We start from the raw sequence: 57,333 nt of genomic DNA, 5'->3' as shown, positions 1-57,333 counted from the left end.
AGGACCTGTTGCACCATCTAAACCGTTTGCTCCTGCTGGACCTTGGATACCTTGTGGACCCATAGGACCTGTTGCACCATCTAAACCGTTTGCTCCTGCTGGACCTTGGATACCTTGTGGACCCATAGGACCTGTTGCACCATCTAAACCGTTTGCTCCTGCTGGACCTTGAGGACCTGTTAAACCTTGTGGACCTTGAGGACCCATTGGCCCTGCTGGACCAGGTATTGAACTACCTGAAGTTTTCGCATATAAAGCATAAGGGGCACTCAATAATTGGGAAGTTCCAGTTATAGTGTAGGAAGAACCGCCTGTTGGGTCGGTTTCTGTTTTGATGAAATACGGACCATTAGCCCAGTTGATTGTTGTCATGTTTCCTGAAACTACTGCACCTCCACCAATTTCTAAGCTCACTAAACCGTTTGCATTAGAGGTTGGGGTTTGCGTTTCAATATAAACCGCTGTACCTGTAGCCGAACCTTGTAAAATGCTAATTTGCATGCCTACCGGTTGGTTGGTTACTAAATTATTGGTAGTGTTACGCACTACGGCTTGGTAGCTCATTTTTTCTGGAGCTTGGGCAAAAGCTAAACTTCCAATAAATAAAGAAGTAGCTACTATAAGTTTTTTAATATTTTTCATGATTGTATTTAGTTTTTAATGAACTTTTTAGTGGTTTCACCATTTTCTGTACTAACTTTAATAATGTAGATTCCTTTTGAAAGTTCGCTTACATTAATTGTTTCATTGGTGCTTTGTAATAATAATTTACCTTGCAAATCAAATATTTTTACATTTTTGATACTTGCAACATTATTTATTTGCAAGTTTAATACATCGTTTACTGGATTAGGATAGACTACAAATGACGTTTTTTGATAAAAATCATTTGATCCCAAAGTGGTTGATGGAGCGTGTAAACCTATTAAATAAGCAGAAGAATTATCATCGTTATAGGTTGTAAAACCTCCTCCCACTAACACTGTATCATTTGATTGAAGAAAAATAGTGTTAACTGGACCATTAAATCCTGTTCCTGTAACAAATGAAACCTCTTTACTACCATCGGCATTCAAACGAATAATACGATTTTCCGTAATTCCATTATAACCCGTAAAATCACCACCTACTAAAACTTTACCATCGGGTTGCAGTGCGATTGCCCTAACACCATTATTAAAACCTGTACCTGAAACAAACGAAACATCTTTAGTACCATCTGCATTCAAACGAATAATACGATTTTCAGTTACTGTATTGAATGAAGTAAAAATACCTCCTACTAAGATTTTTCCATCGGATTGAACCGCAATTGTTAGAACAGTAGCATTAAAACCTGTACCAGCAACAAACGAAACGTCTTTACTTCCATCGGTATTCAAACGAACGATACGGGTTTCAGTTACTGAGTTGAATGAAGTAAAATTACCTCCTACTACCATTTTTCCATCGGGTTGAAGTACAACTGAAAACACCGTATTATTAAATCCATTTCCAATATTAAACGAAGCATCTTTGCTACCATCTGTATTCAAACGAATTATATAGGAACTAACATCACCATTATAGTTAACGAAATTTCCTCCTACTAAAATTTTACCGTCGGGCTGCATTACTATTGAGTAAACAATATTATTAAATCCTGTTCCTACATTAAACGAAGTGTCAGTACTCCCATCGCTATTCAATCGTATAATGCTATTTGAAGTTAACCCATTATATGTAGTGAAACTTCCTCCTACTAAAATTTTACCATCAGGTTGTAATGCGATTGCCCTAACAGTAGTATTAAATCCAGTTCCTGTAACAAACGAAACATCTTTTGTGCCATCAGTATTCAAACGAATAATATAGTTTTCAATAAGACCTTTGTACGTAACAAACAAACCGCCGACTAAAACTTTACCATCGGGTTGCTTTACAGTTGTTGAGATCGAATTATTAAATCCTAATCCAGTATTAAACGATGCGTCATTACTACCATCAGTATTTAAACGAATAATTCGACCTAAACTAAGTCCGTTGTATGATATGAAAACTCCACCAATTAAAATTTTACCATCCGATTGAATTGCAACTTGAGCTGTAGCGTCATTAAAACCTGTTCCTAAATTAAACGAAGCGTCTTTTGTGCCATCAGTATTTAATCGAATGATACGATTTTCAGTAATTCCTTGATATGAAGTGAAAAGCCCTACTACCATAATTTTACCATCAGGTTGAAGTGCAACACGATTTACAGTACCATTAAACCCTGTTCCTGTACTAAAAGAAGTATCTTTTGTGCCATCTGCATTCAAACGAACGAGACGATTTTCAGTAGCACCTTTATAAGTAACAAATTGACCTCCAACTAAAACTTTACCATCTGGTTGCACTACTAATGAATTTGTAGAAGTACTAAACCCTGTTCCAACATTGAATGAAGCATCTTCGCTACCATCTACATTCAAACGAATAATATAGTTTTTTCCAGTTGCACCGTTAAATATAAAAAAACCCCCTCCTACTAAAACTTTACCATCGGGTTGTTGTGCAACTGCATTTATACTACCGTTAAAACCTGTTCCTACAGCAAATGATGCATCTTTTGTACCATCTGCATTCAAACGAATGATACGGCTTTCAGTTACTCCATTATATGAAGTAAAATCTCCTCCTACTATAATTTTACCATCAGATTGTAATGTAATTACTCTAACTGTACTACCAAACCCTGTTCCTGTTGCAAATGAGGCGTCTTTACTACCATCAGCATTCAAACGAATAATACGATTTTCAGTAACTCCATTGTAGGAAGTGAAACTACCTCCTACTAAGATTTTACCATCGGATAGTAGTACCATTGTTTGAACTTGAGCATCAAAACCTGTTCCTATATCAAACGAAGCGTCTTTTGTGCCATCTGCATTCAAACGAACGAGACGATTTTCAGTAGCACCTTTATAAGTAGTAAAACTACCTCCTACTACTATTTTACCATCAGGTTGAACAACGGTAGAAAATACAGCACTATTAAAACCTTTAGCGGTTCCAAAACTTTGAACAATGTCACCTGGAGTTTGAGCTTGGGTAAATGCACTTATGAAAAGTGTTATTGCCCACATTAATTGTGTAATTTTTTTCATGATTAATTCTCTTTTTTAATGATTTTAAACGTTTTCACTTCTTTGTTGTTGCTTACCACTTTTAACATAAAAATAGCTGCTGGTAAGCGTTCCATTTGAATGGAAGAAGTTTCGGCAGTAATTTTTTCATTTAAAATCATTCTTCCATTTAAGTCAAACAATTGATACGAAAGATTTGCGAAATCTGTATTTCGCACTTCAAGTTGTAACCAGTTGGTTGTTGGATTTGGATACACCGCTAATTGCAGGTTAATATTAAAATTCTCTGCACCTAACACAGTTTGAATTTCAAAAGGTTGTTGCACACCTTGTGCTACTGAACCCGTGGTTCCTGTGTTAGTCGTGTAAACCACTTGTCCTACTGTATAGCTAACGTTTCCGTTTGTACCAGAGGCGTTACCTCCTGAAGTAGCTACGACTTCTTGCGCTTGTGTTTGAAAAGCTCCCAGTAAAAGTGTGGCAATGAGTAATTTTTTAATTTTCATTTGATTCATAATTAGTTAATTAAAAAAAAAATAATATGGTATAAATTATACCTGTGTATAAAATAAATAATAGAATTTCTAAACGATATTTTTCTATGTTTTTCAAGGTTATTGTTTAATCAATTTTACTGTTTGTGTTTGGTTGTTTTCGGTGGTGATTTTAGCAAAATAAATGCCTGCTGTAAAACCATTTAAGTCTACCATTGTAGTACCAACAGTAGCTTTTTGTGTTGTAATTTGATTTCCTAAAATATCGAATATCTCAATAGTAGTAGAACCTTCATTTTCAATGTTAAAAATTCCGTTTGAGGGGTTTGGATAAACGCTTATTTTTTCTTGTTCAAATAATTCAGAACTTAAATTTGCTTGTACATTAACAGTCCAATCCTCTGCATCTGCTCCTGAAATAGAAGTATTGTCTTGAAAATAATTCCCTAAAGCATATGGGTTTGTATTATTTCTACCAAATAAGAATAATGGTATATTATCTGTAGTTTCAAAAACCTCCCAACGATAGGTTGTATTTGCAGTTAATGTAAGGTTTGCAGTTGTAAAATCAGCCGTAATAGTCGCACCATTAAACCATTGGTCTGTGTTTGAAGCTCCATTTATAGTTGCTGTTGCTATGATAGCACCGGCATTATCTCTTAAACGAACTCCAACAAAAACATTCTGACCTCTCAAATCATCGACATTAGGGTTTGTAGGATTAAAAACAATTGTGCTCAACAAACCTGTGCATGTAACTTGAAAAGTTTGCCCTGTTCGTAAGGCTTCGGTAAATATGGTATTGTTACCGTTATATCCTGTTGTGCATTGTGCTGTAATGTTGTTGACTGAGACCAGTATCAAAAAAAATAATGTAATTGTTTTGTTCATAGTTTTAAAATTATATTAGTTGAAATGTTTTAGAATATCAACATCTTGAAAAGTTGTTATTCCGTTTTTATAATTGTTTTGAAAATATCTTCTTAAATCAGACTGAGCAAATTGACCAATTTCTTTAGAACTTGGATATCTCTTTATTTGATCATTTTCATATTTTGGAACAGTAACTGCTACCAATAAAAAATCAAACGAATGTACTTCTGATTGAAGTTTTGAATCTTGAGCAATAATAGTATCTAAATTAATGGTACCAATTTTGTTTCCTTCTGTATGAAGTATGCAAGCATTATCATCTTCAAAACCCTCAAATTGAGAAAGCCATTTTTTACTTCCTAATTTCTCCTTCCATAAATTAAAAATTTCATCGCTGAATGGTTTATTGTCACGAATAAATTTTGGGCTAACGTAGATAGAAACGCCACCCCACTTTTTTCTAAAAAAAGTATTTTCGTTTAAAAAAATTCCTTCTGCAATAGAAAGTTGCTTGACACATTCCTTGATATCTTCAATAGTATTTACTTCAGTTTTGAAAGGGCACAAAAAAGCTGTTCCATAATTTTTTAAATCTTTATTACCTAATGATAAAACCATAGTATAAAGTGGAAATATTGCTTTGTTATTAGTATTCAAATAATAGCTTCCATCATTTTTTCTATTTTGTATATTCGTTTTAATTTCGTAACCACTATGTGTAGCATTATTAATCTGAACAGGAAATTCATTGTTTTCAGAATATCTTCCATATCGTATGGGAAACTTAATGGGAATATAATTTTCTTTAGGTTTTAGATAATTATCTCTCCATTCCTTTCTCACAGGTTTCCATGGTTCGTGAGTAGAACCATCTTGCCAAAGCAGAGAACCAATAATAACGACTCCTCCTTTCATTTGTGTTAGATTATTGATATTTATAAATAAAATACAGTGCTAAATATGGTGGGATTACGTTGAATTGTTCACCTTTTCCTGTATTTCCAATTGTAACGATATGAGTATGACTTCCAGCTTCTTCAACATAATCTTCTGTTGACTTTCCAGAATCATTCCCACCATAGACATAACCTTGTGTAACATTTACAGTAGCTCCTCTCATACCAATTTTATGTTTGTGATTACCATTCTCACTAACTGTTGCAGTATGAGAGTGTGTTGGGATATTTTGCTCTGTAATATGAGTATTAAAACCTTCCTTATGATCTCCCTTACTAAAAGAATACCACTTGTCATTATCCTTAATACTCATGTTGTTTATACCAATGGGGAATTTACCTCTTAAATCAGGTGAGCCATTGCCTCCATCACAGATACACCAACCTTTCGGAACGTTAGTATCTTCACCGTACCACATTATTACAGATCCTTTAGGCAAGCTGTCTACATAAATTGAAATTGAATTATTCTCCATATTAAAATTTTTTAAAAAATTTATCGTAATATTTTTTTGTTTTTTTATCCATTTTCCAGAACTATTATGTACTTAGATGAGTCCTCATCTAAGTACGTTAAAAACTAATTTTTAGTTTTTTATTAACATTTGTTTTTTTCTTTTTGTTTTAATACTTGCATTACTTCTTTAATATTTTCATCTGTTAAAGGAATATCATTTTGAATACATGTGTAAATCGCTTCATTTCTTTTAATGGAGAAAAGACGGAAATAATTTTTAATACGTTCTAAAATTTTCATTTGTATTTTGTTTGCTACAAAGTTGAGCAAGACTTGTATTAAAATCTAATTTTGTTCGGGTAGTTAACGGGTAGTTTTTACGACTACCCAATGGGTAGTTTTATTCAAATAATTGATAATCAATATTTTAAAATGAAAACTTATTTTCACAATTAATAGTTCATTTTTTATCTTTGAGAAAATTTTTAGGTATGATAAAAAAGCATTTCCCCTTATTGCTTTTAATTTTGTTTGTATTTACTCAATCTTTTGGGCAATCTGAAAAACTCAAAAAATTAGAAAACCAAATCAAAACGTTTAATGATAATTTGCAATATGAAAAATCTATAGCAATTTTATCAGAAATTACCAATAGTGAAGATGCTACTCACTATGATAAATATTATGCTTATTTATTAAAATCTTATACATACAAGAGATTGTTTAATTACAATAGAGCTCTTTATAAATTAGATTTAGCCCTTGCCGAAGGCTTGCAAAGTGACCACAAAGAAGAGGTTAAAAACACCATTGATGCTGAAAAATGTTTTGTCTATTTTGACACACAAGATTATCCAAAAGCAGAAGCTTTAATAGTTCATCTAAGAAAAATAAATTTTAAACATTTATCAATTCCCACACAATCTTGGATTATTATGCAAGATGGTTATATTAAAATGTTAAACAAAGACTATGCAAAATCAGAACAATTACTAAATGAAGCAGCAGCATTAGTTAAAGCAAATTCTCCTGAGAATTTACCCAATATTTATGGTAAAAAAATGGAGCTTTATAATAAAATGGAGCTTTTTGAAAAGCGTGATACTGCTTTTAAAGAAGGTTTATTATTAGCAAAAAAATACAATAAGGTAAAATATGAAATGTATTTATACCAAGTGATGCGAAACATATTACAAGAAAATGAAGATTATAAAAATGCTTTTTTTACACAAAAAAAATATGATTCCATTGTAAAATATTACAATGCAACCGATGCCAATGGAAAGTTAGAATTAGCTGAAAAAAAATTAGAAGACGAGAATAGACAGCTAAAAGAACAAAATGAAAAATATATAGATTACATATTATATGGTGTTATTATATCATTACTTCTTCTATTGTATTTTGCCTTTAGATTATACCAATCAAATATGGCAAAAAGAATTTTAGTTGAAAAAGAGAACACAAGAATTCACAATGAAATTGAACGTTTAACCCAAGCATTAGACGAAAAAGGAAATGCAACTTTAAATTTATCAAACTATAATTTAACCGATCGTCAAAAAGAAATTATTGAACTTATTCGTTCTGGTTTAACCAATAAAGAAATTGCTACCAAACTTTTTATATCTGAAAACACCGTAAAATATCACTTAAAAATTATTTATGAAATTTTAGATATAGATCATCGTTCGGCTATACGATAATTTCTTAATCTACATTAAGTGCTTTCAGAATCTTCTGGTTGTAAATTTGTATCATAATAATTACTAAATTTATACATTATGAAAAATATCGTTTTACACAAAGCAGATTCAAGAGGCCATGCAGATCATGGATGGTTAAATGCGTATCATAGTTTTAGTTTTGCAAGTTGGTACAATCCAGAAAGAGTTCAATTTGGCATGTTGCGCGTTTTAAACGACGATACAGTTGCAGCAGGAATGGGTTTTGGAACACATCCACACGATAATATGGAAATTATTACAATTCCGCTTGAAGGTGATTTAGCACACAAAGACAGTATGGGAAATGCCGCAACCATCAAAACAGGTGATGTACAAGTTATGAGTGCTGGAACAGGAATTCAACATAGCGAGTTTAATCCAAATCATGACCAACACACAAAATTGTTTCAAATTTGGTTATTTCCAAAGTACAGAAATGTGGAACCTCGTTATCAACAAATTACTTTAGACCAATCATCACAAAAAAATAATTTTGCTCAAATTTTATCTCCAAATGCAGACGATGAAGGAGTTTGGATTCATCAAGATGCTTGGTTTTATTTGAGTGATTTTGACAACGGTTTTTCAAAAAAATTAAATTTGAAAAAAGAAGGAAACGGATTTTACATCATGAACATTGAAGGTGAAATTGAAGTAAATGGAGAAAAATTAGAAAGAAGAGACGCAATCGGAATTTGGGCAACCAATGAAATTGAAATCAAAGCGAATTCTAATGCTAAATTTTTAGTAATAGAAATTCCGATGGAACAATAAATTAATTATTTCAACATTCAAAATTCCTTGTTGAATGTTCCAAGTTTAAAATGTTGAATATTCAATTTTGAATAACGAATGTTGAAATTTAAAAACCATAATTATGACCGAAGAAGTGCATCTTAGAATAAACGACAACAAAGGTGCTTTTTACATTGAAGTAGAAGGCAAACAAGAAGCTATGATGACATTTGTTTTTGCTGGCGAAGATAAAATCATCATTGACCATACCGAAGTGAATCCAGGAAACGAAGGAAAAGGTTTTGGTAAAAAAATGGTAACCAAAGCTGTGGAATTTGCAAGAGAAAAAGGAATTAAAATCTTGCCTTTGTGTCCGTTTGCGAAAAATGTTTTTGATAAAACTCCTGAATTTAGAGACGTATTATAAATTTTAAACGAAGTAATCATGGATCCAAAAGACATTAAAAAAGAATATACAAATGGTGAAGTAACCATTGTATGGCAGTCTGGAAAATGTACACATTCTGCTAATTGCGTTAAGAACAATCCAGATGTTTTTAAACCAAAAGAACAACCTTGGATTACACCTGATAATTCAACCACAGAAAAAATTATTGAAACCGTTAACAAATGCCCTTCTGGAGCATTAACGTATTATTTAAACGAAAAATAAAATGACTGAATTCACCGTTACTGTTAATGCTTCACTCGAAAAAGTTTGGAGTCATTTACTCAATAAAATTGAACATCCTGAAAATTTTGTTCCAGGGGTTAGTGATGTGATTATTTCTGAAAAAAACACAGAATTTGTAATAAGACAAATGACTGTAACAACTCCAGAAACAACTACCATTCTAAAAGAAAAAATTACTTTCATTCCTTATAAAGTTAGATTTCTACTTTTAGAACATCCAACGATGGAAGGATATGTAGATAATGATGCAAAATTTGTTTCGGAGGAAGAAACCGAAATGACTTTTACTACAAATTGGAACGATAAAACATCTAAAGCAGCCATTGGAAATCTAGAATTATTAAAAAGTGCTGTTTTAAAAACAAAAAAGTATATAGAAGAAAATTAATGAATCAATCGCCTAAATGGAAATTTGCCATCATGGTTTGGTTGGCCATTTATCCAGCCATAACTCTTTTAACCTACTTAATTGGAGATTACATTAAAAACTTACCATTACCATTAAAAACATTAATCATGACTGGAATTTTGGTTCCACTAATGATTTTTGTTTTATTACCAATATTAAGAAAAGTAATGGGGAATTGGTTAAACAAATAAATACATGAAAAAAATTATCGCTTTCGGAGCTTCATCAAGCAAGAATTCTATCAACAAACAATTGGCAACTTATACAGCCAATCAATTTGAAAATTCAACAGTAGAAGTTTTAGATTTGAATGCTTATGAAATGCCAATATATTCTGTTGATAACGAAAAAGAAAATGGAATTCCACAATTAGCGCAAGATTTTTATGCTAAAATAGGAAGTGCCGATTTCATTGTGATTTCGTTTGCCGAACATAATGGGAATTTTTCGTCAGCATTTAAAAATATCTTAGATTGGGCTTCTCGAATAAATGCTAAAACTTTTCAAGAAAAACCAATGTTGTTATTAGCAACTTCTCCTGGTGCTCGTGGTGGAAGTTCGGTTTTAGATATTGCTACAAAACGATTTCCGTTTCAAGGCGGAATTGTAAAAGGTAGTTTTTCGTTACCTAGTTTCAACGATAATTTTGATGTTGAAAAAGGAATCACAAATGAAGATTTGAAAAATCAATTATTGGAAATTGTAAATTCAATCGAATTATAATAAAAATGTTATTTTTGCTATTCAAGAAAAACTTGAAACATTAAACTTGAAACAAAATTTATGAAAGCATACGTATTTCCAGGTCAAGGAGCACAATTCTCAGGAATGGGAAAAGATTTATATGAAAATTCAGCAGTAGCAAAAGAATTATTCGAAAAAGCGAATGAAATTTTAGGTTTTAGAATTACAGATATCATGTTTGAAGGAACAGCTGAAGAATTAAAAGAGACTAAAGTTACACAGCCAGCTGTTTTCTTGCACTCAGTAATTTTGGCAAAAACGTTAGATAACTTTAAACCTGAAATGGTTGCCGGACATTCGTTAGGTGAATTTTCTGCTTTAGTTGCCAATGGTGCTTTATCATTTGAAGACGGGTTAAAATTGGTTTCGCAAAGAGCAATTGCTATGCAAAAAGCGTGTGAAATTAAACCTTCAACAATGGCTGCTGTTTTAAACTTAGACGACAAAATTGTAGAAGATATTTGTGCTTCTATTGATGGCATTGTGGTAGCTGCAAATTACAACTGTCCGGGTCAATTAGTAATTTCTGGAGAATACAAAGCAGTGGAATTAGCTTGCGAAAAAATGAAAGAAGCTGGTGCAAAACGTGCTTTGATTTTACCTGTTGGTGGTGCTTTTCACTCACCAATGATGGAACCAGCAAGAGAAGAATTAGCTGCAGCGATTGAAGCAACTACTTTTTCAGCTCCAATTTGTCCAGTGTATCAAAATGTTACTGCAAGTGCGGTTTCTGATGCAGATGAAATTAAGAAAAACTTAATCATTCAACTAACTGCTCCTGTAAAATGGACACAATCAGTACAACAAATGATTAAAGATGGCGCAACGAGTTTCACAGAAGTTGGTCCAGGAAAAGTATTAGTAGGATTAGTAAATAAAATTGATAAAGAAGTCGAAACGATTTCGGCATAACCTATTTTGAAAGGAGTTAGAGAAGCGTACTACAAAGATTTATGGGATGTAATTCATTCCACGTTTTCCGAATTTGGAGAACACAAAATCATGAAAAAAAGTGCCTCATTAGCTTATACAACCGTATTTTCAATGGCTCCACTACTTATGGTTTTACTATATGTAGTGGGGCTTTTTTTTGGAACCGATGCAATTGAAGGTGAAATATTTCTTCAAATCAAAGATTTTTTAGGTGAAAAAGCCGCTATTCAATTGCAAGAAATGATTAAAAATATTGCCATTTCTAACAAAAGTGGATTTCCTGCACTCATTGGAATCGTAACTTTATTAATAGGAGCAACTTCTGTTTTTGCTGAAATTCAAGATTCTATTAATTCTATTTGGGGAATTCGACTCAAGAAACGTTCTAGTTTTTGGTTATACTTCAAATCAAGACTACTTTCTTTTGGTGTAATTGGAAGTTTGGGATTTATTTTATTGGCTTCTTTAGGATTATCTGCCATTTTAGATTCATTGAACCAAAAGTTATTTGCCCATTTTTCTGAAGCGGCTGTTTATTCGGTTTACATCGGACAAACATTGGTAACATTAACAGTGATAACATTACTTTTTGCAGTAATTTTCAAAATATTACCTGATGCCAACATTACTTGGAAGCAAGTTAGAGTATCTTCAATTACAACCGCTTTACTTTTTATGTTTGGGAAATTTTTAATTTCATTTTACATTTCTCAATCGTCTTTAGGAACCATTTATGGAGCTGCGGGATCATTAGTAATTATTATGGTTTGGGTTTATTATTCTTCTGTCATTTTATATTTAGGAGCGCTATTTGCAAAGTGCTATGCAATTGAATTTGGAAGTTCTATTAAACCTTCAAAATATGCAGAAATAATTCATGTAGTAGAATTAAAATTAGAAGCTACTACATTACAAGATGCCAAGGAAGAAGTAGAAGAGTTTAAGAAAAACAACGATATTGAGTAATTACTTTTTGGCAAAAAAATATTTCACTTTCATTTGGCATTAATTTTGTAACTTTATTTTTATAAATAAATTCAACCATGAAAAAAATATTTTTAGGAATTGCAATCGCAACGACATTACTTTCTTGTCAAGAAGAAACAAAAGAAAAAGTAAAAGAAGCTTCTGAATCAGTAGGAACCGATTTAAAACAAGCGGCAGATTCAGCAAAAGTAAAAGCTAAAAAAGCAATAGATTCTTCAAAAGTAGGTGAAAAAGCAAAAGTTATTATTGCAAAGGGCGCTGAACAAGTTGAAAAAGGCGCTAAAAAAGTAAAAGAATCTGTCGAAAAATAAAAAAATCCTCAATTGAGGATTTTTTTATTTTATTTATTTCTGATTTTATTCTCCCATTTCCATGCACTTGCTAAAGCTTCCTCTAAAGTAGATTGTGCTTTCCAACCTAAAACAGTATTTGCTTTGTCAGTATTTGCATAAGCTTCGATTACATCTCCTTCTCTTCTACCTACGATTTGATAATTTAATTTTTGATTGGACACTTTTTCAAAAGCATTTATCACTTCTAAAACCGAACTTCCAGTTCCTGTTCCTAAATTAAAGGTTTCTACTTTTTCGGAGTTTTGCTTCTTCAACAAACGTTGTAAAGCTATTACGTGTGCTTTTGCTAAATCTACCACATGAATGTAATCACGAATTGCTGTTCCATCAGAAGTTGGATAATCACTACCAAAAACGGATAATTTTTCACGAAGTCCAAATGCGGTTTGTGTGATAAATGGCACTAAATTTTGTGGAACTCCTAAAGGTAATTCACCAATTTCAGCCGAAGGATGCGCTCCAATCGGATTGAAATAACGTAATAAAATGGAATTAATGTTGGTTACTTTAGCAACATCTGTAATAATTTCTTCACCTATTTGCTTTGTATTTCCGTAAGGTGACATCGCAGATTGAATAGGCGCATTTTCAGTAATTGGCATTTTTTCGGCTTGACCGTAAACCGTGCAAGACGAACTGAAAATAAAATGAGCTTCTGATTTTTTCTGTAACTCTTGAAGTAAATACACTAAAGAATTGATGTTATTTTCGTAATACAACAGCGGATTTTCAACACTTTCTCCTACTGCTTTTGAAGCAGCGAAATGAATCACTCCTGAAATGTCTTGGTATTTAGAAAAGAAATTTTGAACAGCCGATTTATCTCGCAAATCGATATTCTCAAATAAAGGCTTTTTCCCTGTAATTCGCTCAATTCCGTCCAAAACATCAATTGATGAATTAGAAAGATTGTCGATTGCAATTACTTCAAAACCTTCATTTTGTAATTCAACAACCGTGTGAGAACCTATAAATCCTAAACCGCCTGTAACCAGTATTTTCATTCTTTTTTATTAAATTGAGAGACGCGATAAATCGCGTCTCTCAAATATGAATTAAACAAATTCTAAAACCAAATCTGTAATAAATTTAATTTGTTCGTCATCTAATTCTGTGTGCATTGGTAATGCGATTACTTCTTTTACCAATTGATTTGTTACAGGGAAATCTTCTTCTTTGTAACGTGCATCTGCATACGCTTTTTGACTGTGTAATGGAATTGGATAATAAATTGCACAAGGAATTCCTTTTGCTTGTAAATGCTCTAATAAACCATCACGTTTTCCATTCATAATTCGGATTACATATTGATGAAATACATGACAATCACAAGATTCACAAATAGTTGGAGCCCAAATATTAGGATTCACACCCAAAGCCAAACTATATTTTCTTGCAGCATCTTGACGTGCTTTGTTGTACGTATCTAAATGTGGTAATTTCGCTTTCAAAACTCCAGCTTGCATACTATCTAAACGCGAATTCACCCCTACTACATCATGGTGATATCTTTCGTACATTCCGTGATTTACGATTCCTCTTATTTTGTGTGCTAAAGCATCATCATTCGTGAAAATTGCTCCACCATCACCATAACACCCTAAGTTTTTAGATGGGAAAAATGAAGTTGCCGCTACATGACCAATAGTTCCTACTTTCTTTTTAGAACCATCTTTCGAAGTGTAATCTGCTCCAATGGCTTGCGCATTATCTTCAATAACGTATAAATTATGTTCGCGAGCAATTTCCATAATCGCATCCATATTGGCAGCGCGACCGAATAAATGTACTGGAACAATAGCTTTAGTTTTTGGTGTAATTGCTTTACGAATTCCTTCTAATGAAATGTTCATATTGTTCATATCGACATCTACTAAAACTGGAGTTAATTGCAATAACGCAATCACTTCTACTGTTGCAGCGAATGTAAAATCAGCAGTAATTACCTCGTCACCTGGTTTCAAATCTAATCCCATCATGGCAATTTGCAACGCATCGGTTCCGTTAGCACATGGAATTACGTGTTTTACGCCCAAATATTTTTCTAAATCAGCCTGAAATTGGTGAACCAAAGGTCCATTAATGTATGTGTTTGTATCTAAAACCTCTTGAATAGAAGCATTTACTTCTTCTTTTATTTTTTCGTATTGACTTTTTAAGTCAACCATTTGCAATTTTCTCATAATTGAAATTTTCTGTTAGCAAAATTACTAATTATCTTTTGATGTAGTTTTTTTTCTGTTTAAAAAATAAAGAAATAAACAAACTATTATAGTAGAAACTAATGTAGCAAATATTGATTTTTCATTAATCTGATCTTCAAAAAGATACTTCTTTGCTAATAAATTGAAGACGAAAAATAAAACAGCAAAAACACCCATTCGTATTGAAAATAATTTCATGTTTTTTTTTATTTGATGAAACAATCGTACTTTTATAATCTTAATTAAAGGCATGAAACAAATATATAATTTAATTGTAATTCTAGCTTCACAATTGCTAAAAATAATTGCGGTTTTTAGTCCAAAAATGAAACTTTTTGTTGATGGACGAAAGTCGGTTTTTCAAACTTTGGCTAATAAAATTCAAACTTCGGATAAAACAATTTGGTTTCACGCCGCTTCTTTGGGCGAATATGAGCAAGGTTTACCTGTTATTGAAGCAATCAAACAACAATTCCCAAGTCATAAAATTGTGGTTACTTTTTTTTCGCCTTCGGGTTATGAAGTTCGAAAAAACAATGCCGTTGCTGATGTTACGGTTTATTTGCCTTTGGACACGATTTCAAATGCGAAACAATTTATCAAATTAGTTCATCCCGAAATGGTGTTTTTTATTAAATATGAATATTGGCCAAATTATCTGAACGAACTTAAGAAACAACAAATAAAGACTTATCTAATTTCAGGAATTTTACGAGAAAATCAAGCGTTTTTTAAATGGTATGGCGGATTTTACAGAAACGCACTTAAAACATTTGATTACTTTTTTGTTCAGAATGAAAGTTCAAAAACACTTTTACAAAGTATCGGTTTTAATAACGTAAAAGTTTCTGGCGACACGCGCTTTGACCGAGTAGTTTCAATTTTAGAACGTGATAATTCATTGGATTTTATCGAACAATTTAAAGACAATACAACCACTATCGTTATTGGAAGTTCTTGGCCAAAAGATGAAAGTTTATTAGTGAATTACATTAATCAAATTTCGGATGACGTGAAATTTATTATTGCGCCACATAATATCAAACAAGAGCAAATTTCAAATCTCAAAAATCAAATTCAAAAGAAAACGATTTTGTATTCGGAAAAAGATGAGATGCTGAAACAAGTTCAGCATGACAAAATAGAGGCTTTTCAGGTTTTCATTATTGACACCATCGGGATTTTAACCAAAATTTACTCGTATGCCGATATTGCTTATGTAGGTGGAGGTTTTGGAAATCCGGGTGTGCATAATATTTTGGAACCGGCTACTTTTGGTGTTCCGGTTGTAATTGGACCAAATTATTCGCATTTTGCTGAAGCTACGGCTTTGGTAAATATGGAAGGTTGTATTTCGATTCAAAATCAAACCCAATTAAATGAAGCTTTTGATTTGTTGCTTCACAACGAAGACGAACGATTAGAAAAAGGGCACATTTGCAGCACATTTGTTCAAATGAATAAAGGAGCGACTCAAACGATTATGAATCATATTTTGAACTAATGACAAGCTTCAAACCATTAGAAATAATAGACATTTCAACCATCACTCAAATGATGCAAGATTTCTATGCGATTGACAATTATCCGATTGATGTTGAAGTAGCTAAAAATTTGTTTCAGGAATTTATTTCGAATGAACATCTTGGAAAATCTTGGTTAATATATACTGAAAATGAAATTGTAGGTTACATCATTCTAACATTTATTTTCAGTTTCGAATATGGTGGGAAAATTGCTTTTGTAGACGAATTATTCATCAAAGAAACCGCTCGTGGAAAAGGAATTGGGAAAGAAGCTATTCAGTTTATTCAGAAAGAAGTTCCTAAATTATCGTTAAAATTACTGTATTTAGAAGTCGAACCGCATAACGAAAACGCACAAAAATTGTATCTTGCACACGATTTTGTAATTCACAACCGAAAATTAATGAAATACAAAGTCCCTAAATAAAATTATACCTATGAAATTTTTAAAATTACTACTTGTTTTAGTTGTTTTCCAAGTTCAAGCGCAACAAGGAGGCATGTGGATTCCTTCGCTTTTAAAAGGAACCAATGAAAAAGAAATGAAAGCTTTGGGAATGAAAATTAGTGCCGATGATATTTATTCGGTAAATAATTCCAGCTTAAAAGATGCTGTTCCTCATTTTGATGGCGGTTGTACAGCTGAAATGATTTCACCAAAAGGACTTCTTTTAACCAATCACCACTGTGGTTATGACAATATTCAAAGTCATTCTACTGTTGAAAATGATTATTTAACGAATGGTTTTTGGGCTTACAAAATGGAAGACGAATTGCCAAACAAAGATTTAACAGTAACTTTCATCATTAAAATTGAAGATGTTACTAATAAAATTTTTGAAGGTGTTTTAAATCTTCCAACCGAAAGCGATAAACAAAAGAAAATCCAACAAAATATTGCTACTGTTAGCAAAAGTTTCCAAAAAGAAGCTTGGCAAGATGTAATGATTCGTGCTTTTTATGATGGAAACCAATACTTATTATTTGTAACCGAAAATTTCAAAGATGTTCGTTTAGTTGGAGCACCACCAAGTTCAATTGGAAAATTTGGTTCTGATACTGATAACTGGGTTTGGCCTCGTCACACAGGAGATTTCTCTTTGTTTAGAATTTACGCTGATAAAAACAATCGTCCTGCAGACTATTCAAAAGACAACGTTCCATACAAACCAAAACACTTTTTCCCAGTTTCTGCAAAAGGAATTCAAGAAAACGATTTCACTATGGTAATGGGTTATCCAGGAAGAACACAAGAATATTTACCATCATTCGCCGTAGAACAAATTGTAAATGATTTGAATCCGGCTAAAATTGAAATTCGTGATGCCGCTTTAAAAGTGCAAGATGGTTTCATGAGAAAAGATAACGCAATTAAAATTCAGTACGCTTCAAAATACGCAGGTGTTGCGAATTATTGGAAAAAATGGATTGGAGAAACTAAAGGTTTGAAAAAATCCAATGCAGTTGCCATTAAAAAAGATTTCGAAAAGAAATTCCAAGAAAGAGTTAACAAAGCAGGAAAGCAAGCAGAATACGGAACTATTTTAGCTGATTTTGAAAAGAACTACAAAGACATTAGAGAATATGCTATTGCTAGAGATTACTTTACAGAAGTTGTTTTACGTAATTCAGAAATTTTATCTTTTGGATACCGTTTGTATCAATTAGAACAAGTATACAATACAAAAGGCGAACAAGCATTTAATGACAGAAAGAACAATTTAATTTCAGGATTTGAAGGTCTATATAAAGATTACAGCGCTCAAGTTGATGAGAAAGTTTTTGAACAATTAATTAATTTATATGCTACAAAATCTCCAAAACAATTTTTACCTGAAAGTTTAAACAATGTTAATGCTTCTTCTTTAACAACTAGTGTTTTTGGTTCTTCTAAATTAACTAACTTCAATGGTTTGAAAGAATTATTGAATGGTGATGCTAAATCAGTTTTAGAAAAATTAAATCAGGATAAAGGCTATCAATTGGTAAAATCAATTGCAGATAGTTACCAAAAAAATGTAGCACCTAAGTTTGATGAGATCAACTTAAAAAACATTGCATTACAAAGAACCTATATGAAAGGTATTATGGAATTCTTTCCTAACGATAGAATTTTCCCTGATGCTAACAGTACACTACGTGTAACTTATGGAAAAGTAAAAGGCTACAAACCAAGCGATGCAGTTATTTACGAACCTGTAAGTTATTTAGATGGTGTTATCGAAAAATATATTCCTGGCGATTACGAATTTGATGTTCCTAAAAAATTAATCGATTTGTACAATGCAAAAGATTACGGAAGATATGCCGATAAAAACGGGAAAATGCCATTAGCGTTTATTGCAACGAATCATACTACTGGAGGAAACTCTGGAAGTCCTGCTTTAGATGCAAAAGGAAACCTAATCGGATTAAACTTTGATAGAGTTTGGGAAGGTACAATGAGCGACATTTACTACAGTCCTGAGATTTGTAGAAACATTATGGTTGACGCAAGATACATTTTGTTCGTAATTGACAAGTTTGCTGGTGCGAAAAACCTTATAGAAGAGATGACTATTGTTTATCCTAAGTCTCAAAAAGCCAAATAATTAGAATATTTTTTTAAAAAATAAAGTTTGGCACGGCATTTGAAATATAGCATTTCGGAATCCAAAGAAAAAAAAATTAAAAAAATTGTCTAAAAATATTTTGACATGTTAAAAAATTTATATCTTTGCTCCGAATTAATAATTAACCTTTATAATTTAGTAAGATGAAAAAAGTTGTTTTAAGTTTAGCTATCGTTGCTGCTATGTTCGTTTCTTGTAAAGAAGCTGCTACAGAAACTCCAGCTGTAGATTCTACTGCTGTTGAAACTCCTGCTGTTGAAGAAGCACCAGTTGCTGATTCTACTGCTGTTGTTGCTGATTCTGCTGCTGTTGAAGCTCCAGCTGCTACAGAAGCTCCAGCTGCTAAGTAATTTATTGCTGACAGAAAAAATCAAGCTCCACTAAGTGGGGCTTTTTTTAAAATATAAAAAAACCAGAATTGTGAAAGTCAATTCAAAACAAAATTTTAACCTTTTATAATTAAAACAAAATGAAAAAAGTTGTATTAAGTTTAGCAGTTGTTGCTGCTATGTTCGTTTCTTGTAAAGAAGCTGCTGAAAACACTGAAGCTGCTGTTGATTCTACTGCTGCTGTAGTTGAAGAAACTGTTGAAACTGTTGCTGATTCTACTGCTGTAGTTGCTGATTCTGCTGCTGCTAAAGTTGAAGGTGCTGTTGAAGCTGGAGCTGCTAAAGTTGAAGAAGCTGCTAAAGACGTTAAAGAAGCTGTTAAAAAATAATTTTAACTTTCTGAAATAAATTAATCCCGATTTTGTCGGGATTTTTTTATTCCTATAAATTACCAAATATGTCTTCGGCAGATGAAAAGTCTAAAAACTCCGCTTTGTCAGCATACTTGATGATTTCATCAATCCCTTTTTGAAGCAACAATTGTGTAGTATATCTCCTGCTCACTGCAATTTCATGTTCATCTAATATCAATCTAAAGAAAAACTTTCCACTAGACGATTTAAAGCGCATAAAAACGCATCTTTCTAAAGAACTTTTAAGCTTTTCTATCTCTTCTTCACATTCAAAACGCAATTCAAAATCGTTGCTCGTAAAAATAGTTTTTCCTTTTCTGGAAACAAACTCATATTTATAAACTCCACTTAATCGTTGTGCGATTACAAATGTACCCATAGTTGTGATTGATAATTTTATAAAGAATTCTTTAAAGATAATAGAATTTTTTAAACTAAGAATTTTCTAAACAAAAAAAGCTCCGAACAATGTTCGGAGCTTTTGTACTCAAGGCGGGACTTGAACCCGCACGGGCATTACTACCCACTGGATTTTAAGTCCAGCGTGTCTACCAATTCCACCACTCAAGCAAATATTTTGGTATAGAGCGAAAAACGGGGTTCGAACCCGCGACCTCGACCTTGGCAAGGTCGCGCTCTACCAACTGAGCTATTTTCGCGTTTCGTATTGTAATCTCTTAAAGAACGTTGCTATACTTGTTCCGTATTGCGAGTGCAAATATAGTACATATTTTTATTCTTGCAAGTACTTTTTAAATAAAAATTAAAACTTTTTTATAACCTTTTGATAACGAATATTTTATTTTAAAAATATTTTACTTAAACATACATTACAAAAAAACCAGAAATAAACTTGTAGGAAATTTTAACACAAAAAACTTGTTTTTCATTTTTTTTTTTTTTTTATTTCGAATTCATAATCTTAAATTTTTTATAAATTATGAAAAAACTATTTTTTAGCTTAATTGCTACTGTTATGATTTCATCATTTGCTATTGCAAATACAAATGAAATGAAAGAGAATGATTTTATTAAAAATCAAGAAATTGTTTTAACAAACACTCAAGAATTAAATGAAGATGATTTTTGGTTTTGTTATGAAATTGGAAGAGTGGAGGAAGATAACGATTTAGCAGGAACTACAACTGTAACAATCACTTACAGATGTAGATGGTATTCACTATAAAAACTAAACAGGCTTTAAAAAGCCTGTTTTAAATTTAAAACAATGAAAACAAAACATTCTTTTTTTATATTATTATTTTTTTTTGGTTTTATATGTTATTCCCAAACACTTAAAGGAATTTACACAAGACAAGCTTTAAAAGGTATTGGAGACACGAGTGAATTATCTGAACGTGCAAAAAAACCATTATACTTTAGCTATACATTTTCTAAGAATAAATCCTTGCAAGAATTAATAGAAGGTGGAGGAACTTATATTGACACCATCTACAATGAGTATAAAGAAGTGCCAGGTGAAAAATTTGCATCGGAAGCTATTACAATTAAACCAAAAAAAATATTTTACTATAAAGATTTTTCTATTTCAAATTACAGAGTGTACTCAGAAAAGAACAACAATGAGATATACATTTCTGATAATTTACCAACTTACGAATGGAAGTTAGAAAACGAAAGCAAAATAATATCTGGATACAATTGTAAAAAAGCTACAACAATAAAAAATATACTAAACAAATCGCAATACATAACCGCATGGTATTGTGAAGATATAAGTATAAATGATGGACCAATGGATTTTAACGGACTGCCTGGATTTATAATTCAAATTGAAATTGATGACAAAACAATTTTAAAGTTTGAAAAAATAAAAATAATTTCAAACACTTCTACAGAAATTTTATTACCTGAAATTACAACAAAACCGATAACTATAAAAGAATACGAAACAAATACTCTGAATGGAAAATAATTCAAATTTCATTTTAAAATTTAAACTATTAATACTGTTATTCCCATTTATAAGTTTCGGTCAAACATTCAAAGGAAAAATTGAGGACACCAATGGTAATCCAATTAGCAATGCTTCTATTCAAATTAAAAGTTTTGATGATTCAAATACGCTACTTTTTACAACAAGCAACTCGAATGGTGAATTTGAATTATCAAAAAAATTAAATCAAACTCAAATTTTATTAAAAATCTCATTTATTGGTTTTGAAACCATAAAAAAGCAAATTAAAATTAATGATGGCTTAAATGATTTTGGCACAATTACATTAATTGAAAATATTGAAGAATTAAAAGAGGTAATAGTAAAAGCTGAATCTTCGGGTATTTCTCAAAAAGGAGACACCACAACCTATAAGGTAGAGAAATTTTTAAATGGAACAGAGGAAAACTTGAAAGATGTAATAGAAAAAATACCTGGCTTAAATGTAAATGATAAAGGAAAAATTACTGCAAATGGTAAAACAATTGATAAATTATTAATCGATGGTGAAGATTTATATAAAAACCAGCATCAAATCGCAACAGAAAATTTACCTTCTAATTTAATTAATTCCATTGAATTAATACAAAATTATATTGGCTATGAAAATTTAAACAAAGAAGAAAAATCTGGAAAAACGGCTCTTAACATAAAAATCAAAGAAGAATATAAAAACAAAGTTACTGGTTTTATTGAGGCAGGAAAAGGTTTTGACAGGCAATACAAAGTAAAAAATTCAATTTTCAACTTTAATAAAAAATTTCAATTTTCTGTAATAACAAACTTAAATAACATTGCTGAAAATCCTATTTCAATAGATGATTATTTGGATTTAACAGAAGAAAAAGAGGAAAGCAATGAAAGTAAAGTTGTTTTTTCAAATCTCAATGACATTCCTAATTTTTTAACTTCAAAAGACAGGGTTTCTTCTAAAAAAAATATTTTCAATTCAATCAACTTAATTTATAACATTAACAAGAAAACTAAATTCGATTTTTATTCTATAATAAATAACTCCAATCAAACTTTGAATTTATTTAGGGAACAAAAATATTATGATTTAGAAACTGATTTAACAATTATTGAAGATAAAAGAAATATAGAAAAAAACACATTTGGAACACTAAATGCAAAATTAGTATATAAAAAAAACGAAAACACAATTCATACAATAAAATCCAATTTCTTATTTGATATAAACAAAAACACAAATAATATACTGAATCTTACGAATTCTATCTCAAAAGAAATTAATCAGGGCAATCAATTAGAAAATCAAACTTTCAATTTATCCTATAATTTAAGTAAAAAAATTAAAAATAGTTATTTTAATTTTAAAACCTTCTACATAAACTCAAACAACAACAATGATTTGGAAATCAAATCTAATGATGTTTTTTTAACAACAAATTACTTAAATAGTGACAATAGCTTAGTTCAATACTCAAAAAAATCAACAAGTGAATTTAAAAACTTAGGATCATATCAGTTCACAAAAAATAAGTTTACGTTTCAATTTTTACAAACTCTTAATATTAATAATTCTAAACTAAATTCAGTATTAAATAATTCTGACAACATAAATAATTTAAAATTAAACAATTTTATAAGTTCGTCAAGTTTGAGTATCAAATATCAAATTAACTCTATTTTTGACATTTCATTTAAACCAAATTATTCTGTTAACAATATTAATTTTAATAACAATTCGCAATTTGTTTCTTATTTTGGATATAACGCAAGTTTAAAAGCGCGATTTAATTCTACAAATATTTTACAAATAAGCAATTCTTTATCAAATAACAATACTAATGTTGACAACTTATTAGTTTATGACATTGTAAAAGATTACCGAACAGTAACTAATAATTATAATGTAGCATCAACAAGTATTTTACCTTCACAACAATATAATTTAAATTATTTTAGTTTTGATATTAAAAATAAATTTTCTTTCATATTTAATGCCTCACACAGAAGAAACATAAAATCTATTGAAAATAACATAATCTCAACAGAAAACATTACTTTTCTTAGTAATAGCATAATTTCAGGAGAAAAATTTAATTCCATGTTAATTTTCATTGAAAAGCAACCACGAAAATTACCATTCGCTTTTTCTATTAGTACATCTTATACAAATTTATCCAAAACAGTGCTTAATAATAATAACGAAGTAGAATTTAAAAATCACTTATTCTCTGGAATGTTTGAAATAAAATCAAGATATAAAGAATTTCCAGTTTATTTTAATGTAGGCATAAAAGCATCTAACGACACCTATTTATATAACGATTTCAAAAGTGAATTAAACTCATATCAAATATATTGTAAACTAAATGGTAAAGTATTTAGAAATGTCTATTGGAATTTAAATACTGATTATTTTAATTTCAAAAATCAATCTATACAAACTAATTATTTAAACATTAGCCCAATTTTAAGGTTTTCAAAAGAAAAAACAAACTTTGAATATTCATTAATTGGTAATAATATCTTAAACATAGATAATGTAAATGTTTTAGAAAATTACAGTAATTCAAACTATTCAGAACTTGTAAGAAAACCCGTTTTAAGTGGTTATGTACTTTTTCAGCTAAAATATAAGTTCTAAAATTATTTTTTTACCAACATTCGTTTTATTTCGTTTAGCTTCATTAAAGCCTCTACCGGAGTCAATGTATTAATGTCGATATTCACAATTTCCTCTTTAATTTCTTCCAAAAGCGGATCATCTAAATTAAAGAAACTCAATTGCAATTCATCATTTGCCGATTTAATTCCCGATAATTCTTCGCTCGAATGTCTTTTCTCTAATTGCTTCAACAATTTTTGTGCTTTTTGAATCACAATCTGCGGCATTCCTGCCATTTTTGCTACGTGAATACCAAAACTATGTGCGCTTCCACCTTTAACCAATTTACGAATAAATAAAACTGTATCTTTTAATTCCTTTACCGAAACATTGAAATTCTGAATTCTGTCAAACGTAACTTCCATTTCGTTTAATTCATGATAATGCGTAGCGAAAAGTGTTTTCGGTTTGTTTGGATGTTCGTGCAAATATTCTGAAATCGCCCAAGCAATTGAAATTCCATCATAAGTTGAAGTTCCTCTTCCAATTTCATCTAACAACACCAAGCTTCTTTCTGAAATATTATTCAAAATCGAAGCGGTTTCGTTCATTTCCACCATAAAAGTAGATTCACCCATCGAAATATTATCACTTGCTCCTACTCTGGTAAAGATTTTATCCACCACACCCATTCTAACGCTTTCAGCTGGAACAAAACTTCCCATTTGCGCCATCAACACAATCAAAGCCGTTTGACGCAAAATTGCCGATTTACCCGACATATTCGGACCGGTAATCATGATGATTTGCTGGATTTCTCTATCCAAATAAACGTCATTAGAAATATACGGCACACCAACAGGCAATTGCTTTTCAATAACAGGATGACGACCTTCTTTGATTTCCAAATCAAAACTTTCATCTAAATCAGGACAAACGTATTTGTTATCAATCGCTAATTGCGTGAAAGATGTCAAACAATCCAATTGTGCAATTAAATTAGCATTCAACTGAACATGTTTGATATAAGTAGCAATCCAATTCACCAACTGCTCAAACAACTGGGTTTCTAATTGATGGATTTTTTCCTCCGCACCTAAAATTTTAGATTCGTATTCTTTTAGTTCTTCCGTAATGTAACGCTCTGCATTCACTAAGGTCTGCTTACGAATCCATTCCGGTGGAACTTTATCTTTATGTGTATTTCGAACTTCAATATAATAACCAAAAACGTTATTGAACGAGATTTTCAATGATGGAATACCTGAAGCAGCACTTTCACGTTGTTCTAATTCTTCTAAATAGCCTTTTCCAGTGGATGAAATCGCTCTCAATTCATCTAATTCCGAATGAACCCCAACGGCAATTGCGTTTCCTTTATTTACACTTACTGGTGCATCTTCTTGAATAGTAGATTTAATTTTTTCTCGCAACAATTCGCAAGCATGCAAACTATCACCAATAACTCGCAACGCTTCATTTTCACTAGCTAAAGCCAATGTTTTAATTGGAATAATGGCATCTAACGAATCTTTCAAAAAATTAACTTCTCTTGGCGAAATTTTGCCAGTGGCTACTTTTGAAATCAAACGCTCTAAATCGGAAATTTGTTTGATTTGATACTGAATTTGTTGTAAGACTTCGGGATTGGTTTTTAGATACGAAATCACTTCATGACGGCCTCTGATTTTTGAAATATCTTTCAATGGAAGCGCCAACCAACGTTTCAAAAGCCTTGCTCCCATTGGCGAAAGCGTTTTGTCAATCACATCTAAAAGCGTTACCGCATTCGGATTATAACTATGATATAATTCTAAATTTCGAATGGTAAATTTATCCATCCAAACATAAGCATCTTCGGCAATACGTTGAATATTGGTAATGTGTTGGATTTTATTATGTTGCGTTTCCGATAAATAATACAAAATCGCACCCGAAGCAATCAAACCTTCGGTTAATTCTTCTACTCCAAATCCTTTTAGTGAATTGGTTTGAAAATGTTTCGTCAAACTTTCTAACGCATAATCTTCTTTGTACACCCAATCTTCCAAAAAGAAGGTATGAAAATCGTCTCCAAAAACCGAATTAAACTGATTTTTAAACTGTTTCGGAATTAAAATTTCACTTGGACGGAAGTTTTGTAATAGTTTATCAATGTATTCTTCATTGCCTTGCGAAACTAAAAATTCACCTGTAGAAACGTCTAAAAAAGCTACACCAAGTGATTTTTTACCAAAATGAACAGATGCTAAAAAGTTATTTGACTTGGATTGCAACACCTCATCATTCATCGAAACTCCAGGCGTAACTAATTCCGTAACACCACGTTTTACGATGGTTTTAGTCATTTTTGGATCTTCTAATTGGTCGCAAATCGCTACTCGAAGTCCGGCTTTAACTAACTTGGGTAAATAAGTATTAATTGAATGATGCGGAAATCCAGCTAAAGCAGTTTCGGTTTCAGAACCTGCACCACGTTTAGTTAATGTAATGCCTAAAATTTGTGACGCACGCACGGCATCTTCTCCAAAAGTTTCATAAAAATCACCCACACGAAACAACAAACAAGCATCGGGATATTTATTTTTTATCTCGTTGTATTGCTTCATTAAAGGTGTTTCCTTTGGTGCTTTATCGGAATTTGCTGCAGATTTTTTAGCCACAATTTGTAATTTTAAGTATGATTGCGAAGGTAAGAAAATCAGATTCAATTTCAAGGGCAAGGACAAGAACAATTTACAATTGCAAAAGCAAATACAATTTCAAGTTTAAAATTTTAACGCTAAGAAGCTAAGTTTTTCGCAAAGTTCGCAAAGGCTTTTATGAACAAAATGGTTTAGTTTATTAATTTTCTAATTTGATAGGGATACATTTCATAAAAAATTTGGTCTTCATTAATTGAGTATCCTTTTTCTAAATCTTTTTTTGCTTCTTCAAGTAATATATCTGCCAATTCTCTTGGTTGTCCTGCCCTAATCATTGCAATTGCTTTATAAAATTTTACATCGGAAAACTCTGGATATTGTTTTAAAGCTCTATTGAAAATTTCAATTGATTCCTTAAATTTATTTTGTTCATAAAGTGAAATTCCATAGTAAAATAAATCCAAATGATGCGCTTCTCCTAAACGCTCCTTTTGATCATCTGTATCCTGTTTAAAAATTCTTTCCGCTTTTTGAAATTCATTTAATTGTAAATAACTTAAAGCAATATGAAAATCATAACTATGATCCATAACATAAGAGTTCCCAGATAAAGTTTTACATTTTTCAAAATCTACTATAGCATCCTTATAGCTTTTAACAAAAATACATTTTATGAATGCTCGATAATCTAACCATCTTTTTTCGTCATATTTTACAGCTTTATCTAAGAAAACCATTCCAGCCTCGTATTTTCGCATTTTAAATAATGGCATTGCTTTTTGTTGCCACAAATAAGCTATTGTTGAATCTTTAGCTAAACCTGCATCTAAACATTTTTGACGTTCAGACATTAAAATTCTATAATCATACTGTTGAGCACAATCATTGAGATGTTCTTTTACTATTAACTCTTGCTTTTCTTGAACTTCCTTTGAAGCATTTGAATTTTGAGAAAATCCAAAAATGGAAAACAAACTAAATAAAACAAATACGAATTTCATACAATTATTTTTTTGCCAATTTACAAAGCATCATTTCAGGTTGCTGTTATTAAGTTGTTAATTATTTCACAACACAAACTTTGAAACATGAAACTTTGAAACTTCAACTCAATAAAATATCTTTGCCACATGAGAAAATTAGCCAACGCAGAATTAGAACGCAAAAACATCAACGAGTTTAAAGAAGCTCAAAAAACACCTATCATTGTAATCTTAGACGATATTAGAAGTTTACATAATATTGGTTCGGTTTTTAGAACTTCGGATGCTTTTTTGATTGAGAAGATTTATTTGTGTGGTATTACGGCCGTTCCTCCTAATAAAGAAATTCACAAAACAGCTCTTGGTGCTACGGAAACTGTGACTTGGGAATATGCGAAAGACGTTTTAGAAGTGGTGAACCAATTGAAACAAGAAAATGTAAAAGTATATTCGGTGGAACAAACCGAAAATGCGATTATGTTGGACAATTTTCAACCTGAAGCAAATACAAAATATGCTCTAATCTTTGGAAACGAAGTTAAAGGTGTTTCACAAGAAGCTATTAATTTAAGCGATGGTGTAATTGAAATTCCGCAACTAGGAAGTAAACATTCGTTGAATATTTCGGTGAGTGCTGGAATTGTGATTTGGGATTTGTTTCAGAAGTTGAAGTAAAATTTTCGGAACACTGATTGAAGAAATTAAATAAATTTTTAAAATCTGTGTAAATCCGTTTAATCTGTGTTCCAAAATCAATTTTTAATCTTGGTATTAATTTCATTCAACAAAAAAACATAATCCTCCTGTTTTTTCACAAAATCTAAATCCGAAACATCAATAATTAACACATTCAAATCGGTTTGTGTTTTGATGTAGTCCAGATAACCCTGATTGATTTTTTCTAAATAATCTGCCGGAATTTCTTGCTCGTAACTTCTACCGCGTTTCTTGATGTTTTCCAACAATCTTTCGGTATTTTGATACAAATACACGTACAAATCAGGTTTTGGCATTTCTTTGTGAATGATGTCAAACATAGTTTTGTACAAACGAAATTCATCTTCTTGAAGTGTAACTTTGGCAAAAATCAACGATTTGAAAATATGATAATCGGCAACCACAAAATCTTTGAACAAATCAAATTGCGCTAAATCATCGGATAATTGTTGATATCTATCGGCTAAAAAGGACATTTCTAAAGGAAACGCGTAGCGACTTTGATCTTTATAAAACTTCGGTAAAAACGGATTATCAGCAAAACGTTCTAATACTAATTTGGCATTGCAATCTTCTGCTAATTTCGTAGATAAAGTTGTTTTTCCAGCACCAATATTTCCTTCAATGGCAATGTAATTGAATTGTTGTAATTCTAATTTTTCAATTGGAGAAACTATGGAATGAATTGCTTTTATTTCGCTTTTGTCTTCAGTTTGAAGTAATAGTTGTGTAACCGATTTTTTCAAAAGAGGATGTTCCCAATTCAATCCAAAATCCAACATCGGTTGCAACACAAACTTTCGGTTTTGCATTAATGGATGAGGAACTTGCAGGTTTTCGGTAGAAATAATTTCTTCGTCAAAAGCGATGACATCTACATCAATTATTCGAGCTTGATAACCTGAATCTTTGGAACGAATTCGACCTAATTTCTTTTCTACTTTCAAAACCTGATTCAAAATCTTTTGAGCCGATTTCGTGGTATGAATTAGAATCGCAGCATTATAAAACGGTTCACTTTCAAAACCCCAAGCCGGAGTTTCATAAATTTTAGAAACCTTTACAACTGTTGCTACTTCATTATGAATCAAATCAATACAAGACTGAATCGTTTCTAATCGATTGCCTTGATTACTTCCTAACGATAAAATGACTTGATGCTGACTCATATTGGCAAAATAACAAACAATTTTAGACTTATAATTTACCTTTCTTGTTTTTTTATGAACATGTAACAATTTTGTTCTTTTAACTACTTATATTATAAATTAAAATGAAATTGAAATGAGATTTTTAGGAAATGTATTAGCTACAATTGTAGGGATATTTATTTTTTGCATGATTTTCTTCTTCGGAATTATAATCATTGGAGCCATTGCAGGCAGTGGAGATGACACGGTTAGTGTAAAAAAGAATTCGGTTATTGAATTAGACTTATCAAAAGTATCATTAGACTACGCTGGAAAAACAAATTACAAAGACTTCAATTATTTTGAAGCGCATCATGATGGTGTTACGGACATTTTAAATGCGATTGAAGCAGCTAAAACCGATGACAAAATCAAAGGAATTTCTATTTTGAATAATCAATCACAATTAGGATTAGCACAAAGCAAAGCCGTTCGTGATAAATTAGAAGATTTTAAAAAATCGGGCAAATTCGTTTATGCTTATGCAAATTATTATAGCCAAGGCGAATATTATTTGAATTCGGTTGCCGACCAAGTGTATTTGAATCCAATGGGAGAAGTTGATTTTAAAGGACTTTCTTCTGAAATAATTTACATGAAAGATTTACAAGAAAAATCGGGTGTAAAAATGGAAGTGATTCGTCATGGAAAATACAAAAGTGCCGTGGAACCTTTCTTAGCACAAGAAATGAGTCCAGAAAACCGCGAACAAATGACGGTTTTATTAAATTCGGTTTGGAACACCATTGTTGCTGATATTTCTAAAAGTAGAAAATTATCAGTTGCTCAATTGAATGCCATTGCAAATACGTTAGGCGCAAGAACTCCAGAGTTAGCTTTAGCCAATAAATTAGTCGATAAAGTTTCCTATGAAGATGAGTATCACGACATGATTAGAGCGAAATTAAAAGTTGACAAAAAGGAAAAATACGATATTGTTAGCATTACCGATTATGCTAAAAAAGCAGCTTCAACTGTTGAAGATTATTCAAAAGATGATATCATTGCTGTAATTTATGCGCAAGGCGAAATTGCAGGCGGTGAAGGCGATGTAAACGTAATTGGAGAAGGTTCAATCAAACGTTCTTTACAAGAAGCTCGCGATGATAAAGATGTAAAAGCAATTGTTTTACGTGTAAATAGTCCAGGAGGAAGTGCTTTGACTTCGGAATTAATTTGGAGAGAAATCGAAATCACTAAAAAAGTTAAGCCCGTTGTAGTTTCTATGGGAAATTATGCGGCTTCTGGAGGTTATTATATTGCAGCTAATGCAGATAGAATTTTCGCTGAACCAAATACGATTACGGGTTCGATTGGTGTTTTTGGAATGTTACCTAACATGAACCAACTAGGCAAAAATATCGGAATTAATGCCGAACAAGTAAAAACTCATGCAAATGCGAGTGGTTACAGTGTTTTTGAACCAATTGATGAAAACTTCAAAGGTTTTGTTTTAGAAAGCATCGAAAAAACATACGCAACTTTCTTAAAACGTGTAGCTGATGGTAGAAAAATGACAACCGAACAAGTAGACGCTATTGCACAAGGAAGAGTTTGGACTGGAATTGATGCTCATAAACTTGGACTGGTTGATGAAATCGGAGGTTTAGATGCAGCAATCAAATACGCAGCTAAACTTGGAAAAACAACTTCGTATAGAACAGAAAACTTCCCAGAATACGAGAAAAACTTTGAAGATTTATTAGCTAATTTCACTGGAATGGCAATGTTTAAAACTAAAGAACAATTACTAAAAGAGCAATTAGGCGAAGAAGGTTTCCAAATGTTGGAACAAATTAAACGCGTTAAAAGCAGAAAAGGTATTCAAGCCATTATGCCTTATGAAATTGTAATAAACTAATTCAAATTCAAACACATAAAAAATCCCAAAAGCAATTGTTTTTGGGATTTTTTTTATAAGTTTAACGTAGCTTTAATCCTAAACTATATTTTTGGTACTACTTTTGTAGTAAATACATGATAATTTGATTACAAATCGAAACAAAAAATTTATTCGCACTCTTAAAAAGTAAAATTATGTTGAAAAAAATCTTAAAAGGAACTGGAATTTTCCTATTGGTAACCATCATCGCATTGGCAGCTGCGCCTTTTTTATTCAAAGATAAAATCAAGGAAATGATTGCTAAAACTTTGAACGAAAATGTAAATGCCAACATAGCGTTTGAAGACGTAGATTTGAGTTTATTCAAAAGTTTTCCGAAAGCTAATGTTACAATTGAAAAATTAAGCATTATTACTAAAGCGCCTTTTGAAAACGACACCCTTTTATATTCGGGTGAGACCAATGTAACCATGAGTGTAAAAGAGCTTTTTAAAGGTGATGGAGAAGCTATGAATTTAGAAAGTTTTAGTGTAGTTGACGGAATTGTAAACATCATTTTTAATAAAGATGGTTTAGGAAATTTTGATATTGCATTAAAAGATGAAACAGAAAAAAAACCTTCTGACAGCAAACCTTTTGCTTTGAATATTCAAGATTATGAAGTTGAAAATTTGAAATTCACTTATGAAGACCAAGGTTCTAAAATGAAAATGGTTTTAGACAGCATTAATCACGAAGGAAAAGGAAATTTTGCAGCTCAAAAATTGGATTTAGACACTAAAACTACTGCAAAACTATCTTTTGATATGGACAAAATGAACTATATGAAAAATGTAGCCATTTCATTAGATGCCATTTTAGGAATCGATTTAGAGAAAAGTAAATACGAATTCAAAGACAACAAAGCCTTAATCAATCAATTGCCATTAGAATTCAATGGATTTATTCAAATGGTGGAAGCGGGTCAAACGTATAACTTGACATTTAAAACACCAACATCTGATTTTAAAAACTTCTTGGGATTAATTCCAGCAGCTTATTCAGGTGATATCAACAAAGTAAAAACAACCGGACAATTTTTAGTAGACGGAAAAGTAAAAGGCAAATTAACCGAAACTACGATTCCTGCTTTTGATGTAAAAATCGCTTCCAATAATGCGTCTTTCCAATATCCAGATTTACCAAAATCGGTTAAAAATATCGTAATTGATACACATATTATCAACGAAACAGGTTTAATGAACGACACGTATGTGAATTTGAATAAACTTTCGTTTTCAATTGATCAAGATGTGTTTAATGCGAAAGCGAATATTAGAAACATCGCAACAAATGCCTTAGTTGATGCCGAATTAAAAGGAACCATCAACTTAGCAAACGTTACCAAAGCATATCCAGTAAAGTTAGACAAACCGTTAACCGGAATTTTAAAAGCCGATGTAAAAACGAAGTTTGATATGAAATCAGTTGAAACTTCTCAATATCAAAACATTCAAAATTCTGGAATTGCAAGTTTAACTGGATTCAATTATGAAGGTCCAGAAATGGCAAAACCGTTTAAAATCAATCAAGCAGCTGTTGCTTTCAATCCAAATCAAATTCGTTTGAATCAGTTTGATGCGAAAACAGGAGCTTCCGATTTGAATGTAACAGGAACATTGGATAACTTCTACGGATTTGTATTCAAAAACCAAATTCTGAAAGGAAACTTCAATATGAATTCGACTAAATTAGTCGTTTCTGATTTTATGGCGCCAACTACAACCACTACTGAAGAAGGCAAAAAAACTACAGAAGCGGTAAAAATTCCTTCATTCTTAGATTGTAGTGTTACTGCAAAAGCAGGAACAGTGGTTTACGATAATTTAAACTTAAAAGATGTTTCGGGAAATATGGTAATTCGTGACGAAGCGGTAACTTTAAATAATTTAAAAATGAGTGTTTTTGGAGGAAATATCGGTTTAACAGGAACGGTTTCAACCAAAGGAAAAACGCCAACGTTTAATATGAATTTAGGTTTAGATAAAGTCAATATTGCCGAATCATTCACACAATTAGACATGCTAAAATCGATTGCTCCAATTGCTGGTGTAATTAATGGAAAATTGAATTCAACCATCAAATTATCGGGTGATTTACAACAAGATATGACTCCAAATTTAAAAACTATTTCTGGAGATTTATTAGGTCAATTGTTGTCAACTACAGTTAACGAAAAAAATTCTGCACTGCTTACAGCTTTAAGTTCAAATGTAAAATTTATTGATATGAACAAAGTGAACTTGAACGACGTAAAAGCAGCTTTATCTTTTAAAGATGGAAAAGTGAATGTAAAACCATTCGATATCAAATACCAAGATATAACAGTAAATGTTGGTGGAACTCATGGTTTTGATCAAAGCATGAATTACAATTTAAAATTTGACGTACCTGCAAAATATTTAGGAACTGAAGTAAATAATTTACTAGCAAAACTAACGCCTGCTGACCAAAATAAAATTCAAAATGTTCCTGTAAATGCAGTACTTGGAGGAAACTTCAAACAGCCAAAAATTACTACAGACATGAAGCAAGCCACAACTAATTTGGCAACACAATTGGTTAAAATGCAAAAAGACAAATACATCAATCAAGGAACAACTGCTTTAAGTAATTTATTGGGTGGAACAAAAGGCAACAACTCTGGAACAACTACTGCAACTGACACCACTAAACCCAAAACAACTCCTAAGGAAGAAATTAAGACTAAAGCAACTGATGCATTAAATGGTTGGCTTAAAAAGAAGAAAAAAGAATAAATTCGAAATAAAAACAAAACCCTTTCTAAAATTTAGAAAGGGTTTCTTTTTTACAAACTCATCTTCACTACATAACCTTCATAAGTTCTTACATTGAAAACAGTTCCGTCTTCAAAAAGTAAATATTGGCCTTTGATTCCGGTTAGGGTTCCTGAAAAATTTGGTGTTTTGTCTAAATTTAAACTTGTTACTTTTTTAGGATATTGTAAAACTGGAAAATCGAGTTGAATGATTTTTTCTTCTTTTGGGAAATAGTCTTTCACTTCATTTGGTAGCCAATCCAATACTTTATTTCGTTCTGAAATCAAGTCCATGTTAGGTACTTCGTTTTTTAGCATTTTTTGCCAATTGGTTTTATCGGCAAAATGGTTTTTCAATGCTACTTCCGTAATTCCTGCTAAATATCTATTTGGTACTTCTACAATTGGAATAGCTTGCACAGCACCTTGATCTATCCAACGAGTTGGAACTTGGGTTTTTCTTGTAACTCCTACTTTTACTTCACTAGATAAAGCTAAATACACCACATGCGGTTGCAATTGCACACGCTTTTCGTATGCTAAATCTCTATCTTCGATATCTAAATGAGCGGTGCTTAATTCGGGTTTCATAATCCAATCGCCAACTGCTGGGCTGCTCATAAAACAATCGTAACAAAATCCTTGTCGAAAAATCTTTTTCGCTTTTCCGCAATTTAAACATTGGTAGCCTTGAAACTCAATTTCAATGTCTTTTCCTAAAAGTTGGTTGATGTTTAAAAAACTATTTTCAAAAACCAAATAATACTGAATTGGGTTACCAAATTCGGTTTGCATTTTTGAAAGTGTGCCTTGATATATCATTTCGTGTAAAGATTTTCTTTTTTGTTCAATTATTTGAAAAAAATGCTATTTTTGGTAAAGTTATTATTCCAATTTAATAATTCAAAATTAGCAATAGGTAAATGCCATTACAAATAATAAATTCTTTTGCCACTTGGATTTTAAAAAAGCGAATTCATCAAATGGAATTGTTTTTAAAATATCCACACGAAGTACAAGAAGAATTACTTTTTAATCTAATAAAAGCTTCCGAAAATACGCAACTTGGAAAGAAATATGATTTTTCTTCCATGAAAAGTTATACTACTTTTTCAGAACGAATTCCTGTTTCTAGCTATGAAGATTTAGAACCTTTAATTGAATTAACTCGAAAAGGTGAACAAAACGTTTTTTGGCATTCTAATATTAAATGGTTTGCAAAATCGAGCGGAACTACTAATGCAAAAAGCAAGTTTATTCCTGTAAGTTCAGAGGCATTAGAAAATTGCCATTACAAAGCTAGTAAAGACTTATTGTGTTTATACTTAAACAACAACGAAGAGTCGCAAATGTTTACTGGAAAAAGTTTGCGTTTAGGCGGAAGCAAGCAATTGTATGAAGATAATAATACTTTTTTTGGAGATTTATCGGCAATTTTGATTGACAACATGCCGATTTGGGCCGAATTTAGCTCTACACCAAGCAGTAAAATATCATTAATGGGCGATTGGGAAACCAAACTTCCAGCCATTGTCAATGAAACCATCAACGAAAATGTGACAAGTTTAGCTGGCGTTCCAAGTTGGATGTTGGTTTTACTTCAAAAAGCATTAGAAACCACTGGCAAATCTAATTTATTAGAGCTTTGGCCAAATGCAGAAGTGTATTTTCATGGTGGTGTCAATTTTGATCCATATAGAGAACAATACAAGAAATTATTTCCAAAAGACAGTTTTAAATATTACGAAATTTACAATGCTTCGGAAGGATTTTTTGCCATTCAAGACCAAAATGATTCAAACGAATTATTATTGATGTTGGATTACGGAATTTTCTACGAATTTATTTCGATGGATACTTTTGGAACATTAAACCAACGCGTTATTCGATTGAATCAAGTAGAGTTGAATAAAAATTATGCATTGGTAATTACGACAAATTCAGGTTTATGGCGCTATTTAATTGGCGATACGATTCGCTTTACTTCATTAAGTCCTTACCGAATTAAAGTTACTGGAAGAACCAAACATCATATTAACGTTTTTGGAGAAGAGTTGATGGTTGAAAATACAGATGCTGCCATTGCAAAAACATGCGCTTTATTTGACTGCGAAATTGTAGATTATACGGTTGCTCCTGTTTTTATGAGTGAAACGCAAAAAGGTTCGCATGAATGGATTATTGAATTTAAAAATCCACCAGAAGATGTTGAAAAATTTAGTATGATTTTGGATGAAAATATTCAATCTTTAAATTCTGACTATGAAGCTAAACGATACAACAATATGACACTTAATCCGTTAGTATTAAATGTTGCCCGAAAAAACTTGTTTTATGATTGGTTAAAACAAAATGATAAATTGGGTGGACAACACAAAATTCCAAGGCTTTCTAATGACAGAAATTATTTAGAAAGTTTACTAAATTTATAAAAAAATATTATGAAAAAAATAGCCATAATTTTACTCGTATCTGTTGTAATCATTTCATCGTTTTCTTGTGGTCCGAGACGTTATAAATGTGGTCCATATAGACGTTGCGAAATAAAAGAAAATTCAATAAAACCCCAAAATTATAACGAAATTAACAAAATTCAACTATCATAAATATTGTTAACAAAAAAATAATCAAAATTTAATCGATTTCAGTTTACCTAAAATCGATTTTTTTTGCAGTTCATCGGATATTATGATAATTATCATATAAAAGATTTTTTATGTAAAATATAGTGTTAATTTTGCACTCGATTTTAAAATTTATTACCCCATTATCAATTAAGCAATTAACTTTATGAATTACCCCAAATTACTTGCCATATTATTCCTTTTAGGAACTTTTTCATGTTTTTCTCAAGAACCAAAACGTTCAGAAGGTTTAGATTCAATTATAAATGTAATTAGCAAATCTACAAAAGGCATTAACTATTTAATTGGTGATACTGGAATTAATTCAGAATTAAATGAGGTTGGAACTTCTTTCTTTAAAAACAAATACATCATTTTATCTAATAAGAAAAGAAGACATGCTGAAGTAACTGTAAATCCAATTACAAACGAACCAAATAACAACTTATATTGTGTAGATATTAAAGAAGATGGAAGTCTTTCATTTCCTTTACTTTTTTCTCAGGCTCTAGATTCAGAAAAAAATGAAGGTTCAATTAGTTTTTCAGCAGATCAACGCACAATTTATTTCACACAAGAAAACCCAAATAATAATCAAATTTACACACTACATAAAGCAGATTTAAATGAAAAAGACCCAAAAAAATGGGTTAACATCACAAATTTAAATGCTGTTCCCGCTGAATATTCAGTTGAGACTCCTAGTTTATCTGCTGATGGGAAAAAAATATATGTTGCTTCAAACATTCCTGGAGGGTTTGGAGGATTTGACATTTATGAAGCGCCAGTATTAGCTGATGGATCAATTGGAAAATTAGTTAATCTTGGACCAAATGTAAACACATCTACAGATGAAAAATATCCTTTTATGTCTGCAGATGGTAAATATTTATATTTTTCATCAAAAGGACACACTAACATGGGTGGGTATGATGTTTTTAGATCATCTGTTTTGAAAAATGACTATTCACCAGCATTAAACTTAGGTACTGACTTAAACTCCAGAAGAGACGATGTAGCATTTATTATGACATCACCTACAAAAGGTTATATTTCTACTGATAAACACCAACAAGGAAATTTTGACATTTTTAAATTTGAGATTAAAAAGCAAGATAATTTAAGTCAAACGTATACAGTTGTAGAAGAAAAATCAAGCATCGCACTTCCAAACACAGATGTGGTAGTTACAAATGAATTTGGAGAAATAGTATTAAAAACAAAATCGGACGAAAAAGGAAAAATCCGTTTAGATTTAGAACCTTTAACTCAATATACTGTTGCATTAAACAAAGATGGTTACGAAACTAAAACAGCTAATTTAAATTCTTCAGACACTAATAAAAATATAACTCTAAAACAGAAAAAAGCTATTGTTACTGAAGATGCTATTGTAATAGAAAATATCTATTTTGATTTTGATAAAGCAACAATCAAACAAGAATCTACATTATCATTAAATAAAATTGTTGAAGTTTTAAACAACAATCCTGAAATGTCAATTACAATTAATGCCCATACTGATAATAAAGGTTCAGCAGATTACAATCAAAAACTTTCTGAAAGAAGAGCTAAATCTTCATATCAATATTTAATAAACAAAGGTATAGTTGCTTCAAGACTATCATATAAGGGATATGGAGAAAGTCAACTATTAAACAAATGCGACAAATGTTCAGCAGAGCAAGACCAAGCAAACAGAAGAGTCGAATTTAAAATCATCAAATAAACACGCAATTAATTACAACTATAAAAACTCTATAAACAAAATGAAAAAAATTTCTTTAATTTTAGCAGCAGCAACTTTAGTATTATTAACTTCATGCTCAAGTGGATGGAGCTGTAAATCAAGTTACTGTAACGCGAAACAAACAAAAACAATCGAGCAAAAGAAAAATGCTTAATCATAAAAAAGGTCGCCAATTGGCGACCTTTTTATTTGTATTAATTTCATTAAGAAACGGCTTTCAAACGTTGTAATAAATTTTTACTCAAACTATTTTCTGCATATTCTTTTGTAACTTGTAAATGTTTATCTTCAGAACTTGGTAATTCATACATAGCATCAGTTAAAATCGCCTCGCATAACGAACGCAAACCTCTGGCTCCTAATTTATATTCTAAAGCTTTAGAAACAATATAATTCAACGCTTCTTCTTCAATCTCTAAAGTTACCTCATCCATTTCAAACAATTTCTTGTATTGCTTTACTAAGGCATTTTTAGGTTCGGTTAAAATTGCTCTTAATGTTTCTACATCTAAAGGATCCATATGTGTTAGAACTGGCAAACGACCAATAATTTCTGGAATTAATCCAAAATCTTTTACGTCTTTCGGAATTAAATATTGCAGTAAATTATCTTTATCAATTTGGTCTGTTCCAATAGACGAACTATAACCAACCGCTTGTCTGTTTAAACGTTTTGAAATAATTCTTTCAATGCCATCGAAAGCACCACCTGCGATGAATAAGATATTTTGAGTGTTTACCTCAACAAATTTTTGGTCTGGATGTTTTCTTCCTCCTTTTGGTGGTACGTTTACAACTGTTCCTTCTAATAATTTCAATAACGCTTGTTGTACACCTTCTCCCGAAACATCACGCGTAATTGATGGATTATCACTTTTACGAGCAATTTTATCTATTTCGTCAATAAATACAATTCCTCTTTCAGCTTTAGCCACATCGTAATCAGCAGCTTGTAATAAGCGAGTTAAGATACTTTCCACATCTTCTCCTACGTAACCCGCTTCGGTTAAAACAGTTGCATCAACAATAGCCAATGGAACATTCAACATTTTTGCAATCGTTTTTGCTACTAATGTTTTACCTGTTCCGGTTTGTCCTACCATTAAAATGTTACTTTTTTCAATCTCAACTTCGTCTTCCAATTGAATTTGCATCAAACGTTTGTAGTGGTTATAAACCGCTACACTCATTACTTTTTTAGTTTGATCTTGTCCAATAACATAATCATCTAAAAACGCACGAATTTCTTTTGGTTTCAACAGAATCAAATCGGCAACCAAATTGGAATTACCCGATTGTTTTAATTCCTCTAATACAATTCCGTGAGCTTGTTCGATACATTTGTCGCAAATATGCGCATTAATCCCTGCAATTAATAAATTGGTTTCAGGCTTTTTCCTTCCGCAGAATGAACACTCTAATACTTCTTTAGCCATTTTTTAGTGATTAGTGAAAAGTGATTAGTAAATAGCTTATTACTTTTTACTAATCACTAATTACTTTTTAAATTATCTTGTTAAAACCTCATCAATCATTCCGTATTCTTTTGCTTCAGCGGCAATCATCCAATAATCGCGCTCAGAATCTTTGTGCACTTTTTCGAACGATTGTCCAGAATGTTTAGAAATGATTTCATATAATTCATCTTTCAATTTCAACATTTCTTTCAAGTTGATTTCCATATCGGTTGCTACACCTTGTGCGCCTCCAGATGGTTGGTGAATCATAACTCTTGAATGTGGTAATGCCGAACGTTTTCCTTCTGCTCCAGCACATAATAAAACCGCTCCCATAGAAGCCGCCATTCCTGTACAAATTGTAGCTACGTCTGGTTTTACGAATTGCATTGTATCGTAAATTCCTAATCCAGCATACACACTTCCACCTGGTGAATTGATATAAATACTGATATCTTTAGAAGCATCAACACTTTCTAAAAACAACAATTGTGCTTGAATAATATTGGCAACATAATCGTCAACTCCAGTTCCCATGAAGATAATTCTATCCATCATTAAACGAGAGAAAACATCCATTGAAGCTACGTTTAATTGACGTTCCTCAATAATATATGGAGTCATACTTCCAACAATTTTATCGTAATATAAACTGTTTACTCCGTGATGCTTAGTAGCATATTTTTTAAATTCTTTTCCGTAGTTCATTTTTTGTATGGTTTAAATAATTAATATTTAGAAATTCTGCTGTTGAATACAGAATAAAAAAGCGCCAAAACTAGTCTGACGCTCAAAGATAATTATTTTTTGTGAGAAATTATTCTCCGTACATTTCTTTGATGAATTGTTCGTAATTAACTTCTTTTGTTTTAGCCGAAACTTTTTCTTTGTAAAGACCTAACATTTTTTCACTCATTACTTGCTCAGACAAACGCTTTACTTCGTCTTGATTTGACATCACACGAGCAACAATTCCGTTAATTTCATCATCCGATGGATTTAATTGACCAAATTGAGCCATTTGTTTCTTGATTAATTCGGCAGTATGCGCTTTTAAATCTTCGAAAGTAATTTGCAAATTATTTTCAGCCATTACTTTTCCTTCGATTAATTGGAAACGTAGTCCTTTTTCTGCTTTTGCATATTCTTCTTCAGCTTGCTCATCAGAAAGTGGCGTTTCGCCCATGGTTTTAATCCATTTCTTTAAGAACTCAGCTGGTAAATCAAATTTTGTGTTTTCGATTAAGAAATCAGTCACGTCGTTTAAGAATTTTTGATCTGCTTGTTGTGCAAATTGCGCTTCAGCATCTTCTTTAATTTTTGCTTTTACGTCTTCAACAGAAGAAACAACTCCAGCTCCAAATAATTTATCAAACAATTCTTGATTTAATTCAGCTCTTTCGGTTGAATTAATTTCCTCAATTGTGAAATTAACTGTGATATCTAATCCGTGCACATCATCATGACCTACTTTTAAGTAATCCATTAATTTGTGATCATCGTCGAATAAACCTTTAGTTCCGATAGTTACAACATCACCTACTTTTTTTCCGATGAAAGCTTTAGCTGCTTTTTTATCAGCAAAAATATCTAAACCAAAATTAGCTGGAGCGTTGATTCCTTTTTCTTCGTTTGTAAATGTTCCAACAACATCAAACCCTTCTTCTACTTTATCTTGAGAAATTAATTTTCCATATTGTTTAGCAATACGATCAACTTGATCGTTTAACATTTTATCATCAGCAATAACTTTGAATTTAGTAACATTGTTTTTAGCAGATAAATCAACTGAAAACTGAGGTGCTAATCCTAATTCAAAATCAAAAGAAAAGTTTTCTGCATCCCAATCAATACTTTCCGTAACTTTTGGAAGTGGATTACCAAGAATATCTAATTTTTCAGTAGTTAAATAATTATTAAGCGAAGTTTGTAATACTTTATTTACTTCTTCTAATAAGACTGCTTTACCATATTGTTTTTGAATCAAACTCATTGGAACTGCCCCTTTTCTGAAACCTGAAATAGCGGCGTTTTTTTTGTAATCAGCTAATACTTTATTTACCTTATCAGCATAATCTTCTTTAGCGATTGCTACTGTTACAATAGCATTTAATGCATCAACTTGCGTTTTTGTAATGTTCATTTATCTGTTTATTTAAGTACCATAAAAATTGGGTTGCAAAATTATAGAATTTTTACAACCCAAACAAGTTTTTAATTTACTGAAATTCAATTCGCTAAAAATTAATCTTCGCTAACAAATATTTTGTTCAATATTGATTGACTAATAGACAATAACACACTAAAAATTAAGGCTGTTAAAAACCCATTTACATGAAATTCTGCAATAAAATAATCGCATATTAAAATAATTACTGCATTGATTACTAACAAAAATAAACCTAAGGTAATTAATGTTACAGGGATAGTTAGGAAAACCAATATAGGTTTCAAAAATGTATTTAAAAGACCTAAAACTACAGCAACCAATAATGCAGAAGTTAAATCATCCACAGCAACTCCTGGTAGAAAATGAGCCAATGCAAATACAATGATGGTACTAATTAAAAGTTTGATTATAAAATTCATTTTGTTTTTTGTTTAAAAATTTAAAATTACAAAAAAAAGACACCAAAAATGATGCCTTTTTTAAAATTTGTTTGAAAAAAATATTAGTTTGAACCTACAATATTAATTCCAGGGAAATTATTTACATAATGTAATGGTAAGTTTGCATTGTAGTGTTCGTTAATTACTTTGATAATTTCATTCGCAATAACAGCATAACCACGAGCATTTGGATGTACTCCATCTAAAGAAAATAATACTTTATTTTCTGTCGCAACACCACTAAAGTAATTTGCAGTGTAGATTTGCCCTGTTTCAATTTGTAAACCATTTACTAATTGATTCATAATAGAATTCATATCAGCCACAGCTAAATCATTAGCTGATGCTATTGAAACTATAGTGTTATTATAAGCAGCAGTAGCGCTTGCAACTTTAGCTTTCTCATTTGCTGTTAAAACCCATTTGTTTGCTAAAGGAACACTTACTCCATTAATCATTAACGGATCTCCTCCTACAGTAGTTCCAATAAAAGAACTTGCAGGTAAAACTATTAAATCTTGAGAAGTTGTCATTCTGTAAGAAGGCAAACCTAATCCAGACAAATTAGTTAAATCACTATCAACAATTACTACTGGGTTTTTCCCTGCAACAAAAACAACCTTTCTTTGTAATCTCTCAGCATTTGTAATTAAACCATTTGAGAAAGCAACATCTAAACCTCCATTATAAGCGGCATATGCACTATTTAATTGTGTAGCAAATGTATTATCTAAAGGAACTGGCTTATAAGGAACAGTCGTGAAATATGGAATTGAAGTTACACTTGGAACTGTTGCAACAACTCCTTTAGCACCACCTGATGTTAATGTGTTAATAAGCGTAGAGTATACACTTGCAAAAACACCTGAATTAGTAATATCGTTACTTCCATAAGTAGCAGGATTCATATTGCCTGTTAAATTATGGTCTGCCGCAGGTGTAGTCCCATCTGCTTGCGCTCCACCATTAGTCGCATACGACAAAACATCATTAGCTCCTATCCAATTGGTAAAGAAAGTTGGGTTTTTTGACATGGCATCACCTATAACAGTAGCTGTTGGAGAAGTTGCATGTCTTGCAAAATATGGGTTTAATGTACCATATCCAGGAAATCCTAAATGAAAAGATTTAGCTCCTGGAACACCCATATTATTATAGGCAGTTGCTTGCGATGTAGTTGTAATAGTTGGTGTCCCTGCAATATTTTCAACAGTTCCTGTTGAGGCGTCAATGATTCGTCTTGTTGAATTTGGAACGCCTGCAAAACCACCTAAATTATTCACATCTTCTTCAAATGAAGGTTGAGTAAATGTACCACCGCCCACTAATGCAAATTGTTGTGCTAATAAATTAGGAAACGAATTAGCTTGTCCGCTTTTATAAACCGTTCCGTCCATATAACCTGCTGTTAATGAGTTTCCAACGGCTACATATGTTGTAAAATCAGCATCACCTGCTGTGTAATTTGCCCCTACTTCGTTTTCAAATTCTGGCTCACATGAAGCAAAACCAGCAGCTATTATAGCTAAATATATAAATTTATTTTTCATTTTTATTTCTTATTAAAATTAGAAACCATAAGTAATTCCGATACCTGGTGAGAAAACAACAGATTTATACGTTCCTCCAAAATCTGGATTTGGTTGTCCTGTTATAGGGTCAGTTGAATAATCATAAGAATTATCAACTTCATCAAAATGTAAATATAAGAATGAAAAATCAATTCCTAATTTACTGTTTAATTGATAAGTTAACCCACCAGTATATCCCATAGAATCATTTCTAGGTGTTTCAGGAGCAAAAAAACCATCCTGAACAGGGCTCTCATCAAAATACCATCCAGCTCTAAAAGTAAATTTATCATTTGCTTTGTATTGTGTCCCAACTCTATATGTGCTTACGTTTTTATAGTTTCTTGGGTTTAATGATGAAGTCCCATTACCAAATTCTACATCTAAAGCTTGGTATGCACTCCACATTGCTCTATTATAATCAAATGCAACTAACCATTTATCTGTTACTTCGTATGATAATCCAACTGTCAATTCTGCAGGTAATGGTAAATCGGCATTAAAAGTTGTATTTGCTAATGGATTGAAAGAAGGAGTGTCATTATAAGTTGCATCACCACCACGAGCTTCCATAATAATTTCCGAACGATAATTCATACCAATTCTTAATTTGTCAGTTGGATTAAACATAAATCCAGCTGTATAACCCCAAGCGTTAATTCCTTTTGCATCTATAGTAACATCCGTTGGGTTTCCTTCAGAATCCGAAAGTAAAGGATTCATAGATAAGTTTCTATTAAAATTTACTGACCCAGTAGCATAAATTGGTCCACCACCCACACTAAAATGTTCTCCAATTCTAACAGAAATAGAAGGCTGAATGAAAATTGCTTGTAAATCAATATTGTTTACTAAATGAGCTCCTTGCCAATCTTGATCCCATTCAACAGCACTTCCGTATGGAGTATAAACTGCCAAACCAGCAGTAAACCAATCATTTAATTTATAAGTTGCATAAATACTAAAAGGAGTTCCTACGTTTTTAGTTTCTGCCTCCCAACCATATTGAGAGTTTTGAAATTTTGTATTTGCAAATAATCCGTTTGCACCTACTGATAAGTTGAATTTTTTGTCTAAATAAGCCATCCCTGCCGGATTGAAAAAAGCAACCTCTGCACTATTTACTACTGCAACACCCGTGTGTCCCATAGCCAATTGCTTTTGACCTTGAATACTTACTCTATATCCACCTGCAAAAGCAGTAGAGCCAGCCAAAGCCAATAATGTTAAAGAAAGTAATTTTCTCATAATGTAAAAATGTGTTAGTTTTTTTCTTTGTTTGTTATAATCAATACTTCAAAATTATAACAAAATATGAATTTTACAATTTTTTTAACTAAAAAATTATGCATGCATAATTTTTTATTGATTTTTCTTAAGAAAATGTATTACAAAGTCATAGAAATCAACTGGATTTTCGGCATGTAACCAATGTCCTGCGTTTTTTACTGTTTCTATTCTTGATGATGGAAAATGATGTAGAATAGTTTCAAAATCAGCATCCGTTATATAATCTGATTTATCGCCACGCAAGAACAAAGTAAGCTTAGAAAATGTATTTTCAAATGGCAACGCTGTTCCGATTGTTTCAATTTTTTTATTAAAAACATTTAAATTAAATCTGAAAGCTAATTGTTCAGGTGTTTTCCAATACAAACTTTTTAGAAGAAACTGACGTGTTCCAAAATCTCTAATATATTTTGAAAGTTCTTCTTCTACTTGGCTTCTACTTGGATTTTTTGTAAAATCAATAGCGTTTAATCCTGCTAAAATAGTTTGATGATGTGGAGGATAATATTTTGGACCAATATCTGCCACTATCAATTTTGAAACTAATTCAGGATAAGTAGTTGCTAATAACATGGCTACTTTTCCTCCCATCGAATGTCCAAGCACATCAATAGCGGTTAATTGATGAAAACTGCAATATTGCTTGACATCTTCAACCATAACTTCATAACTAAAATCTTCAGAATGAAAACTTTTACCATGATTTCGTAAATCTAAAGCATGCGTTTGAAATCCTTGTGCTGCAAACTGAGTTGCTAAAGATTTCCAATTATCAGACATTCCTAAAAAACCATGAATGATAATTAATGGCTTTCCTTCTCCTTCTATTCGTGAATGTAACATTTCTTATTTTAATTTTTGAAGATACATATTTACCACATTTTCTAAACCTAAATATAAAGACTCAGAAATGAGTGCATGACCAATAGACACTTCTAATAAATTAGGTATATTTTCTTTAAAAAACTTGATATTATCCATACTTAAATCGTGTCCAGCGTTGATTCCTATATTTAACTCATTTGCTTTGATAGCTGCTTTTATAAAAGGTTTGATTCCATTTTTATTTCCTAAACCATATTCATGAGCAAACGATTCCGTGTACAATTCGATACGCTCTGTACCTGTTGCTTTTGCGCCTTCAATCATTTTTTCATCGGCATCAACAAAAATTGAAGTTCTAATTCCATTGCGTTGAAATTCCTGAATTACTTCTGTTAAATACGATTGGTGTTTAATGGTGTCCCAACCCGCATTTGATGTTAAAGCACCAATAGCATCTGGCACCAAAGTAACTTGTGTAGGTTTACATTCTAAAACTAAATCAATAAAATTATGTTGCGGATTTCCCTCAATATTATATTCGGTATACACAACCGATTTTAAATCACGCGCATCTTGGTAACGAATATGACGCTCATCAGGTCTTGGATGAATGGTGATTCCTTGCGCACCAAACTGCTGAATATCGCGGGCAACCTTCAGTAAATCAGGCACATTTCCACCTCTTGAATTACGTAATGTTGCAATTTTATTAATATTTACCGATAATTTTGTCATGAGTTTTATTTTAATTTAGCAAAAATACAAAGTATAAATTAGGTAACATATGGTATTTTTTGATTATTTTGCGGTATTAATAATACACCAAACAAAATGAACAGTTTAGATAGCTACATAAATAACGAGATAAAGCCTATAAAACATACCGATTCTATTGCAGAAGCGCAAGATGTTTTTGTAGATTTTCCGTATTCGCATTTTCCAGTTACCGAAGAGGGTGTTTATATTGGATGTGTGAGCAAAGATGCTGTTGAGTTTTTGAATGCCGATGCAAAAGTAAATGATAGTCGATTTAATTTTGAACGTTTTTTTGTACGTTCGACCATGATTTGGCTTGATGTTTTAGAAGTTTTTGCTAAAAACGAAGCCAATTTATTGCCTGTTTTAGACGAGAAGAATAATTATTTAGGTTATTATGAATTAGAAGATGTAATTCGTTTTTTGCATGAAACTCCGTTTTTAAAAGAAGAAGGCGGCATTATCATCGTAGAAAAAGAAGTTGATAAATTTTCAATGAGTCAAGTTGCCCAAATAGTTGAAAGTAATAATGCTAAGATTTTAGGGTTATTCATTTCCAATGTTGCTAATGGAAAAGTAGAAATCACTATAAAAATTAGTCAAAGCGGATTGAATGATATCATTCAAACGTTTAGAAGATATGAGTATGAAATTATTTCGGAACATCAAGAAGATTCTTATTTGAATAGTTTAAAAGAACGTTCTGATTATTTAGATAAATACCTTAATATTTAAGAAAATAATTATTATGAAAATAGCCGTTTTTGGACAATATTATCAAAATAATACAGCTGAAATTGTAGCCAAGGTTGTTGATTTTTTATCAGCAAATAATGTTTCAATTTATTTTGAAGCAGCTTTTTTAAAAATAATTCAAGAAAAAAACATTGTTGACAAATCGTTTCCAAGTTATTCAAATTATGAAGAATTAACTACAGATTTTGAAGCGCTAATTAGTATTGGTGGCGACGGGACTATCTTGAAAGCAGCCACATTTATTAGAGATAAAAATATTCCGATTATTGGAATTAACGCTGGAAGATTAGGATTTTTAGCAACTGTGCAATTTGAAAACATTGAAACCTTGTTGCAAAAAGTGTTGGCAAAAGAATATTGTATTTCAAAAAGAAGTTTATTAAGCATTACAACAACTCCAGAATATGAAAATTTTTCGGTTTTAGATTTTGCACTTAACGAAGTAACGGTTGCCCGAAAAGACACAACTTCGATGATAACTGTTGAAACTTTCTTAGATGGCGAATATTTAACCTCGTATTGGGCAGATGGCTTAATTGTTTCAACTCCTACCGGCTCAACAGGTTATTCATTAAGTTGTGGCGGACCCGTTTTAACACCCGATGTGAATAGTTTTGTAATAACACCTATGGCGCCACATAATTTAAATGCCAGACCTTTAGTAATAACTGACGACACCGAAATTGAATTAAGAGTTTCTGGTCGTGAAGAACAATTTTTAATTTCATTAGACTCCAGAATTGCAGCAGTTTCAAAAGACACTATTGTGAAAATTAAAAAAACACCATTCACTATTTCAATTGTAGAATTTAAAGAAGAATCGTTTTTAAATACAATTAGAAAAAAACTACTTTGGGGTGCAGATAAAAGAAATTAACTACAACTTATATCATTTTTATCATTTTAGCGTTTTAAAAGTTCAACAAGATGTAACAAAAAAATCCTATAAAATAGGGTTAAGAAGTCAATATTGTTATATTTGCAAACTATTTCAAAAAATGAAACGCTTTTTAATTTACATTAGCCTGATTTTCTGCACCTTGAGCACTTACTCACAAATCAATGAGTTAGGAGTTTTTGTAGGTGGTATTAATTATATTGGTGACGTTGGTCCTACGGATTACATTGCACCAAACGAGCCTGCATTTGGAATCATCTATAAATGGAATCGAAGCCCGAGACATGCATGGCGTTTTTCGTACTATCAAGGAAGTTTAAAATCTAAAGATATTGATAGCGATGTTCCAAGTAGAAATTTACGAGGAAATTCATTTGAAAATAGCATAAAAGAATTTTCTGCTGGAATGGAATTTAATTTCATGGATTTTGATTTGCACGATGGGAAAAAGAAAATAACTCCCTACGTATTTACTGGGGTTAATTATTTCATTTATGATGAAATATACATTTTGAATAACGAAAGTGAAAAAGATTTTCAAAGCAGCACATTTGCAATTCCAATGATTGTTGGTGTAAAAGCACGTTTGTTTGATAATTTTGTTTTAGGAGCAGAAATTGGTGCTCGATATACTTTTACAGATAATTTAGATGGGAGTAATCCTGAAAATGATAATTTTGAAACCTTGCGTTTTGGCAATTTAAATAGTAACGATTGGTATGTGTTTACAGGCTTAACACTTACATATACCTTTGGTCAAAACCCATGTTTTTGTGCAGAATAAAATGGAATTAGTACAACAAATAAATACAGCAACTTTGCCACAACATTTAGCCATTATTATGGATGGAAATGGAAGATGGGCAAAACAAAAAGGTCTTTTACGTGCTTTGGGTCACGAAAGTGGTACTAAATCTGTAAGAACAACTGTAGAATCTTGTGCTAAACTTGGTATCAAAAACCTTACACTCTATGCCTTTTCAACCGAAAATTGGAACCGTCCAAAATTGGAAGTTGATACACTAATGAAGCTTTTAATATCCTCTTTAAAGAAAGAAATTAAGACTTTACAATCAAATAATATCAAATTAAACGCTATTGGAAATTTAACAAATTTGCCATCAAGTGTTCAAAAAGAATTGCAAGAAGTAATTCAAAAAACTGCCGAAAACACTAGAATGACACTCACTTTAGCCCTTAGTTATGGCGCTAGAGAAGAGCTAGTTCAAGCTGTTAAAAAAATTAGCAACAAAGTTAAAAATAATATAATTTCTGAAGAGGCTATTGACGAATCAATTATTAATCAGCATCTTTACACACACAATTTACCAGATGTAGATTTAGTAATTAGAACTAGTGGCGAACATAGAATAAGTAATTTCCTACTATGGCAAATCGCTTACGCCGAGTTTTATTTTACAGATGTGCTTTGGCCAGATTTTTCAGAAGACCATTTATATGAAGCAATTATTAGTTATCAAAAAAGAGAACGCCGTTTTGGTAAAACCAGCGAACAAATTATACCTTAAAAAAATGTTTAAAAAAGGATTACAATTACTTTCAATATTTATCGTACTTAATAGCGCAACCACATTTGCTCAAGAAACAAAACTTGAAAATGGGAAAGAGTATATTTTAGCAGATATTGCAGTTACTGGTAAAATTAGCTACAACGCTCAAACCGTAACAACGTTTACAGGTTTAGAAAAAGGACAATCAATTATGGTTCCTGGTGAAGATATTAGTATTGCTATCAAAAAATTATGGAAATTAGGATTATTCTCTGATGTTAATTTTTATGTAAATAAAATTGAAGGTGATAGTATTTTTCTTGAACTCGAATTAAACGAATTGCCAAAACTTGGTGATGTGAAAATTCAAGGCGTAAAAAAAGGAAAAGCAGAAGAACTTATAAAAGAAGCTGATCTTAAAAAAGGAAAAATTGTTAATGAAAACCTATTAACTACAACTAAAAATTACTTTGAAAATAAATATAAAAAAGATGGTTATTACAATTCAAAAGTATCTATAAATACAATACAAGATTCTGCATTTTCAGATGTAAAAATGGTTGTAAATATTGATAAAGGAGACAAAGTAAAAGTAAAAAGCATTGATTTTGTTGGAAACTCTTTAATTACAGATGCAAAACTTAAAAAAACTTTTAAAAACACAAAACAAAAAAATGTTTTAAGGATTTTTAAAAAATCTAAGTATATTAAAGAAAAATACAAAGAAGATTTAGCTAGTGTTATTGAAAAATATAAAGAAAAAGGGTTTAGAGATGCACGTATCGTTTCTGATTCGGTTACTTATGACAAAAAAAGTAATACTATAGCAATAAAAGTAAATTTAGAAGAAGGTAGAAAATATTATTTTGGTGATATTCGTTACCTAGGAAATACCGTTTACACAGACCGACAATTAAACGCACTTCTTGGAATTAAAAAAGGAGATGTTTATAATGGAACATTACTTCAAAAAAGAATTGCTGATCAATCTAAACCTGATGGTGAAGATATAACTAACTTATATCAAAATAATGGTTATTTATTCTCAAACATCAATCCTGTTGAAGTTAGAACAGTTAACGACACTATTGATTTTGAAATTAGAATTACCGAAGGTCCAATAGCTTACTTTAACAAAATTACAGTTGTCGGTAACGATAAAACGAACGACCACGTAATTTATAGAGAATTAAGAACAAAACCTGGTCAAAAATATAGTAAAGAAGATTTAATTCGTTCTATTCGTGAAATTGGGCAATTAGGATTCTTTGATCCGGAAGCGATTAAACCTGATTTTAAAAATGTTGACCCACAAGCTGGAACTGTTGATATTGAATACAACGTAGTTGAAAAAGGATCAAGTCAAATTGAACTTCAAGGAGGTTACGGTGGAGGAGGTTTTATTGGAACTTTAGGGTTATCATTTAACAACTTCTCAGCAAGAAATATTTTCAAAAAAGATGCATACAAACCACTTCCAATGGGAGATGGCCAAAAAATGTCGTTACGTTTACAAGGAAGTTCTTATTTCCAAACTTATAGTTTATCGTTCTCTGAACCATGGTTTGGAGGAAAAAAACCAGTAAGCTTTTCTGCATCTCTTTCTCACAGTAAACAGTTTTTATACAATTATTCAACAAGAGACGTAACAAGAAATCAAAGTTTCAATATTACATCTTTATCAGTAGGTTTAGCAAAACGATTAACTGTGCCAGACGATTATTTCGTATTATCGCAAGCCGTTTCGTTTCAATATTATGATTTAAATAATTACAATACTGGATTATTTACTTTTGGTAACGGAGCTTCAAGAAATTTAGCATACACAGTTGGTTTATCAAGAAACAGTAAAGGAGTGAATCCAATTTATCCAACTTATGGTTCAGAATTCAGCATTACAGGTAAATTTACACTACCATATTCATTATTCAACGGAATTGATTATGCTGACTTAAAAAATCAAAAAGATTACAAACTTAGATATACATCTGGTTCTGGAATAAATGTTCAAGCTACTGAAGACGGGCAAGTGCCAATTGAAGGAGATTATATCGTTGAAACAGAAGAAGGCTCAGGAATTTACGAAACTGTTGGTTCAGATTGGCAAAACGCATCAGCAAATCAAGCTGAAGTAGATCAAAAAAGATTTAACTGGTTAGAATATTACAAAGTAAAATTCAAAGCAGATTGGTATACACGTGTTTATGAAAAACTAGTTTTACGCTCAGTGGGTGAATTTGGTTTTATGGGTGCTTATAATTCAGATAGAGGATTAGTTCCTTTTGAACGTTTTTACTTAGGTGGTGATGGTTTAGCTAACTTTTCATTAGATGGTAGAGAAACTATTCAGTTAAGAGGATATCCAAATAACTCTTTATCTTCAACAGATGGAGGAACAGTTTATAACAAATTTTCATTAGAATTAAGATATCCAATAACATTAAACCAATCAGCATCAATTTACGCGCTAACTTTCTTGGAAGCTGGAGCAGCATTTGATGATTTTAAAGACTATAATCCGTTCACACTACAACGTTCTGCAGGTGTTGGATTACGTGTATTTATGCCAGCATTTGGATTGTTAGGTATTGATTTTGCTCATGGTTTTGATGCAATTCCTGGTGAAACAGTAAAAAGTGGATGGCAAACACACTTTATCATTGGCCAACAATTTTAAAGATAGTTAATAGATTTTTGTTAAATTCGTAAAAATATTTTGATATTTGTTACGTTTGTAAGGTATCATATTTTATTTTGAGTCTTTACTCGCAAAAACAAAACTTAATGTACATGAAAAAATTATTCTTACTTATATCGTTTTTTTCGATAGTTGCTAATGCACAAACTGCAAGAGGTGTTAAAATTGGCTATATTGACATGGAATATATTTTAGAAAAAGTTCCAGATTATGCAGATGCAATGAACCAATTAGAGCAAAAAGCACAAAAATGGAAACAAGAAATTGAAATCAAAAGAAACGAAATAACAGCTTTAAAAGACAATCTTAAAACAGAACGTGTTCTTTTAACTAAAGAGCTAATAGAAGAACGAGAAGAAGAAATAGCTTATTTAGACAAAGAGCTTTTAGATTACCAAGAAAAACGTTTTGGTCCAAAAGGCGATTTAATTATTCAAAAAAGTGTTTTGGTTAAACCAATTCAAGATCAAATTTTTACTATTATTCAAGACGTTGCTGAACAAAGAAAATATGATTTCGTTTTTGACAGAGCGTCAGATTTAACAATGTTATTTGCCGATAAAAAACATAATATCAGTGATTTTGTTGTTAGAAAGCTTACTTCTGCTCAAAAAAGAGAAGAAATGAGTAAAAAACAACTAAAAGCGTTAGAAGCAAAAGAAGCTTTAGAAGAATCAGTAGCTGATAATCCAGCCGTTGAAGAACGCCAAAGAATCTTAGATGAGAAAAAAGCTGCAAGAGAAAAAGTAATTGCTGAACGTCAAAAAGCAATCGAAGACAAGAAAGCTGCTGCTGCCGAAAAACGCAAAAAATTAATCGAAGAAAGAGATGCCAAAAAAAATGGCACAGTAATTGAAAAAGAATCTACAGAAGAAATAAATGATTTGTTTCCTGAAGATACAGAAAAAAAAGAAGAAACAAATAAAAGTGAAGAAACAACTGGTGAAAAAAAATTAACTCCAGAAGAAACAAGACAAAAAGCTATCGACGACCGAAACAAGAAAATTGAAGAGCGTAAAAAAGCATTAGAAGAAAAAAAGAAAAAAATAGCTGAAGAAAGAGAAGCCGCTAAAAAAGCGAAAGAACAAAAAACAGAAACAGAGAAAAAAGAGTAAATAAACACTAAATTAAAATTAAAAAAATGAAACATTTAAAATCGTTAGTAATCGCAGTTATACTTTTTGTTGGAACACAAGTATCAGCACAAACTAAAGTAGCTCATATTGACTTACAAGCCTTAATGACTACAATGCCAGATATGAAAACTGCTCAGGATCAAATGAAAAAAATCCAAGAGTCATATGATAAAGATTTCAAAGCTATGGCAACTGAATATCAAACGAAATTACAAAAATATGAGCAAGAATCTGCAACAGCTGGTGATGCTTTAAACGAAACTCGTTCTAAAGAAATGCAAGATATGGGTGCTCGTATTCAAAAATTTCAACAAGATGCTCAAAAAGAATTAGGTCAAAAAGAGATGGACTTAATTAAACCAATCATGGAAAAAGCACAAGCAGCTATCAAAAAAGTCGCTAAAGCAAAAGGAATTACTTATGTTTTAGATGCAACTACAGGTAGCGGAGTAATAGTAGCAGACGGAGAAGATTTGTTACCAGCTGTTAAAAAAGAATTAGGTTTCTAATTAATTCAAAGTAGAAATTTAAAAACTGCTCAATCTTACAATAGATTGAGCAGTTTTTTTTATTTTTGTTTTAATGAAAAATACAAATCCAATTGGTTTATTCGATTCTGGTATTGGTGGAACTTCTATTTGGAAAGAAGTACATGCCTTATTACCAAATGAAAACACAATTTACCTTGCTGATAGCAAGAACGCTCCTTATGGCTTAAAATCAAAGGAAGAAATTATTTCCTTAAGTTGTAAAAATACTGAGTTTTTATTGAATAAAAATTGTAAAATAATTGTTGTTGCTTGCAATACAGCCACAACAAATGCTATTAAAGAATTAAGAGCAAAATATGACGTTCCGTTTATTGGAATTGAACCAGCAATAAAACCAGCAGCAATACAAAGCAAAACAAATTGTATCGGGATTTTAGCCACAAAAGGAACATTAAATAGCGAGTTATTTCACAAAAGCGTAACAAATCACCCAGATGTAAAAATAATTGAGCAAATCGGCCATGGATTGGTTCAACTTATTGAAAATGGAGATATAAATTCTCCAGAAATGATTGAGCTTTTAGAAAGTTATTTACTTCCCATGGTTGAAAAAAATATTGATTATTTAGTATTAGGTTGTAGTCATTATCCTTATTTGATTCCCCAAATAAAAAAAATAATTCCATCAAATATAAAAATTATTGATTCAGGCGAAGCTGTTGCCAAACAAACTAAAAGAATATTAGAGGAAAATAATATTTTAAACAATTCAATAGAGATTGCTACACAAACTTTTTATACGAATAGCGACCCTACAGTTTTAGAAAATATTTTAGAGAATAAAGAAAAAGTATTTTATAAAAATTTTTAATCCTTATTCTTTAAACCAACCTGAATACATCACATAATTATTCGAGATACGCTCAATTTCTCCTGCAAAATCACTTTGATTAAGATCTTTTACCTTCTTGGCAGGAACACCAGCGTATATACACCCAGATTCAACTATAGTATTTTGTGTAATTACTGAACCTGCTGCAATTATTGAATTACTTTCAATTATACAATTATCCATTACTATTGCTCCCATACCAATTAAAACATTGTCTTTAATAGTACAACCATGAACAATAGCATTATGACCAATAGAAACATTATTTCCAATAACTGTTGGATGCTTCAAATAGGTACAATGAACAACAGCACCATCTTGAATGTTAACTTTATTTCCAATTGAAATTGAATTAACATCACCACGAATTACAGCATTAAACCAAACACTACAATTTGATCCAAAAGTTACATCACCAACTATAGTAGCATTTTCAGCAACATAACAATCTTGTGGAATTTGTGGAAACTTCCCGTTTACTTCTTTTATTAACATAATTACTTTTAAAAAAAATGTCCCGATAAATCGGGACAAATATACTATTTTATAAATTTAATTTACAGCAGGGCAATTACAATCCCACTCTTTATCTTTACAGAACACATTGATACCTAAAGTGATTTGGTGAAAACCACCATCATCAAATTTAACATCACCCATTATATGAGAATACGTATATGAGAACATAAATTTATCATAATTTAAACCAATTATTGGAGTAATCCATTGTAATTTTTGTTCCTCAATACTACCGTCTGCATTAAATTCTGCACCATCAAAACTTCTTCTATATGATAAACCTCCCCAAAGTTTTCCAAATTCTAATTCTTTGTAAACTTTCAAATTTATATCAATATTTGACTCTTTAGTTTCTGGAATATGTTGAAACATAAATGAAGGTTCAAATAACAAGTTACTATCATCTCCAAAAACTGCACCTGCACTCCATAGATATTTTTGTAAATTATCAGATTCAAATCCTTCTGTATAAATTTCTCTTCTATTTGCTAAAAAGTTTTTGATTGTAAAATGTGTAAAAAAGTCCATATAATGATACGAAACACCTAAATCAACATTAAAATATGCATCTTTTTGATAAATTCCTCCAAAAACAAATGGATCAAATGTTGTAAATTCTGTTTCATCTAATGTACTTTGTATAAAAGCTGCACTTAATCCAAAAGATAATTGATTTAAATCCAAAGTCCCTCTTGAAAACCTTAAATGATGCGCATAAGTCAATTTAGCTCCTTTTTGCGAATGATAACCATTTTTATCATTAAAAAGTATCATACCTACTCCTGATTTCCCATCTTCATCAATTGCTGTATTAAAACTTAATGTCTGTAAGGCTGGAGCATCTTCTTGCCCAAACCATTGTTGACGACCTGTAAGTCTTATTTTTCCACAATTTGCTGCACCAGCCATAGATGGATGTATTAAATAATAATTGTCTGATAAATAATCAGAATACACTGCAACACCTTCTTGAGAGTAAGTAAATTGTGCTACTAAAAATGCTAAAATAAAATAACTCTTTTTAAAATTCATCGTAGGTTATCGTTTTAATAAAAATGCGATTTAAAAAATCTTTTTTAGTTGTCTTAATGATTTCTAAGAATATTACGAATAATATTTTTACATATATTATTCGTAATATTACCTAATTGGTCAAAGATATAAATTTTTCATTCTATTTACATCTTTATTTTAAATTTCTCTTATCTTTTCATTGAAAAATACGCTTTAAATTGTTTTGCAGCTCCATTTTCTGTGTAGTCTAATGA

At 31.3% G+C, this 57,333-nt stretch carries 54 protein-coding genes, 2 tRNA genes and 1 pseudogene; 31 read left to right on the top strand and 26 right to left on the bottom strand.

What is annotated here, in order from left to right; genetic code table 11:
- The 7 genes and pseudogenes from M9Q43_RS12825 to M9Q43_RS12795 all read right to left on the bottom strand — a co-directional run.
- Positions 1 to 642: pseudogene (locus M9Q43_RS12825) on the bottom strand (collagen-like protein); the annotation flags it as partial.
- Positions 643 to 650: 8 nt separating this feature from the next.
- Positions 651 to 3,128 carry a T9SS type A sorting domain-containing protein gene (locus M9Q43_RS12820; RefSeq protein WP_262319270.1) on the bottom strand — a complete coding sequence of 826 codons (2,478 nt, stop codon included), beginning with the start codon at positions 3,126 to 3,128 and terminating at the stop codon, positions 651 to 653.
- A 2-nt stretch (positions 3,129 to 3,130) separates the two neighbouring features.
- On the bottom strand, positions 3,131 to 3,622 hold the full coding sequence (locus tag M9Q43_RS12815; RefSeq protein WP_262319269.1) for a T9SS type A sorting domain-containing protein: 492 nt from the start codon (positions 3,620 to 3,622) through the stop codon (positions 3,131 to 3,133).
- A 99-nt stretch (positions 3,623 to 3,721) separates the two neighbouring features.
- Positions 3,722 to 4,492, bottom strand: coding sequence for a T9SS type A sorting domain-containing protein (locus M9Q43_RS12810; protein WP_262319268.1), 771 nt, complete (start codon positions 4,490 to 4,492; stop codon positions 3,722 to 3,724).
- A gap of 15 nt (positions 4,493 to 4,507) precedes the next feature.
- Positions 4,508 to 5,389 carry a hypothetical protein gene (locus M9Q43_RS12805; RefSeq protein ID WP_262319267.1) on the bottom strand — a complete coding sequence of 294 codons (882 nt, stop codon included), beginning with the start codon at positions 5,387 to 5,389 and terminating at the stop codon, positions 4,508 to 4,510.
- Positions 5,390 to 5,399: 10 nt separating this feature from the next.
- Positions 5,400 to 5,849 carry a phage baseplate protein gene (locus M9Q43_RS12800; RefSeq protein ID WP_262319266.1) on the bottom strand — a complete coding sequence of 150 codons (450 nt, stop codon included), beginning with the start codon at positions 5,847 to 5,849 and terminating at the stop codon, positions 5,400 to 5,402.
- A 179-nt stretch (positions 5,850 to 6,028) separates the two neighbouring features.
- Positions 6,029 to 6,187: a hypothetical protein gene (locus M9Q43_RS12795; RefSeq protein ID WP_262319265.1), complete on the bottom strand. Its 159-nt coding sequence runs from the start codon at positions 6,185 to 6,187 to the stop codon at positions 6,029 to 6,031.
- Positions 6,188 to 6,378: 191 nt separating this feature from the next.
- On the opposite strand from M9Q43_RS12795, the gene M9Q43_RS12790 reads away from it, so the two are divergent.
- The 10 genes from M9Q43_RS12790 (at position 6,379) to M9Q43_RS12745 (ending at position 12,427) form a co-directional block, all read left to right on the top strand.
- On the top strand, positions 6,379 to 7,593 hold the full coding sequence (locus M9Q43_RS12790; RefSeq protein WP_262319264.1) for a helix-turn-helix transcriptional regulator: 1,215 nt from the start codon (positions 6,379 to 6,381) through the stop codon (positions 7,591 to 7,593).
- 78 nt (positions 7,594 to 7,671) lie between these two features.
- Complete coding sequence (locus M9Q43_RS12785) at positions 7,672 to 8,388, top strand: pirin family protein (RefSeq protein WP_262319263.1); 717 nt, start codon at positions 7,672 to 7,674, stop codon at positions 8,386 to 8,388.
- Between the two features lie 103 nt (positions 8,389 to 8,491).
- Positions 8,492 to 8,776 carry a GNAT family N-acetyltransferase gene (locus M9Q43_RS12780; RefSeq protein WP_262319262.1) on the top strand — a complete coding sequence of 95 codons (285 nt, stop codon included), beginning with the start codon at positions 8,492 to 8,494 and terminating at the stop codon, positions 8,774 to 8,776.
- Between the two features lie 18 nt (positions 8,777 to 8,794).
- Positions 8,795 to 9,022: a (4Fe-4S)-binding protein gene (locus M9Q43_RS12775; RefSeq protein ID WP_262319261.1), complete on the top strand. Its 228-nt coding sequence runs from the start codon at positions 8,795 to 8,797 to the stop codon at positions 9,020 to 9,022.
- A gap of 1 nt (position 9,023) precedes the next feature.
- Positions 9,024 to 9,431, top strand: coding sequence for an AtaL-like protein (locus tag M9Q43_RS12770; protein ID WP_111566108.1), 408 nt, complete (start codon positions 9,024 to 9,026; stop codon positions 9,429 to 9,431).
- The gene (locus tag M9Q43_RS12765; protein ID WP_111566109.1) at positions 9,431 to 9,643 is read left to right on the top strand and encodes a hypothetical protein; all 213 of its coding nucleotides are present in this window, start codon (positions 9,431 to 9,433) and stop codon (positions 9,641 to 9,643) included. Before M9Q43_RS12770 ends, M9Q43_RS12765 begins: the two co-directional genes overlap by 1 nt.
- A gap of 4 nt (positions 9,644 to 9,647) precedes the next feature.
- Positions 9,648 to 10,175, top strand: a complete 528-nt coding sequence (locus M9Q43_RS12760; RefSeq protein WP_262319260.1) for an NADPH-dependent FMN reductase — start codon at positions 9,648 to 9,650, stop codon at positions 10,173 to 10,175.
- Between the two features lie 60 nt (positions 10,176 to 10,235).
- Positions 10,236 to 11,108, top strand: a complete 873-nt coding sequence (gene fabD / locus M9Q43_RS12755; RefSeq protein WP_262319259.1) for an ACP S-malonyltransferase — start codon at positions 10,236 to 10,238, stop codon at positions 11,106 to 11,108.
- 6 nt (positions 11,109 to 11,114) lie between these two features.
- Positions 11,115 to 12,095 carry a YihY/virulence factor BrkB family protein gene (locus tag M9Q43_RS12750; RefSeq protein ID WP_262319258.1) on the top strand — a complete coding sequence of 327 codons (981 nt, stop codon included), beginning with the start codon at positions 11,115 to 11,117 and terminating at the stop codon, positions 12,093 to 12,095.
- 77 nt (positions 12,096 to 12,172) lie between these two features.
- Positions 12,173 to 12,427, top strand: coding sequence for a hypothetical protein (locus M9Q43_RS12745; RefSeq protein ID WP_262319257.1), 255 nt, complete (start codon positions 12,173 to 12,175; stop codon positions 12,425 to 12,427).
- A 29-nt stretch (positions 12,428 to 12,456) separates the two neighbouring features.
- On the opposite strand, the gene galE is transcribed toward M9Q43_RS12745, so the two are convergent.
- Positions 12,457 to 13,473 (bottom strand): UDP-glucose 4-epimerase GalE, encoded by a 1,017-nt coding sequence (galE, locus tag M9Q43_RS12740; protein WP_262319256.1) that lies wholly within the window; start codon positions 13,471 to 13,473, stop codon positions 12,457 to 12,459.
- Between the two features lie 51 nt (positions 13,474 to 13,524).
- Positions 13,525 to 14,652, bottom strand: coding sequence for a DegT/DnrJ/EryC1/StrS family aminotransferase (locus tag M9Q43_RS12735; protein ID WP_262319255.1), 1,128 nt, complete (start codon positions 14,650 to 14,652; stop codon positions 13,525 to 13,527).
- A 271-nt stretch (positions 14,653 to 14,923) separates the two neighbouring features.
- Here M9Q43_RS12735 and M9Q43_RS12730 point away from each other — a divergent pair, with 271 nt between their 5' ends.
- The 5 genes from M9Q43_RS12730 to M9Q43_RS12710 all read left to right on the top strand — a co-directional run bounded on the left by M9Q43_RS12730 (position 14,924) and on the right by M9Q43_RS12710 (position 19,529).
- Positions 14,924 to 16,177, top strand: coding sequence for a 3-deoxy-D-manno-octulosonic acid transferase (locus M9Q43_RS12730; RefSeq protein WP_262319254.1), 1,254 nt, complete (start codon positions 14,924 to 14,926; stop codon positions 16,175 to 16,177).
- The gene (locus M9Q43_RS12725) at positions 16,177 to 16,626 is read left to right on the top strand and encodes a GNAT family N-acetyltransferase (protein ID WP_262319253.1); all 450 of its coding nucleotides are present in this window, start codon (positions 16,177 to 16,179) and stop codon (positions 16,624 to 16,626) included. Before M9Q43_RS12730 ends, M9Q43_RS12725 begins: the two co-directional genes overlap by 1 nt.
- A gap of 10 nt (positions 16,627 to 16,636) precedes the next feature.
- Positions 16,637 to 18,790 carry a S46 family peptidase gene (locus M9Q43_RS12720; protein WP_262319252.1) on the top strand — a complete coding sequence of 718 codons (2,154 nt, stop codon included), beginning with the start codon at positions 16,637 to 16,639 and terminating at the stop codon, positions 18,788 to 18,790.
- Between the two features lie 164 nt (positions 18,791 to 18,954).
- A complete protein-coding gene (locus M9Q43_RS12715; protein ID WP_262319251.1) occupies positions 18,955 to 19,161 on the top strand; it encodes a hypothetical protein in 207 nt (68 codons plus the stop codon).
- 119 nt (positions 19,162 to 19,280) lie between these two features.
- Entirely contained in the window at positions 19,281 to 19,529 is a 249-nt protein-coding gene (locus tag M9Q43_RS12710) for a hypothetical protein (RefSeq protein WP_262319250.1), read from the top strand.
- 52 nt (positions 19,530 to 19,581) lie between these two features.
- Here M9Q43_RS12710 and M9Q43_RS12705 read toward each other — a convergent pair whose 3' ends face one another.
- The 3 genes from M9Q43_RS12705 to M9Q43_RS12695 form a co-directional block, all read right to left on the bottom strand.
- The gene (locus M9Q43_RS12705) at positions 19,582 to 19,932 is read right to left on the bottom strand and encodes a YegP family protein (RefSeq protein WP_262319249.1); all 351 of its coding nucleotides are present in this window, start codon (positions 19,930 to 19,932) and stop codon (positions 19,582 to 19,584) included.
- Between the two features lie 105 nt (positions 19,933 to 20,037).
- Positions 20,038 to 20,123 (bottom strand) — tRNA-Leu (locus tag M9Q43_RS12700).
- Between the two features lie 16 nt (positions 20,124 to 20,139).
- Positions 20,140 to 20,212: transfer RNA gene (locus tag M9Q43_RS12695), tRNA-Gly, on the bottom strand.
- 281 nt (positions 20,213 to 20,493) lie between these two features.
- Here M9Q43_RS12695 and M9Q43_RS12690 point away from each other — a divergent pair.
- The 3 genes from M9Q43_RS12690 to M9Q43_RS12680 are packed head-to-tail and all read left to right on the top strand — an operon-like array spanning position 20,494 to position 24,124.
- Positions 20,494 to 20,739, top strand: coding sequence for a hypothetical protein (locus tag M9Q43_RS12690; RefSeq protein WP_262319248.1), 246 nt, complete (start codon positions 20,494 to 20,496; stop codon positions 20,737 to 20,739).
- Positions 20,740 to 20,781: 42 nt separating this feature from the next.
- Positions 20,782 to 21,489, top strand: coding sequence for a GLPGLI family protein (locus M9Q43_RS12685; RefSeq protein WP_262319247.1), 708 nt, complete (start codon positions 20,782 to 20,784; stop codon positions 21,487 to 21,489).
- Positions 21,479 to 24,124 carry a carboxypeptidase-like regulatory domain-containing protein gene (locus M9Q43_RS12680; protein ID WP_262319246.1) on the top strand — a complete coding sequence of 882 codons (2,646 nt, stop codon included), beginning with the start codon at positions 21,479 to 21,481 and terminating at the stop codon, positions 24,122 to 24,124. The genes M9Q43_RS12685 and M9Q43_RS12680 overlap by 11 nt, the downstream gene beginning before the upstream one ends.
- 2 nt (positions 24,125 to 24,126) lie before the next feature.
- On the opposite strand, the gene mutS is transcribed toward M9Q43_RS12680, so the two are convergent.
- A complete protein-coding gene (gene mutS, locus M9Q43_RS12675; protein WP_262319272.1) occupies positions 24,127 to 26,694 on the bottom strand; it encodes a DNA mismatch repair protein MutS in 2,568 nt (855 codons plus the stop codon).
- 227 nt (positions 26,695 to 26,921) lie between these two features.
- Positions 26,922 to 27,731: a tetratricopeptide repeat protein gene (locus tag M9Q43_RS12670; RefSeq protein WP_262319245.1), complete on the bottom strand. Its 810-nt coding sequence runs from the start codon at positions 27,729 to 27,731 to the stop codon at positions 26,922 to 26,924.
- 129 nt (positions 27,732 to 27,860) lie between these two features.
- On the opposite strand from M9Q43_RS12670, the gene M9Q43_RS12665 reads away from it, so the two are divergent.
- Positions 27,861 to 28,388: an RNA methyltransferase gene (locus M9Q43_RS12665; RefSeq protein WP_262319244.1), complete on the top strand. Its 528-nt coding sequence runs from the start codon at positions 27,861 to 27,863 to the stop codon at positions 28,386 to 28,388.
- Between the two features lie 77 nt (positions 28,389 to 28,465).
- On the opposite strand, the gene folK is transcribed toward M9Q43_RS12665, so the two are convergent.
- Entirely contained in the window at positions 28,466 to 29,599 is a 1,134-nt protein-coding gene (gene folK, locus M9Q43_RS12660; RefSeq protein WP_262319243.1) for a 2-amino-4-hydroxy-6-hydroxymethyldihydropteridine diphosphokinase, read from the bottom strand.
- Positions 29,600 to 29,714: 115 nt separating this feature from the next.
- On the opposite strand from folK, the gene sppA reads away from it, so the two are divergent.
- Complete coding sequence (gene sppA, locus M9Q43_RS12655; protein WP_262319242.1) at positions 29,715 to 31,481, top strand: signal peptide peptidase SppA; 1,767 nt, start codon at positions 29,715 to 29,717, stop codon at positions 31,479 to 31,481.
- Between the two features lie 176 nt (positions 31,482 to 31,657).
- On the top strand, positions 31,658 to 34,261 hold the full coding sequence (locus tag M9Q43_RS12650) for an AsmA family protein (protein WP_262319241.1): 2,604 nt from the start codon (positions 31,658 to 31,660) through the stop codon (positions 34,259 to 34,261).
- 50 nt (positions 34,262 to 34,311) lie between these two features.
- Here M9Q43_RS12650 and M9Q43_RS12645 read toward each other — a convergent pair whose 3' ends face one another.
- Positions 34,312 to 35,103 carry a DUF2797 domain-containing protein gene (locus tag M9Q43_RS12645; protein WP_262319240.1) on the bottom strand — a complete coding sequence of 264 codons (792 nt, stop codon included), beginning with the start codon at positions 35,101 to 35,103 and terminating at the stop codon, positions 34,312 to 34,314.
- Positions 35,104 to 35,204: 101 nt separating this feature from the next.
- Here M9Q43_RS12645 and M9Q43_RS12640 point away from each other — a divergent pair, with 101 nt between their 5' ends.
- Together M9Q43_RS12640 and M9Q43_RS12635 are read left to right on the top strand one after the other, a co-directional pair.
- Positions 35,205 to 36,713 (top strand): GH3 auxin-responsive promoter family protein, encoded by a 1,509-nt coding sequence (locus M9Q43_RS12640; protein ID WP_262319239.1) that lies wholly within the window; start codon positions 35,205 to 35,207, stop codon positions 36,711 to 36,713.
- Between the two features lie 358 nt (positions 36,714 to 37,071).
- A complete protein-coding gene (locus M9Q43_RS12635; RefSeq protein WP_262319238.1) occupies positions 37,072 to 38,634 on the top strand; it encodes an OmpA family protein in 1,563 nt (520 codons plus the stop codon).
- A 224-nt stretch (positions 38,635 to 38,858) separates the two neighbouring features.
- On the opposite strand, the gene clpX is transcribed toward M9Q43_RS12635, so the two are convergent.
- The 8 genes from clpX to M9Q43_RS12595 form a co-directional block, all read right to left on the bottom strand.
- A complete protein-coding gene (gene clpX, locus M9Q43_RS12630; protein WP_262319237.1) occupies positions 38,859 to 40,091 on the bottom strand; it encodes an ATP-dependent Clp protease ATP-binding subunit ClpX in 1,233 nt (410 codons plus the stop codon).
- A gap of 72 nt (positions 40,092 to 40,163) precedes the next feature.
- Complete coding sequence (gene clpP, locus M9Q43_RS12625) at positions 40,164 to 40,820, bottom strand: ATP-dependent Clp endopeptidase proteolytic subunit ClpP (RefSeq protein WP_262319236.1); 657 nt, start codon at positions 40,818 to 40,820, stop codon at positions 40,164 to 40,166.
- Positions 40,821 to 40,929: 109 nt separating this feature from the next.
- A complete protein-coding gene (gene tig, locus M9Q43_RS12620) occupies positions 40,930 to 42,255 on the bottom strand; it encodes a trigger factor (protein WP_262319235.1) in 1,326 nt (441 codons plus the stop codon).
- Between the two features lie 101 nt (positions 42,256 to 42,356).
- The gene (locus M9Q43_RS12615) at positions 42,357 to 42,701 is read right to left on the bottom strand and encodes a phage holin family protein (protein ID WP_262319234.1); all 345 of its coding nucleotides are present in this window, start codon (positions 42,699 to 42,701) and stop codon (positions 42,357 to 42,359) included.
- Between the two features lie 83 nt (positions 42,702 to 42,784).
- Positions 42,785 to 44,272 carry a G-D-S-L family lipolytic protein gene (locus M9Q43_RS12610; RefSeq protein ID WP_262319233.1) on the bottom strand — a complete coding sequence of 496 codons (1,488 nt, stop codon included), beginning with the start codon at positions 44,270 to 44,272 and terminating at the stop codon, positions 42,785 to 42,787.
- A gap of 18 nt (positions 44,273 to 44,290) precedes the next feature.
- Positions 44,291 to 45,541: an OmpP1/FadL family transporter gene (locus tag M9Q43_RS12605; RefSeq protein WP_262319232.1), complete on the bottom strand. Its 1,251-nt coding sequence runs from the start codon at positions 45,539 to 45,541 to the stop codon at positions 44,291 to 44,293.
- Between the two features lie 114 nt (positions 45,542 to 45,655).
- Complete coding sequence (locus M9Q43_RS12600) at positions 45,656 to 46,426, bottom strand: alpha/beta fold hydrolase (RefSeq protein ID WP_262319231.1); 771 nt, start codon at positions 46,424 to 46,426, stop codon at positions 45,656 to 45,658.
- Positions 46,427 to 46,429: 3 nt separating this feature from the next.
- Complete coding sequence (locus M9Q43_RS12595) at positions 46,430 to 47,143, bottom strand: pyridoxine 5'-phosphate synthase (RefSeq protein ID WP_262319230.1); 714 nt, start codon at positions 47,141 to 47,143, stop codon at positions 46,430 to 46,432.
- Between the two features lie 96 nt (positions 47,144 to 47,239).
- On the opposite strand from M9Q43_RS12595, the gene M9Q43_RS12590 reads away from it, so the two are divergent.
- The 8 genes from M9Q43_RS12590 to murI all read left to right on the top strand — a co-directional run bounded on the left by M9Q43_RS12590 (position 47,240) and on the right by murI (position 55,525).
- Positions 47,240 to 47,899, top strand: coding sequence for a CBS domain-containing protein (locus M9Q43_RS12590; RefSeq protein WP_262319229.1), 660 nt, complete (start codon positions 47,240 to 47,242; stop codon positions 47,897 to 47,899).
- Positions 47,900 to 47,912: 13 nt separating this feature from the next.
- On the top strand, positions 47,913 to 48,797 hold the full coding sequence (locus M9Q43_RS12585; protein WP_262319228.1) for an NAD kinase: 885 nt from the start codon (positions 47,913 to 47,915) through the stop codon (positions 48,795 to 48,797).
- A 121-nt stretch (positions 48,798 to 48,918) separates the two neighbouring features.
- Complete coding sequence (gene porG, locus M9Q43_RS12580; protein ID WP_262319227.1) at positions 48,919 to 49,602, top strand: type IX secretion system protein PorG; 684 nt, start codon at positions 48,919 to 48,921, stop codon at positions 49,600 to 49,602.
- A 1-nt stretch (position 49,603) separates the two neighbouring features.
- Positions 49,604 to 50,347, top strand: a complete 744-nt coding sequence (locus M9Q43_RS12575; RefSeq protein ID WP_262319226.1) for an isoprenyl transferase — start codon at positions 49,604 to 49,606, stop codon at positions 50,345 to 50,347.
- A complete protein-coding gene (gene bamA, locus M9Q43_RS12570) occupies positions 50,277 to 53,006 on the top strand; it encodes an outer membrane protein assembly factor BamA (RefSeq protein WP_262319225.1) in 2,730 nt (909 codons plus the stop codon). The genes M9Q43_RS12575 and bamA overlap by 71 nt, the downstream gene beginning before the upstream one ends.
- Positions 53,007 to 53,119: 113 nt before the next feature.
- Positions 53,120 to 54,142 carry an OmpH family outer membrane protein gene (locus tag M9Q43_RS12565; RefSeq protein WP_262319224.1) on the top strand — a complete coding sequence of 341 codons (1,023 nt, stop codon included), beginning with the start codon at positions 53,120 to 53,122 and terminating at the stop codon, positions 54,140 to 54,142.
- A 26-nt stretch (positions 54,143 to 54,168) separates the two neighbouring features.
- Positions 54,169 to 54,672, top strand: coding sequence for an OmpH family outer membrane protein (locus tag M9Q43_RS12560; RefSeq protein ID WP_262319223.1), 504 nt, complete (start codon positions 54,169 to 54,171; stop codon positions 54,670 to 54,672).
- 73 nt (positions 54,673 to 54,745) lie between these two features.
- The gene (gene murI / locus M9Q43_RS12555; protein WP_262319222.1) at positions 54,746 to 55,525 is read left to right on the top strand and encodes a glutamate racemase; all 780 of its coding nucleotides are present in this window, start codon (positions 54,746 to 54,748) and stop codon (positions 55,523 to 55,525) included.
- Positions 55,526 to 55,528: 3 nt separating this feature from the next.
- On the opposite strand, the gene M9Q43_RS12550 is transcribed toward murI, so the two are convergent.
- Together M9Q43_RS12550 and M9Q43_RS12545 are read right to left on the bottom strand one after the other, a co-directional pair.
- A complete protein-coding gene (locus M9Q43_RS12550) occupies positions 55,529 to 56,041 on the bottom strand; it encodes a gamma carbonic anhydrase family protein (protein ID WP_262319221.1) in 513 nt (170 codons plus the stop codon).
- A gap of 57 nt (positions 56,042 to 56,098) precedes the next feature.
- Entirely contained in the window at positions 56,099 to 57,097 is a 999-nt protein-coding gene (locus M9Q43_RS12545; protein ID WP_262319220.1) for a PorP/SprF family type IX secretion system membrane protein, read from the bottom strand.
- Between the last annotated feature and the right edge of the window lie 236 nt (positions 57,098 to 57,333).

The organism is Flavobacterium odoriferum (genome assembly GCF_025499515.1).
Classification (GTDB): Bacteria; Bacteroidota; Bacteroidia; order Flavobacteriales; family Flavobacteriaceae; genus Flavobacterium; species Flavobacterium odoriferum.
Note: the sequence above shows the minus strand (reverse complement) of the source record. Positions and strands in the feature narration are given on the sequence as shown.

Bases quoted from the DNA above. Each gene is read 5' to 3' on its own strand.
- M9Q43_RS12545 (WP_262319220.1), bottom strand. From the start codon at position 57,097: ATGAATTTTAAAAAGAGTTATTTTATTTTAGCATTTTTAGTAGCACAA.
- mutS (WP_262319272.1), bottom strand. From the start codon at position 26,694: ATGAAGCAATACAACGAGATAAAAAATAAATATCCCGATGCTTGTTTG.
- M9Q43_RS12690 (WP_262319248.1), top strand. From the start codon at position 20,494: ATGAAAAAACTATTTTTTAGCTTAATTGCTACTGTTATGATTTCATCA.
- M9Q43_RS12815 (WP_262319269.1), bottom strand. From the start codon at position 3,622: ATGAATCAAATGAAAATTAAAAAATTACTCATTGCCACACTTTTACTG.
- M9Q43_RS12775 (WP_262319261.1), top strand. From the start codon at position 8,795: ATGGATCCAAAAGACATTAAAAAAGAATATACAAATGGTGAAGTAACC.
- M9Q43_RS12575 (WP_262319226.1), top strand. From the start codon at position 49,604: ATGGAATTAGTACAACAAATAAATACAGCAACTTTGCCACAACATTTA.
- galE (WP_262319256.1), bottom strand. From the start codon at position 13,473: ATGAAAATACTGGTTACAGGCGGTTTAGGATTTATAGGTTCTCACACG.
- M9Q43_RS12785 (WP_262319263.1), top strand. From the start codon at position 7,672: ATGAAAAATATCGTTTTACACAAAGCAGATTCAAGAGGCCATGCAGAT.
- M9Q43_RS12790 (WP_262319264.1), top strand. From the start codon at position 6,379: ATGATAAAAAAGCATTTCCCCTTATTGCTTTTAATTTTGTTTGTATTT.
- M9Q43_RS12635 (WP_262319238.1), top strand. From the start codon at position 37,072: ATGAATTACCCCAAATTACTTGCCATATTATTCCTTTTAGGAACTTTT.
- M9Q43_RS12565 (WP_262319224.1), top strand. From the start codon at position 53,120: ATGAAAAAATTATTCTTACTTATATCGTTTTTTTCGATAGTTGCTAAT.
- M9Q43_RS12640 (WP_262319239.1), top strand. From the start codon at position 35,205: ATGCCATTACAAATAATAAATTCTTTTGCCACTTGGATTTTAAAAAAG.
- M9Q43_RS12795 (WP_262319265.1), bottom strand. From the start codon at position 6,187: ATGAAAATTTTAGAACGTATTAAAAATTATTTCCGTCTTTTCTCCATT.
- M9Q43_RS12810 (WP_262319268.1), bottom strand. From the start codon at position 4,492: ATGAACAAAACAATTACATTATTTTTTTTGATACTGGTCTCAGTCAAC.
- M9Q43_RS12715 (WP_262319251.1), top strand. From the start codon at position 18,955: ATGAAAAAAGTTGTTTTAAGTTTAGCTATCGTTGCTGCTATGTTCGTT.
- M9Q43_RS12805 (WP_262319267.1), bottom strand. From the start codon at position 5,389: ATGAAAGGAGGAGTCGTTATTATTGGTTCTCTGCTTTGGCAAGATGGT.
- M9Q43_RS12590 (WP_262319229.1), top strand. From the start codon at position 47,240: ATGAACAGTTTAGATAGCTACATAAATAACGAGATAAAGCCTATAAAA.
- tig (WP_262319235.1), bottom strand. From the start codon at position 42,255: ATGAACATTACAAAAACGCAAGTTGATGCATTAAATGCTATTGTAACA.
- M9Q43_RS12800 (WP_262319266.1), bottom strand. From the start codon at position 5,849: ATGTGGTACGGTGAAGATACTAACGTTCCGAAAGGTTGGTGTATCTGT.
- murI (WP_262319222.1), top strand. From the start codon at position 54,746: ATGAAAAATACAAATCCAATTGGTTTATTCGATTCTGGTATTGGTGGA.
- M9Q43_RS12720 (WP_262319252.1), top strand. From the start codon at position 16,637: ATGAAATTTTTAAAATTACTACTTGTTTTAGTTGTTTTCCAAGTTCAA.
- clpP (WP_262319236.1), bottom strand. From the start codon at position 40,820: ATGAACTACGGAAAAGAATTTAAAAAATATGCTACTAAGCATCACGGA.
- M9Q43_RS12560 (WP_262319223.1), top strand. From the start codon at position 54,169: ATGAAACATTTAAAATCGTTAGTAATCGCAGTTATACTTTTTGTTGGA.
- sppA (WP_262319242.1), top strand. From the start codon at position 29,715: ATGAGATTTTTAGGAAATGTATTAGCTACAATTGTAGGGATATTTATT.
- M9Q43_RS12710 (WP_262319250.1), top strand. From the start codon at position 19,281: ATGAAAAAAGTTGTATTAAGTTTAGCAGTTGTTGCTGCTATGTTCGTT.
- M9Q43_RS12760 (WP_262319260.1), top strand. From the start codon at position 9,648: ATGAAAAAAATTATCGCTTTCGGAGCTTCATCAAGCAAGAATTCTATC.
- M9Q43_RS12650 (WP_262319241.1), top strand. From the start codon at position 31,658: ATGTTGAAAAAAATCTTAAAAGGAACTGGAATTTTCCTATTGGTAACC.
- M9Q43_RS12610 (WP_262319233.1), bottom strand. From the start codon at position 44,272: ATGAAAAATAAATTTATATATTTAGCTATAATAGCTGCTGGTTTTGCT.
- M9Q43_RS12605 (WP_262319232.1), bottom strand. From the start codon at position 45,541: ATGAGAAAATTACTTTCTTTAACATTATTGGCTTTGGCTGGCTCTACT.
- M9Q43_RS12670 (WP_262319245.1), bottom strand. From the start codon at position 27,731: ATGAAATTCGTATTTGTTTTATTTAGTTTGTTTTCCATTTTTGGATTT.
- bamA (WP_262319225.1), top strand. From the start codon at position 50,277: ATGAAGCAATTATTAGTTATCAAAAAAGAGAACGCCGTTTTGGTAAAA.
- M9Q43_RS12705 (WP_262319249.1), bottom strand. From the start codon at position 19,932: ATGGGTACATTTGTAATCGCACAACGATTAAGTGGAGTTTATAAATAT.
- M9Q43_RS12645 (WP_262319240.1), bottom strand. From the start codon at position 35,103: ATGATATATCAAGGCACACTTTCAAAAATGCAAACCGAATTTGGTAAC.
- M9Q43_RS12730 (WP_262319254.1), top strand. From the start codon at position 14,924: ATGAAACAAATATATAATTTAATTGTAATTCTAGCTTCACAATTGCTA.
- M9Q43_RS12685 (WP_262319247.1), top strand. From the start codon at position 20,782: ATGAAAACAAAACATTCTTTTTTTATATTATTATTTTTTTTTGGTTTT.
- folK (WP_262319243.1), bottom strand. From the start codon at position 29,599: ATGAGTCAGCATCAAGTCATTTTATCGTTAGGAAGTAATCAAGGCAAT.
- fabD (WP_262319259.1), top strand. From the start codon at position 10,236: ATGAAAGCATACGTATTTCCAGGTCAAGGAGCACAATTCTCAGGAATG.
- M9Q43_RS12615 (WP_262319234.1), bottom strand. From the start codon at position 42,701: ATGAATTTTATAATCAAACTTTTAATTAGTACCATCATTGTATTTGCA.
- porG (WP_262319227.1), top strand. From the start codon at position 48,919: ATGAAACGCTTTTTAATTTACATTAGCCTGATTTTCTGCACCTTGAGC.
- M9Q43_RS12600 (WP_262319231.1), bottom strand. From the start codon at position 46,426: ATGTTACATTCACGAATAGAAGGAGAAGGAAAGCCATTAATTATCATT.
- M9Q43_RS12770 (WP_111566108.1), top strand. From the start codon at position 9,024: ATGACTGAATTCACCGTTACTGTTAATGCTTCACTCGAAAAAGTTTGG.
- M9Q43_RS12820 (WP_262319270.1), bottom strand. From the start codon at position 3,128: ATGAAAAAAATTACACAATTAATGTGGGCAATAACACTTTTCATAAGT.
- M9Q43_RS12735 (WP_262319255.1), bottom strand. From the start codon at position 14,652: ATGAGAAAATTGCAAATGGTTGACTTAAAAAGTCAATACGAAAAAATA.
- M9Q43_RS12585 (WP_262319228.1), top strand. From the start codon at position 47,913: ATGAAAATAGCCGTTTTTGGACAATATTATCAAAATAATACAGCTGAA.
- M9Q43_RS12550 (WP_262319221.1), bottom strand. From the start codon at position 56,041: ATGTTAATAAAAGAAGTAAACGGGAAGTTTCCACAAATTCCACAAGAT.
- M9Q43_RS12595 (WP_262319230.1), bottom strand. From the start codon at position 47,143: ATGACAAAATTATCGGTAAATATTAATAAAATTGCAACATTACGTAAT.
- M9Q43_RS12680 (WP_262319246.1), top strand. From the start codon at position 21,479: ATGGAAAATAATTCAAATTTCATTTTAAAATTTAAACTATTAATACTG.
- M9Q43_RS12765 (WP_111566109.1), top strand. From the start codon at position 9,431: ATGAATCAATCGCCTAAATGGAAATTTGCCATCATGGTTTGGTTGGCC.
- clpX (WP_262319237.1), bottom strand. From the start codon at position 40,091: ATGGCTAAAGAAGTATTAGAGTGTTCATTCTGCGGAAGGAAAAAGCCT.
- M9Q43_RS12780 (WP_262319262.1), top strand. From the start codon at position 8,492: ATGACCGAAGAAGTGCATCTTAGAATAAACGACAACAAAGGTGCTTTT.
- M9Q43_RS12725 (WP_262319253.1), top strand. From the start codon at position 16,177: ATGACAAGCTTCAAACCATTAGAAATAATAGACATTTCAACCATCACT.
- M9Q43_RS12745 (WP_262319257.1), top strand. From the start codon at position 12,173: ATGAAAAAAATATTTTTAGGAATTGCAATCGCAACGACATTACTTTCT.
- M9Q43_RS12665 (WP_262319244.1), top strand. From the start codon at position 27,861: ATGAGAAAATTAGCCAACGCAGAATTAGAACGCAAAAACATCAACGAG.